The 41,504-nt window shown below is 47.9% G+C and carries 40 protein-coding genes; 20 read left to right on the top strand and 20 right to left on the bottom strand.

Annotated elements, in window-relative coordinates; genetic code table 11:
- Window positions 1-9 precede the first annotated feature (9 nt).
- Window positions 10-576 carry an ExbD/TolR family protein gene (locus H608_RS23665; RefSeq protein ID WP_028787819.1) on the bottom strand — a complete coding sequence of 189 codons (567 nt, stop codon included), beginning with the start codon at window positions 574-576 and terminating at the stop codon, window positions 10-12.
- A 68-nt stretch (window positions 577-644) separates the two neighbouring features.
- Between H608_RS23665 and H608_RS0111590 the strand changes: the two genes are divergently transcribed.
- Window positions 645-1,478, top strand: a complete 834-nt coding sequence (locus tag H608_RS0111590) for a universal stress protein (protein ID WP_028787818.1) — start codon at window positions 645-647, stop codon at window positions 1,476-1,478.
- 53 nt (window positions 1,479-1,531) lie between these two features.
- Here H608_RS0111590 and asnS read toward each other — a convergent pair whose 3' ends face one another.
- Window positions 1,532-2,977 (bottom strand): asparagine--tRNA ligase, encoded by a 1,446-nt coding sequence (asnS, locus tag H608_RS0111585; RefSeq protein ID WP_028787817.1) that lies wholly within the window; start codon window positions 2,975-2,977, stop codon window positions 1,532-1,534.
- Window positions 2,978-3,288: 311 nt separating this feature from the next.
- On the opposite strand from asnS, the gene rho reads away from it, so the two are divergent.
- The 3 genes from rho (at window position 3,289) to H608_RS0111570 (ending at window position 6,268) form a co-directional block, all read left to right on the top strand.
- Entirely contained in the window at window positions 3,289-4,956 is a 1,668-nt protein-coding gene (gene rho, locus H608_RS0111580; RefSeq protein WP_028787816.1) for a transcription termination factor Rho, read from the top strand.
- 32 nt (window positions 4,957-4,988) lie between these two features.
- A complete protein-coding gene (locus tag H608_RS0111575) occupies window positions 4,989-5,258 on the top strand; it encodes a hypothetical protein (RefSeq protein ID WP_028787815.1) in 270 nt (89 codons plus the stop codon).
- Between the two features lie 65 nt (window positions 5,259-5,323).
- A complete protein-coding gene (locus H608_RS0111570) occupies window positions 5,324-6,268 on the top strand; it encodes a hypothetical protein (RefSeq protein ID WP_028787814.1) in 945 nt (314 codons plus the stop codon).
- A gap of 152 nt (window positions 6,269-6,420) precedes the next feature.
- Here the strand turns inward: H608_RS0111570 and H608_RS22150 are convergent, their stop codons facing one another.
- Window positions 6,421-7,503 (bottom strand): glycosyltransferase, encoded by a 1,083-nt coding sequence (locus H608_RS22150; protein WP_051268252.1) that lies wholly within the window; start codon window positions 7,501-7,503, stop codon window positions 6,421-6,423.
- Between the two features lie 160 nt (window positions 7,504-7,663).
- Between H608_RS22150 and H608_RS0111555 the strand changes: the two genes are divergently transcribed.
- Window positions 7,664-8,011, top strand: coding sequence for a hypothetical protein (locus H608_RS0111555; protein ID WP_155990139.1), 348 nt, complete (start codon window positions 7,664-7,666; stop codon window positions 8,009-8,011).
- Window positions 8,012-8,073: 62 nt separating this feature from the next.
- On the opposite strand, the gene H608_RS22145 is transcribed toward H608_RS0111555, so the two are convergent.
- From H608_RS22145 to msrB, 4 genes are all read right to left on the bottom strand, one after another.
- Window positions 8,074-8,289, bottom strand: a complete 216-nt coding sequence (locus H608_RS22145) for a YtxH domain-containing protein (RefSeq protein WP_038008282.1) — start codon at window positions 8,287-8,289, stop codon at window positions 8,074-8,076.
- A gap of 73 nt (window positions 8,290-8,362) precedes the next feature.
- Window positions 8,363-9,619, bottom strand: coding sequence for a pyridoxal phosphate-dependent aminotransferase (locus tag H608_RS0111545; RefSeq protein ID WP_028787812.1), 1,257 nt, complete (start codon window positions 9,617-9,619; stop codon window positions 8,363-8,365).
- A gap of 107 nt (window positions 9,620-9,726) precedes the next feature.
- On the bottom strand, window positions 9,727-10,740 hold the full coding sequence (locus H608_RS0111540) for an SRPBCC family protein (protein WP_028787811.1): 1,014 nt from the start codon (window positions 10,738-10,740) through the stop codon (window positions 9,727-9,729).
- 149 nt (window positions 10,741-10,889) lie between these two features.
- Window positions 10,890-11,369 carry a peptide-methionine (R)-S-oxide reductase MsrB gene (gene msrB / locus H608_RS0111535; RefSeq protein ID WP_038008291.1) on the bottom strand — a complete coding sequence of 160 codons (480 nt, stop codon included), beginning with the start codon at window positions 11,367-11,369 and terminating at the stop codon, window positions 10,890-10,892.
- 270 nt (window positions 11,370-11,639) lie between these two features.
- Between msrB and H608_RS0111530 the strand changes: the two genes are divergently transcribed.
- Window positions 11,640-12,227 (top strand): adenylate kinase, encoded by a 588-nt coding sequence (locus H608_RS0111530; RefSeq protein WP_028787809.1) that lies wholly within the window; start codon window positions 11,640-11,642, stop codon window positions 12,225-12,227.
- Between the two features lie 117 nt (window positions 12,228-12,344).
- Window positions 12,345-12,821 carry a hypothetical protein gene (locus H608_RS0111525; protein ID WP_028787808.1) on the top strand — a complete coding sequence of 159 codons (477 nt, stop codon included), beginning with the start codon at window positions 12,345-12,347 and terminating at the stop codon, window positions 12,819-12,821.
- On the opposite strand, the gene H608_RS0111520 is transcribed toward H608_RS0111525, so the two are convergent.
- A complete protein-coding gene (locus H608_RS0111520; protein WP_028787807.1) occupies window positions 12,818-13,273 on the bottom strand; it encodes a hypothetical protein in 456 nt (151 codons plus the stop codon). The two genes, H608_RS0111525 and H608_RS0111520, sit on opposite strands and share 4 nt — an antisense overlap.
- Window positions 13,274-13,435: 162 nt before the next feature.
- Between H608_RS0111520 and paaZ the strand changes: the two genes are divergently transcribed.
- From paaZ to H608_RS0111505, 3 genes are all read left to right on the top strand, one after another.
- On the top strand, window positions 13,436-15,487 hold the full coding sequence (gene paaZ / locus H608_RS0111515) for a phenylacetic acid degradation bifunctional protein PaaZ (RefSeq protein WP_028787806.1): 2,052 nt from the start codon (window positions 13,436-13,438) through the stop codon (window positions 15,485-15,487).
- A 312-nt stretch (window positions 15,488-15,799) separates the two neighbouring features.
- The gene (locus tag H608_RS0111510; RefSeq protein ID WP_038008278.1) at window positions 15,800-16,567 is read left to right on the top strand and encodes an enoyl-CoA hydratase/isomerase family protein; all 768 of its coding nucleotides are present in this window, start codon (window positions 15,800-15,802) and stop codon (window positions 16,565-16,567) included.
- A gap of 4 nt (window positions 16,568-16,571) precedes the next feature.
- Window positions 16,572-17,210, top strand: coding sequence for a DNA-3-methyladenine glycosylase family protein (locus H608_RS0111505; RefSeq protein WP_028787804.1), 639 nt, complete (start codon window positions 16,572-16,574; stop codon window positions 17,208-17,210).
- Between the two features lie 199 nt (window positions 17,211-17,409).
- On the opposite strand, the gene fabG is transcribed toward H608_RS0111505, so the two are convergent.
- The 3 genes from fabG to lptB form a co-directional block, all read right to left on the bottom strand.
- Complete coding sequence (gene fabG / locus H608_RS0111500; protein WP_028787803.1) at window positions 17,410-18,168, bottom strand: 3-oxoacyl-[acyl-carrier-protein] reductase; 759 nt, start codon at window positions 18,166-18,168, stop codon at window positions 17,410-17,412.
- Window positions 18,169-18,245: 77 nt separating this feature from the next.
- A complete protein-coding gene (locus H608_RS0111495) occupies window positions 18,246-19,757 on the bottom strand; it encodes a GH3 auxin-responsive promoter family protein (protein WP_028787802.1) in 1,512 nt (503 codons plus the stop codon).
- A 46-nt stretch (window positions 19,758-19,803) separates the two neighbouring features.
- Window positions 19,804-20,853 carry an LPS export ABC transporter ATP-binding protein gene (lptB, locus tag H608_RS22140; RefSeq protein ID WP_245565754.1) on the bottom strand — a complete coding sequence of 350 codons (1,050 nt, stop codon included), beginning with the start codon at window positions 20,851-20,853 and terminating at the stop codon, window positions 19,804-19,806.
- A 169-nt stretch (window positions 20,854-21,022) separates the two neighbouring features.
- On the opposite strand from lptB, the gene metF reads away from it, so the two are divergent.
- Window positions 21,023-21,973, top strand: a complete 951-nt coding sequence (metF, locus tag H608_RS0111485; RefSeq protein ID WP_028787801.1) for a methylenetetrahydrofolate reductase [NAD(P)H] — start codon at window positions 21,023-21,025, stop codon at window positions 21,971-21,973.
- Between the two features lie 195 nt (window positions 21,974-22,168).
- Here the strand turns inward: metF and H608_RS0111480 are convergent, their stop codons facing one another.
- Window positions 22,169-24,124 (bottom strand): peptidylprolyl isomerase, encoded by a 1,956-nt coding sequence (locus H608_RS0111480; protein WP_081658876.1) that lies wholly within the window; start codon window positions 24,122-24,124, stop codon window positions 22,169-22,171.
- Between the two features lie 32 nt (window positions 24,125-24,156).
- The gene (locus tag H608_RS0111475) at window positions 24,157-25,587 is read right to left on the bottom strand and encodes a DUF5106 domain-containing protein (RefSeq protein WP_028787799.1); all 1,431 of its coding nucleotides are present in this window, start codon (window positions 25,585-25,587) and stop codon (window positions 24,157-24,159) included.
- A 123-nt stretch (window positions 25,588-25,710) separates the two neighbouring features.
- Here H608_RS0111475 and rlmD point away from each other — a divergent pair, with 123 nt between their 5' ends.
- The 8 genes from rlmD to H608_RS0111435 all read left to right on the top strand — a co-directional run bounded on the left by rlmD (window position 25,711) and on the right by H608_RS0111435 (window position 34,657).
- Window positions 25,711-27,144: a 23S rRNA (uracil(1939)-C(5))-methyltransferase RlmD gene (gene rlmD, locus H608_RS0111470; protein ID WP_028787798.1), complete on the top strand. Its 1,434-nt coding sequence runs from the start codon at window positions 25,711-25,713 to the stop codon at window positions 27,142-27,144.
- A gap of 9 nt (window positions 27,145-27,153) precedes the next feature.
- Window positions 27,154-27,810, top strand: a complete 657-nt coding sequence (locus H608_RS0111465) for a rhomboid family intramembrane serine protease (protein WP_028787797.1) — start codon at window positions 27,154-27,156, stop codon at window positions 27,808-27,810.
- 69 nt (window positions 27,811-27,879) lie between these two features.
- Window positions 27,880-28,806: a rhomboid family intramembrane serine protease gene (locus H608_RS22135; protein WP_028787796.1), complete on the top strand. Its 927-nt coding sequence runs from the start codon at window positions 27,880-27,882 to the stop codon at window positions 28,804-28,806.
- Window positions 28,807-28,859: 53 nt separating this feature from the next.
- Complete coding sequence (locus H608_RS0111455) at window positions 28,860-29,981, top strand: endonuclease/exonuclease/phosphatase family protein (RefSeq protein WP_028787795.1); 1,122 nt, start codon at window positions 28,860-28,862, stop codon at window positions 29,979-29,981.
- A 31-nt stretch (window positions 29,982-30,012) separates the two neighbouring features.
- The gene (gene cysS / locus H608_RS0111450; RefSeq protein ID WP_245565753.1) at window positions 30,013-31,551 is read left to right on the top strand and encodes a cysteine--tRNA ligase; all 1,539 of its coding nucleotides are present in this window, start codon (window positions 30,013-30,015) and stop codon (window positions 31,549-31,551) included.
- A 312-nt stretch (window positions 31,552-31,863) separates the two neighbouring features.
- The gene (locus H608_RS0111445) at window positions 31,864-32,808 is read left to right on the top strand and encodes a fasciclin domain-containing protein (protein ID WP_038008272.1); all 945 of its coding nucleotides are present in this window, start codon (window positions 31,864-31,866) and stop codon (window positions 32,806-32,808) included.
- A gap of 62 nt (window positions 32,809-32,870) precedes the next feature.
- Entirely contained in the window at window positions 32,871-33,911 is a 1,041-nt protein-coding gene (locus H608_RS0111440) for a sensor histidine kinase (RefSeq protein WP_028787792.1), read from the top strand.
- Window positions 33,908-34,657: a LytR/AlgR family response regulator transcription factor gene (locus H608_RS0111435; RefSeq protein ID WP_028787791.1), complete on the top strand. Its 750-nt coding sequence runs from the start codon at window positions 33,908-33,910 to the stop codon at window positions 34,655-34,657. The genes H608_RS0111440 and H608_RS0111435 overlap by 4 nt, the downstream gene beginning before the upstream one ends.
- Here H608_RS0111435 and mnmC2 read toward each other — a convergent pair whose 3' ends face one another.
- The gene (gene mnmC2, locus H608_RS0111430; RefSeq protein WP_211227059.1) at window positions 34,658-35,329 is read right to left on the bottom strand and encodes a tRNA (5-methylaminomethyl-2-thiouridine)(34)-methyltransferase MnmC2; all 672 of its coding nucleotides are present in this window, start codon (window positions 35,327-35,329) and stop codon (window positions 34,658-34,660) included.
- A 90-nt stretch (window positions 35,330-35,419) separates the two neighbouring features.
- On the opposite strand from mnmC2, the gene H608_RS0111425 reads away from it, so the two are divergent.
- The gene (locus H608_RS0111425; RefSeq protein WP_028787789.1) at window positions 35,420-36,034 is read left to right on the top strand and encodes a DNA-3-methyladenine glycosylase family protein; all 615 of its coding nucleotides are present in this window, start codon (window positions 35,420-35,422) and stop codon (window positions 36,032-36,034) included.
- A gap of 84 nt (window positions 36,035-36,118) precedes the next feature.
- Here H608_RS0111425 and H608_RS0111420 read toward each other — a convergent pair whose 3' ends face one another.
- The 6 genes from H608_RS0111420 to H608_RS23655 form a co-directional block, all read right to left on the bottom strand.
- The gene (locus H608_RS0111420) at window positions 36,119-37,240 is read right to left on the bottom strand and encodes a mandelate racemase/muconate lactonizing enzyme family protein (RefSeq protein WP_081658874.1); all 1,122 of its coding nucleotides are present in this window, start codon (window positions 37,238-37,240) and stop codon (window positions 36,119-36,121) included.
- A 9-nt stretch (window positions 37,241-37,249) separates the two neighbouring features.
- Window positions 37,250-37,927, bottom strand: a complete 678-nt coding sequence (locus H608_RS0111415) for a hypothetical protein (RefSeq protein WP_028787787.1) — start codon at window positions 37,925-37,927, stop codon at window positions 37,250-37,252.
- Between the two features lie 156 nt (window positions 37,928-38,083).
- Entirely contained in the window at window positions 38,084-38,419 is a 336-nt protein-coding gene (locus tag H608_RS23660) for an NTF2 fold immunity protein (protein ID WP_155990138.1), read from the bottom strand.
- A gap of 10 nt (window positions 38,420-38,429) precedes the next feature.
- Window positions 38,430-39,260, bottom strand: coding sequence for a DUF4329 domain-containing protein (locus H608_RS24510; protein ID WP_162142870.1), 831 nt, complete (start codon window positions 39,258-39,260; stop codon window positions 38,430-38,432).
- 468 nt (window positions 39,261-39,728) lie between these two features.
- Window positions 39,729-40,349 carry a hypothetical protein gene (locus H608_RS0111395; RefSeq protein WP_155990137.1) on the bottom strand — a complete coding sequence of 207 codons (621 nt, stop codon included), beginning with the start codon at window positions 40,347-40,349 and terminating at the stop codon, window positions 39,729-39,731.
- Between the two features lie 6 nt (window positions 40,350-40,355).
- Window positions 40,356-41,504: RHS repeat domain-containing protein (locus tag H608_RS23655; RefSeq protein ID WP_281169175.1), on the bottom strand; the 1,149-nt coding region annotated here is incomplete at its 5' end.

The following is a 41,504-nucleotide window of genomic DNA, read 5'->3' as shown; positions in this document are numbered from 1 at the left end:
CCGGGGAATTTAGTGCAGCATTGCCATTTCCCTTTCATCCGGATCGATCACCGCAAACCTTGTTACGCCGGTAATCTTCAACTCATCCAGCGCATCGATCAATAAACGATACTTCGAGCTGGCGGTTGGTTTTACCAACACCATCAGCCGGTCGCGCCCTTTGAAATCATCCAGCGCTCTTTGTTTACGGATCAAAATATCACGCAACTCTTTTACTCCTCCGGGAACAGGCTGCATTTTTCCGGCAGGCAATGCTTCCTGCGTAATTCCTTCATAGTAGTACAATTTATTTTCACCGCTTAATAATACCGTCATCGATTCTGTTGCTCCTACCGGTTGTGCCGGTCCGTCTTTGGGCATTATCAGCGACATAACAGTGGGTTCCTGCATTTGTGCCGTCATTACAAAAAAAGTGATCAGTAAAAATGCAAGGTCTACCATCGGGGTCATGTCTGTGCGGGGAGCATGGTGGGAAGCGCGTTTTACGCCGGCCCGCAGTCTGCGCGAACCGGTAGCAGGTAAATTCAGGTCAGTCATGGCTTTTGTAGTAAAGACGGCCATGTTGTATTTTTCCATAAGGGCCGCCAATTCTACATTTTTCCCGCGGCATTGTTCTTGCTAACTTTATATGTAAATAAATGGTCATGAAAACAATCCTGGTTCCGACAGATTTTTCTCCCGTGTCCAATAATGCTACGCAATATGCAGTGAGCATGGCCCTTTCGTTGAAGGCGGATGTGCTGTTACTGCATATGTATGAAATTCCGATTGCCGTTACGGATACGCCGATCATGTTGCTTTCGGTAGATGAACTGAAAGAAAATGCCGAGCAAAAATTGCTGGAAAAGAAAAGAGAATTGGAAGCGCAAACGGGCGGGCATCTTTCCATACATACGGAAGCGCTGCTCGGAACAGTAACCGATGGATTGGATGAGGTGGCTGGAAAAAAGGATGTGCTGGCCGTGATCATGGGTTCTACGGGAAGTTCTGCAGTTGAACGTACTTTGTTTGGCAGCAATACGCTCACTGCCATCCGTCATTTACAGGTCCCCGTTATTTGCGTTCCTGAAGGAAGTAACTGGAGTGGCGGCATCACACATATCGGGCTGGCCGCCGATTTCCGTGATGTACAGGACACGCTGCCTTCGGCCGCCATTCATGACTGGGTAAATAAACTCAATGCAAAGTTGCATGTGTTGAATGTCGATCACAACAACAAGCAATTTGAGTCGGATACACCGGAACAAACAGCCCTGTTATATTCGGCGCTCGAAGATCTCAAACCGCAATATCATTTCATAGAAAATGCCGACATACAAGCCGGCATTCATGAGTTCGCTGAAAAGAATAATCTCGATCTTATTGTCGCCATCCCTAAAAAACATCGTTTCCTCGACGGCCTTTTTCATAAGAGCCAGGTGAAACAACTGGTGCTTGGCGCACAGGTGCCGGTGATGTGTCTGCACCCGGGTAGTTAATTTGAAAATTTGATAATACAATTGCCTAATCTTCAAATTTTCAAATTGGCGAATTAAAACTCTGCGCTCTTGGGTGTACGGGGAAAAGGAATTACGTCGCGGATATTGCCCATGCCCGTAACGAATTGCACCATGCGTTCGAAGCCAAGACCGAAGCCTGCATGCGGCACCGTACCGAAACGACGCGTATCCAGGTACCACCACAATTCCTCTGTTGGAATATCCATTTCTCCCATGCGCTCAGTCAGTTTGTCGAGGCGCTCCTCACGTTGTGAACCACCTACGATCTCACCAATGCCCGGAGCGAGAATATCCATCGCCGCAACGGTTTTGCCATCATCATTCTGACGCATATAGAAGGCCTTGATCTCCTTTGGATAATCCATCAGGATAACAGGCTTCTTGAAATGTTTTTCCACGAGATAACGCTCGTGTTCGCTCTGCAGGTCCATACCCCAACCCGTAACCGGGAATTGGAATTTTTTCTTTTTGTTGTAATTGCTTTCACGCAGGATCTCGATGGCCTCAGTGTAGGTAAGGCGTTCGAATTGGTTGTTAATAACAAATTCGAGCTTTTCGATCAGGCCCATCTCACTGCGTTTGTCCTGCGGCAATTGTTTTTCCTCCTCAGCAAGACGTTGTGAAAGGAAATCAAGGTCTTCGCGGTTATGCTCCATGGCATACCGGATGATGTATTTGATAAACTCTTCAGCAAGGTTGGCGTTGTCTTCAAGATCATTGAAGGCTACTTCGGGTTCGATCATCCAGAACTCTGCCAGGTGACGCGCCGTGTTGGAGTTTTCTGCACGGAATGTTGGTCCGAACGTATAGATCTCGCCGAAGGCCGTTGCACCTAATTCTCCTTCGAGCTGGCCACTCACGGTAAGGTTGGTGCTGCGACCGAAAAAGTCTTCGCGGAAGTTAATGGAGTTGTCTTCGTTGCGCGGCGCGCTGCCGTCAACCGGCAAGGTTGTAACGCGGAACATTTCGCCTGCACCTTCTGCATCACTTGCCGTGATGATCGGTGTATGGAGATAAACAAACCCTTTTTCATTGAAGAATTTATGTACGGCAAATGCAAGCGCATGTCTTACGCGGAAGACGGCTGCAAAAGTGTTGGTGCGGAAACGGAAGTGTGCCACTTCACGCAGGTATTCCAGTGTGGGCCTGTTCTTCAGTTGAATGGGATATTTGTCGGGATCGCTGTCACCGAGTATTTCAATGGTCTCGGCCTGCAGGTCCATCTTCTGTCCTTTGCCCAGCGAAGGCACGATCTTGCCTGTCACACGCAGGGAAGCAGAAGAAGTAATGCGACGCAATAATGCTTCGTCAAAACGGCCAAGTTCGGCTACTACCTGCAGGTTATTATTGGTGGAGCCGTCGTTAAGAGCGATAAACTGATTATTGCGGAAGGTGCGAACCCATCCCATTACCGTTACCTCCTGATGCTGCGGCTCCTGTGCCAGCAGTTCTTTGATCTTGACACGTTTGTTGAACATTGTTACTTTTTTAGGACCGCAAAGATAGTCCGCCAGCACGCAGAAAGAAAGGGCCGGCCTGAAAAATGAGCAAAAACCGGCGTCCGGAAAAAGGCAGAGCGTCAGTGGTTTATACAGGCGTTTGTGAATTTTTTTTTGTTTTTTCGAAAATCGCTGTATAATTGCAGAAGGAAACGAGGCTTACAAGCAGATTTCTCCCGTTGTCAGCTCATCTGAATCCTGCAGGTTCCTTCAACTAATAATCAATTTTCTTTTTACATTTTTTCAGTTTGGTCCTCAATTTGATTTGTGATTAACCCCAAGACCCTTGTATGTACGATATTTTGCAATTGAACGATATGCTCGTTCCTGAACTGCTGGATATAGCCGAGCAGTTAAAAATCCCTAATTCCAAGAAACTCGATAAGCAGGAGCTCGTTTATAAAATTCTCGATAGCCAGGCCATTGCCGGTTCAAAAGGCAGTGCCGCCGCTTCAGATGATAAAAGTAAACGCAAGCGTATCATCAAAACATCTACTAATACCGGCGGTACTGAAGAAGCGATTGTAGAAAATGCAGATGACGCCAAACCCGCTGCTGCCGCGGCTCCCGCAAAAAAAGCAGCACGTAAGGAAGAAAGACCGGCACCTGTAAAAAAAGCAGCACGCAAGAAAACAGAAGAAAAAGAGGCCGCTCCTGCTGCTGAAAAACAAACCACTCCTTCCGCCGCTCCCGATCATTCCGCTTTCATCCAGGAAGCACTGGCTGCCACAGAAGCTTACGGTGAGCCACAACCACAACAACAGCAACACGAAGCTCCTCCCATCGCTAAAGGTCCGCAAGGCCAGCAACAACGCCGCGATCAGCCAAACTTCAATATTGAATTTGATGGCGTGATCATGGGCGAAGGCGTACTGGAAATGATGCCCGATGGCTATGGCTTCCTTCGCTCTTCCGACTATAACTATCTTTCTTCTCCCGATGACGTATATGTGTCTCCCTCACAGATCAAATTGTTTGGTCTGAAAACCGGTGATACGGTGCAGGGCACTGTGCGTCCTCCGAAAGAAGGCGAAAAATATTTTGCGCTCCTCAAAGTGGATTACATCAATGGCAAGAGCCCCGAAGAAGTACGCGACCGCGTTCCCTTCGATTATCTCACGCCCTTGTTCCCTTTTGAAAAGCTCAACCTCTTTACACAACCCAGCGACTATTCTACCCGCGTGATGGATCTCTTTACCCCGATAGGTAAAGGACAACGTGGCCTTATCGTGGCACAGCCAAAAACGGGTAAGACAATGTTGCTGAAAGCAGTGGCCAATGCCATTGCCGCCAACCACCCCGAGTGTTACCTGATGGTAGTACTGGTAGACGAACGTCCTGAGGAAGTGACCGATATGGAACGCAGCGTACGTGCAGAGGTAATCGCTTCTACATTCGATGAACCGGCTGAGAAACACGTGAAAGTTTCTACCATCGCACTGCAAAAAGCAAAACGCCTTGTAGAATGCGGACACGATGTAGTGATCCTGCTCGACTCGATTACACGTCTCGCCCGCGCGCACAACACCGTTGCTCCTGCATCCGGTAAAGTACTTTCCGGTGGTGTGGAAGCCAATGCCATGCAAAAACCGAAACAATTCTTTGGTGCCGCCCGTAAGATCGAGAACGGTGGATCATTGACCATCATTGCCACAGCACTGGTGGATACCGGTAGCAAAATGGATGAAGTGATCTTTGAAGAATTCAAAGGAACCGGTAACATGGAACTGCAGCTCGACCGCCGCCTGGCCAACAAGCGCATTTATCCTGCTATCGATCTTGTTGCTTCTTCTACACGCCGCGATGATCTGTTGCTGGAAAAAGAAGTATTGCAACGCATGAACCTGTTGCGCGTTTACCTGACCGACATGAATACGGAAGAAGCAATGCGCGAATTGCAGAACCGTATGAAAGGAACGAAGAACAACGAAGAGTTCCTGGCGAGCATGAACCGTTAACACCCTTTTGTTCATCTATAACTCCTGTGATCATGAAAAAACACCTGATGTCTCTCTCCGCCGCACTTCTGCTGATTGGCATAACAGCCTGCAGCAACGAGGAGAAAAAGACAGAAACTCCGGCAACACCTCCGGCGCAAAGCAAGGCTCCACCACCACCACCGGCACAAAAAACGGAAATATCCGTTGGGCCCGACGGCGCTTCCGTCAAAAACAAAGACGGTACAAAAGTGTCCATGGATAAAAAAGGTGCTGAAGTAGTAGATAAAAAGACGGACATTAAAATAAAGACACCGCAATAAGCGTTTAAAAATCCCGCAACTGCATCCCGCAATTGCGGGATTTTTTATATTGCACGCGCACTATTATGTTGTTGAAAACCATTGTAACCTTCCCGTTGCTGTTGATGCTGCCTTTGTGTTTCCACGGGCAGAGTCTTTCCGGTGTATGGACCGGCACGCTCTCCAACGATAGCCAGACCGTCCGTCGCGATCAGCAGTTTGAACTGGCACTGACGGAGTATAAAGGAAAACTATACGGTTATTCCAGAACCGAATTCATCGTAAACGATACTTTGTATTATGTGGTGAAGCGTGTGAAAGGCGTAGTAGGCGACAGCATATCCGAAGTAACGGACGATAAGATCATTGCTTCTAATTTCCTCCATCGCATCGATAAAGGCGTTAAAGTGACCAGTGTATTCCGGTTGAATAAAGCGGACAGCAGCTGGCGTATGGAAGGTAACTGGAAGACCAATAAAACACGCCGTTATTATTCGGTGAGTGGTGGTATGACCCTGGCGGCAGACCCCAATCCCAATCGCTCACGCATCATGTCTCACCTGCAGGAATTAGGTCAGGGGAAAGACATGGTGTTTGCCGAAAAGAATGCGGTTGCGCCGGTTGCACCAAAGGCCAAACCACCCGTTACAAAAAAGGAACCTACACCATTACCCGTTGTCACTGCCGCCAAAGAGCGAACCACGGTTGTTACCCAAACCATCACGTTTACCGGCGACAGTCTGCAACTGGCATTATATGATAACGGGGAAATAGACGGCGATACGGTAAGTGTGTTGCTGAACGACCGGGTCATTCTTTCCAGGCAATTATTGAAGCAAACGGCAATCCGCCACACCATACATATTTCTCCTTCGGAAAAAGAATTGCGACTCGTGTTATATGCCGAGAACCTCGGACGTTATCCACCCAATACCGGTTTGCTTATTATCCGTGATGGCGTGAAAGAGTATTCGGTGCGGTATAGTGCGGATCTCCAGCAGAATGCGGCGATTGTGCTGAGGAGAGAGTAGTAAGTTTTAAGTGATAAGTATTAAGTAAACAGTCCACCTTCTTTGCGCCTTTGCTCCTTATGTGTCTTTGCGTGAAACTGCGTCTTCTTTTCACACAAAGCTGCAAAAGTATCTAAGCCGCGAAAGCTATTCACTTTTTGAATTTTGACTTTTTACTTTTGACTTATTGCCTTCACCAGCTCTCCGATCGCCTCCCTGCAACTTGTCCTCCGCTCCGGAAATGGCATATAATCAAACGCTGCTGCTTTCTCAAGGGCAAGGGGCAGTGAGAATTTAGCCGGAGATAAACAACAGGCCCATTTTTTTTCAGTAAGATAATCTGCAAGGTATTCCTGTTCGCTTTGCCCCGGCGTGGGTACCAGTACACTTTTTTTCTGCAATACTGCGAGGTCCATCACTGTACTATAGCCGCTGCGGCTGATGACCAGTGAGGCACGCGCTATTTCCTTATTGAATGCTTCGGCCGGCAGGTGATTGTAAAAACGCAACTGCCCCGTAGACGGGATGAGCCGGGCGCTTTCGGGTACGCCTCTGACCACAACGGCTTTTCCCGGATAATGGGCGATATCGCGGAGTAATTGCTCTTCGAGCACGGTTCGCTGGGGTTCGGGGCCGGATAAACTGATCAGCAACTGGTCTTCCGCACCGGATGATTCCTGCGGTTGCAGGCGGCTGAGCCAGCCGATATACCGGGTTGGTATGGCGGGAGCAGGATGGTTGTGCGATAAAATGCCTGCAAGGCTTTCGGGAGCCGCCTGGTCGGGGATCCAGCATTCGGTGAAGCGATTGATATAACGGTAATTGATGCGGCGTGCAAGGGCCCGGAAAGGGGCTTTGAGCTGCAACTGGTGAGTAAGGAAGATGCTTGGGATATGTGGATGCCACAGCCCGAAACGATTATCGCTGATAACGGCGTGAAATCCATGTTGCTGCACCTGTTGCCGGAGCCACTGATGCTCTTCCCTGATACGCCGTAAAATACGCGGCGCCTGCCGGAAAAGACCGATCGCCAGCAAATGACCTGCTTTGCTGTAGCGAACACCGTAACCTTTCAGGAACAAAAAAGGCAGTTTGGGAAATTCTGCCTGTAAAACGTGCTGCTGCCGTTCATTACCGGCCAGCCATACGTCGGCGCCGGCTTCCAACAGACCGGATATCAAAGGTATACAGCGGGTTGTATGCCCCAGCCCCCAATCCAGTGGCGCTACCAATATACGCGGACGATCAGCTCCCATGGGAAAAATTGGCTTTATTTTTTGGGTATTTGAACATGCAACACACTAAATTGTTGGTAAAATAGTTTTAATTTAGAAACACAAAATTCAATGTTCATCAAAAATAGTCTGCACATGAAAATATCCGGTAAATTCTGGATGCTCTTTTTACTGGTTGCCCTTGTGGCATTTTCATCCTGCAGCAGAAACTATTATTCCGGAACAGGCAAAGGAGGTCGCGGATGCGGCTGTCCGGCTAACCGTTATTAATGGAGGAAAAAAGGAGATGACAAGTCCGTTGCGTGATCTGATTGTTTTGCTGAAACAGGAGTACATGAGCCCGAGTGCCATCGAGCAGGAAGTGGAATGCCTGCACGAGATACTCGCTGAGGCAGAATCCTGGGAAAGCTTTTTTGCCGCTCATGAACTGATCGACCGCAATCGTATTACCAGCAATCGCAAAAGAATCCGTAAAGCCATCCGGAATGTAGAACTGAAGCCCTTCCGTTTTCTTTTCAACAAAAACTGACCAAACGATTTTATGCATAAAAAAACCCCGGTTTACCGGGGTTTTAATTTTTTATAGCGGTTTCAACGCATGGCTTCTTTGGTTTTCGCCGCAAATTCCTGTGCATCTTCTGCTGCTTCTTCAAACTGATTGGTCAGGCCATCCACGAAATCGCTGAAACGATCTTTCAGGTCACGACCCTGGTCTGCAATTTTCTGACGGGTTGCAGAGCCTTTATCAGGAGCAAAAAGAATTCCGAGAACTACGCCTACGGCCACGCCGGTCAATAACTTATTCATACTAAAGAGGATTTTTAAGGTTTGTATAATCAGGTAGCTCTTAAGTATACAAAGAATTGTGCCAATTCAACCCTCACTTCAGCCGGCTGAGCGCTTCTTCCAACCGGGCAAACATTTCCCCAATTTCTTCTTTGCGGCAGGTGCCTACGCTCAGTCTGTACCAGGGATTGTTCTTTCCGGCACCAAATGCATAGAATGGTACCACGGCCAGGCTGGCTTCGTTGAGAATATAATCGGTTACTTCCGATTGATTTTCCAGTTTTTTGCCATCGGCAGTCGTTTTACCCGCAAGATCCAGTTTGATGGTGAGGTAAATAGCTGCTTCGGGTGCAATGGCATCCACGCTGTATCCTTTTTCCCGGAGGGAAACAAAACCTTCGTAGATCCTGCGCAGACGCTCTTCCACTTCTTTTTTGAAATGCGCCAGGTATTGGGTAATGGCATCGCGGTTGGCCAGGTATTTTGCCACGGCTTTTTGTTCCGCCATTGGCGCCCAGGCACCGATATGGGTAAGAATGGCTTTCATTTTGGCAATGATCTTTTCGGGACCAAAGCTCCAGCCTACACGTACGCCGGTTGCCGCAAATACTTTGCTGATGGCATCGATGAAGATGGTATACCCGCGCATCTCAGGGCGCAGCGATACGGGATTGTAATGGCGGATATCGCCATAGGTAAGGTGCCAGTACATCTGGTCATACATGACATAAAGTTTCTTGGCACCTTCGGGTCTGCGCTTGTTTTCTTCTATAACGAGGTCGCAGATGGCTTCGAGGTCTTCTTTCCTGAAAGTAGTACCCGTTGGATTTTGCGGGGAACAAAGCGCAATCAGGGTAGCTTCCTGCACATATGGCCTGATAGCATCGGCCGTAGGCATAAAGTTGGTTTCAGCAGTGGCTTCGATCACAATGTGCTCACCACTCACGAAATGCGTGTAGTGATTGTTGTTCCAGCTCGGCACGGCATAGATCACTTTATCGCCTTCGTCACAAATGGCGCGGAAAACGGAATAGATTAATGGGCGTCCGCCGGAGGCCACCAGTATTTCGGGCAATGCGTAATCGAGTCCTTCGGTATCGTGTGTAAACGATTTGATGGATTCACGCAGGTCGAGGTTGCCTTCGGCTGCGGGATAGTTGGTAAAGTGACGACGATAAGCATCGACGATCGCATCTTCCAGTTCGCGTGGAATGGGAAACACCGCCGGATCAAAATCGCCTACCGTGAAGTTGTAAATTTTTGCACCCTGGCGGATCTTTTCCCTGATCTCTCCGCCCAGTTTAACGATTTCAGATCCAATGAGTGTTTCGGATAAATGCGACAATTTCATCAGCAAGAATTTAGATGTTAAGGAGCAGCGTCAAAAGTACGCCGATTGGGGCAGACGACAATGCCGTTCAGCCTGTTTTGGCTATTGAGTGATTGACTGTTGTATGATTAGTTCACGAGGTAAATCAGCCGTGTATGCCAGCGTGCCGTGTCCGTATGCTGGTAAGCTGTTTTGTATTCTTCGATCACCGGCATTTTCTTTTCCAGCTTTTGTTCGCGCAAATAGTTTTCCAATGCGAAGTAGGCAGCCTGCGCGTTGGCAGGATCGCCATAATAGTCAACAGCAATGGCTTTCGATGCAGGGATGCTGATGGTTTTGATCAGCTCGTTATCTGCTTTTTCTTTTTCAGCGGAAACAGCAATAGCTGCGCCGATATCGGAAGCACGCGCGTCACGTTTATAAACAATACCATAAAGCGCTCCGGCTGTTTCCTGTTTTTTTTGCAGTTCTTCTTTGATGTAATTGAAATGTGTCTGCAGAAAAGATGTTTTGTCTGCATCACCGATTTCCTGGCGCACCATATCAGCCGTGAGTGCGGGAAAGTTAATCTGGCTTACGGTATAAGCCGGTGCGGCAACACCTGCTTTCTTTTCCACGATCTGCTTCAGGTTGTTGAGGCCCTGGTCAAAATCTTTTCCCATTTCTTTGTCCATGCTGTGAAAAAGATTGAAGATGTTCCAGGGACGCGGTGTGGGAACAATTACCGTCCAGGTAACGGTGGTGAGGCCATTGTTTTCCGTCAGTACGAAACGTGATTTGGCTTTCTGGTTGTGCGGAGCCATGAAGTGGAGTTCCTGTTCTATTTCATTGGGCGCATTCAACTTTAAGATCGTGATCTTTCCTTCGCCGGAGATGGTGGGATCGCCGGTCCATTGGCTGCTGGCGCCAACGGTGCCGTCTTGTCCGGTAATGACATTCTTCAGCGTGGAATCATTCTGCGCCCATACGGACCATTTGTTGAAGCTTTCAAGTTCGGCGATGTGCTGATACACAGCAGCAGCGGGTGCCTGTATCTGTACAGAACGTTCCACTTTCTGCTGCGCGGGGATCAGAAAGGAAAGAATGGCGGCGGACAGTACCACGAACACCAGGAAAATACCAACCTGCTTAAGGTTCTTCATGCGATTGTTGTTTTTGAACAGGGCAAAAGTAGCACAAACTGGAGAGGTGTCATTTCCCGGGAAAAAGAAAAAACCCCGCTGGTGGGCGGGGTTGAAATACTAAAACAAACTTCATTCAAAGGGTCGTCTTTTTTCTGGACGGGTTTTTCTTAGCCTTTTTTATTTTTATCGTAGTTCGCCTCGGCGTCTTTTGCCTTTTTGAAATCGAGGATCACACCATTGATGCAATAACGCAGTCCTGTTGGTGGTGGTCCGTCGTCGAAGACGTGGCCAAGGTGAGCTTTACAGCGGCCGCATTGCACTTCGGTGCGGCGCATGCCGTGCGAGTTATCTTCTGTATAGATAATACTTGTTTTTGAAATGGGCTCGTAAAAACTCGGCCAGCCGCAACCGCTCTCAAATTTTGTGTCGCTCTTGAAGAGGGGATTGCCACAGGCAGCGCAGTAATAGGTGCCTACTTCATTCGACTTTTCAAAGGGGCTGGTCCATGGACGTTCGGTGCCTTTTTCGCGCGCAATGCGGTAAACATCGGCGGGCAGGATCTTTTTCCACTGGTCATCACTGAGGTTGACAGCACTGCTGTCGGTAGTGGAATAAACGGGGTTACTATTTTTACTGGTGCTATCCATCCGGGTTGAATTTTTTACAGCTTTATTATGGTCCTGGGACCATGAGCATTGCTGAAACAGCACGCAGCAGGCTACCAGGGTTAAGAGACGTATCAGCATACAAATTACTTATTTAACAAATTTACGTTACAAGGGTTCGAAAGGTTTTTTCCTTTAAAATCATTAACGTTTTATTGGAATTGAATAGAATTCAACGAAATATTGGCTTTTATAAACAGTTTTTAAGCCTCCTGTGTTATATTTGTTTTTCACCAAGGTTAGTAAGCGCTTATGTTCAATTTGATTTTATTTGGTCCTCCTGGAAGCGGAAAAGGTACACAATCTGAAAAGCTGGTTGATAAATATGGTTTGGTCCATTTATCTACCGGTAACCTGCTGCGGGAAGAGATCAAAAGCGAGACTCCGCTTGGTCTTGAGGCAAAGAAATTCATCGACAAGGGGCAGTTGGTGCCGGATGAAGTAGTGATTGGAATGGTGGATTCTTATTTCGACAAGCATAAAGATGCCCGCGGTTTTCTTTTCGACGGTTTTCCCCGTACGGTAGCGCAGGCTGAAGCTCTGGATAAACTGCTCGAACTCAAGAAGAACGGCATTGCAGCCGTATTGGCGCTCGAAGTAGGAGAAGAAGAGCTGATCGCCCGTTTGCTGAACAGAGGAAAAACCTCCGGCCGCAGCGACGATACAGATGAAGCGGTTATCCGTAAACGCTTTTCTGTTTACAGCCAGGAGACTTCTCCGGTAGCCGAGCATTACAGAAAGCAGGACAAATTCCACTCCATCAAAGGAGAGGGTTCTGTAGATGCTATTTTTGACGCCCTGTCATCCGCAATCGATGACCGTTTGAACGTCAACAGCTAAGGCCCGCTGTCTATTCCCGTTTTTCTCCGTGTCATATGATGGTCTGACAGTATCGTCCCGACGATGGTGCTGAATAGGTTTGTTTTCGTAAAATTGCAGCAACGAACTTGCCTGTCCATGAATCTTGAAAAGGAAAATTTTTTACGCACCCGCCTGGTCCGGTACCTGCAACAGCTACCGGGCAACACGCCTGCACAATGGGGCCGTATGGATGTTCAGCAGATGATTGAACACCTGGCTTTTGATGCCCTGCCCGTAGCAAACGGCCGGTTGATCATAAATACGCTGGTAACGCCGGAAGAACAATTGCCCCGTATGCGGGAATTTCTGATGAGCGAGCGCCCGTTTAAATTGAATTTGCAGAACCCGTTATTGCCACACGATCCACGGCCATATCGCTTCCGTACGATACAGGCGGCTATCAGCACCGTACAGGAGGAACTGATTTATTTCTTTGACGCGTACGCGAAGGAACCCAATAAAGTGTTGCGCAATCCCTTTTTCGGCGATCTGAATTTTGAACAGCAGGTACAGTTGCTGCACAAGCACGCCCTGCATCACCTCAAACAATTCGGCGTGGTGCCGCTGGGTTAGAATCTTTCTTTCAATACGGAATCCGCTTTGGCCAGGCTGCCGAGAATATCATTCTTGATCCTGGTTGTTTTCTCGTTTTCGCTGGTATAATAGCGTATTTTCTCTTTGATATCGTTGTTGAACGTATCCAAATTGATCTGCGCCATCCATTCGTACATGTTTTTTTCAGCAGCAGCGAGTTCGTCGCCCAACCCCGACAGCCGTGCACGCAGCTCGGCAGCGGCTTCTTTGGCCTGAGCGGGCAGTTTGTCGATGGAGTCGATGAGCTGCTTGGTACGTTCGCGTGCATTGCCGAGCGCGCGCATTTTTGCCATGCCTACATCATGACCTTTTATCACGCTATCGTATAAAGCCTGGGATTTTGCCTGAAGATTTTTTGCCGCATCATCAGCGCCGCAGGCAACAAAAGCAACAGTAACGATCATCAGCGCAGCTAAAAACAGTTTATTCATATCCGGGTCATTTTGTCCCGCAAAGGTAGCGATGATGGCGTAATTTTGATGCGGGCAAGTAATAGGTTATAAGTATTAAGTTCTAAGTTTAACAGATTCTGCAAACTACAGGAACCAAACTTATTACCTACTACTTAAAACTTACAACTTAACACGATTGTTATGCTACAACTAGAAAATTACATCGCCGGCGAGTGGGTGAAAGGAGCGGGAGAGGGACAGTTATTGTATGATGCCGTTACCGGCGAACCGCTGGCAGCCGCCAGTACCAAAGGGATAGATTTTAAAGCTGCGTTGGAATATGCACGCAATACGGGCAACCCCGCCCTGCGCCGCATGACTTTTCACGAACGCGGCAATATGCTCAAAGCACTGGCTATTCACCTGCGCACGCATCTCGACAAATTTTATGCATTGAGCTACCGCACCGGTGCCACGCGCGCCGACAGTTGGGTAGACATCGAAGGCGGTATTGGTAATTTATTTGCCAACGCCTCGCTGCGCCGCAAATTTCCGGATAGTCCTTTTTGTATCGATGGGGAAAGTCACAACCTTAGTCGCGGCAACACCTTCATGGCTACGCACCTGCTGGTGCCGAAAGAAGGTGTGGCTATCCATATCAATGCCTTCAACTTTCCCGTGTGGGGCATGCTCGAAAAAATTGCGGTGAACCTGCTGGCCGGTGTGCCCGCAGTAGTAAAGCCCGCTACTGCCACTGCCTTCCTTACCGAAGCAGTGGTGAAAGAAATTATCGCGTCGGGTATTTTGCCCAAAGGTGCTTTGCAGTTGCTCTGCGGCAGCGCAGGCGATATACTCGATCATGTTGGTTCGCAGGATGTGGTCACCTTTACCGGTTCTGCATCCACAGGACTCATGCTGAAAAGCCACCCCGTTATTCTGCGGGAATCGGTACCCTTCAATATGGAAGCGGATTCACTCAATTGCATTGTATTGGGAAAAACGGTAAGCCCGGGCACTGCAGAGTGGGATATTTTTATCAAAGAGGTGCGCAAGGAAATGACCACCAAAGCCGGGCAGAAATGTACGGCCGTACGCAGAATTTTTGTTCCGAAAGATAAATTGGAGGACGTACAGCGCGCCCTGGCAGTGTCATTGTCGCAAACGACCATCGGTAATCCGCTCAATGAAAAAGTGAGAATGGGTTCGCTTGCGGGTCAGCAACAACGCCGTGAAGTAAAAGAGCAGGTGAGCAAACTGCTGGCTTCTTCCCAATTGATCTACGGTTCGCTCGACAGTGTGGAAGTGATGGACGCTGATGCGGAGAAAGGCGCGTTCCTTTCACCGTTGTTATTACTCAATGAAAATCCTTTTCATAGCAGTGAGCCGCATGAAATAGAAGCCTTTGGTCCCGTGGCAACGCTGATGCCTTACGACAACATCGACGATGCGATTGCGTTGAGTAAAAAAGGGAAGGGCAGTCTTTGTTCCTCCATCGTTACCGGCGACGACCGTGAAGCACGCGATTATGTATTGGGTGCGGCCACGCATCACGGGCGCATATTGGTACTGAATGAAACCTGCGCGAAAGAAAGCACGGGTCATGGTTCCCCGCTGCCGCTGCTGGTGCATGGCGGTCCGGGGCGTGCGGGCGGTGGTGAAGAAATGGGCGGTATGCGCGGCGTAAAACATTACCTGCAACGCACCGCCGTGCAGGGATCGCCGACCACATTGACCGCCATTACCGGCGTGTATCAGCAATATGCGAAAGGCAATACCGGCGGTATTCATCCGTTTAAAAAATACTTTGAAGAACTACAGATCGGTGATCAGTTGATCACGGAGAAGCGGCTCATCACCAGTGAAGACATCGATCAGTTTGCCGACCTCAGCGGCGATCATTTCTATGCGCATTTACGGGATACGGACTTTAACGATACCATGTTCGAACAACAGGTAGCGCATGGTTACCTGATCATGAGCCTTGCAGCCGGATTGTTTGTTGACAGCTATGAAAAAAATCCGGTACTGCTGAATTATGGCATAGATGAATTGCGGTTCACCAAACCGGTTTATCCGGGGACAGAATTGCACATCCGTTTTACCTGTAAGGAAAAAATAACACAGGATAAAAAAGAAGACACCGATATTCCGCGGGGTATTGTGAAATGGCTGGTGGAGATGCTGGATGATACGGATGAACCATTGGTGGGCGTGGCTACTATTCTTACGATGGTGAGACGGAAGGAAGGGTGAATAATTCAAAAGTCAAAAGTCAAAATTCAAAAGTCAAAAAAGGGTGAATAGTCAAGTGCCTTTATGTGAAAAAGGATGTGGGTTTCACGCAAAGACGCATAAGGAGCAGAGACGCTAAGAATTCAAAAGTAAAAAGGGCGAATGGAGCCAATTGTGAAGAGCAATTGCGTGAAAAAGAATGTGGGTTTCAACCGCACGGGTTGAAAAATATTAACATAGTTCCCTTTAGCAGCAGGGCTTTTCGCCGTAATTTTAAACAGGTTATGTGTGCTGTGGCTTGAGGTTTGTATTTATTGATAAAATGAAAAAATTATGAGCCAGGAAATTAACGCTTACGTAAAATCAGAATTTCATAACGGGATTACCACCATAGAATTTTTCCATCCGAGAAGCAATTCATTACCCGCCCGCATACTGGAAGAATTGGCCCAGGCCGTACACAGCGCCGGCAATGATATTGAAACCAAAGTGATCGTGCTGCGTTCGGCAGGAGAAAAGGCCTTTTGTGCCGGTGCCTCGTTCGAAGAACTGACCGCTATCAAAAACGAAGAGCAGGGCATTGCCTTCTTCAGCGGCTTTGCCAACGTGATCAATGCGCTGCGCACCTGTCCCCAACTTGTGATCGGTCGTATACATGGTAAATGTGTTGGTGGCGGTGTGGGACTTGCCGCCGCGGTGGATTATGCCATTGCCGTGGAAGGCGCAGACATCCGCCTCAGCGAACTGGCGCTTGGCATCGGACCATTTGTTGTGGGACCCGCGGTGGAACGTAAAGTTGGCAAGTCTGCCTTTGCGCAACTATCCATCGATGCGTCTATGTGGCGCAATGGCGACTGGGCCCGCCGCAAAGGACTCTTTGCCGAATTGCATCCGACTGTGGAAGGCATGGATGAATCCATTGCTCGTCTTTCGTATACGCTGTCGCACTCCAGCCCGCGTGCAATGGCCGAACTGAAAAAAACATTGTGGGAAGGCACCGATCATTGGGATAAGCTCCTGATCGAACGTGCAGCCATCAGCGGACGCCTGGTGCTGAGCGACTTCACGCGTCAGGCGATAGAGAAATTCAAAACAGCCTGAGTGCATGGTAAGCCGGTTCACCAATGAAGATTTCCGCGATGTATGTGATCTGCTTGCCGTCAAAGACAAAGATCTTGCGCGTATCATCCGTGAGCGGGGTTATCCACCCATGTGGACCAGGCCGGGAACTTTTCAAACGCTGATCTTAACCATACTCGAGCAACAGATCTCACTGGCATCGGCTTATGCTGCCTTTAAAAGATTACGTGAACGTACCGGAACGGTAACGCCCGCAAAACTTCTTGCCTTGTCGGATGAAGAATTGCGGGCTTGTTCATTCAGCCGCCAGAAGATCATCTATGCGCGCGAACTGGCGAATGCTATCCTGGAGAAAAAAATAATCCTGCGTCATCTTACGGCCATGCCCGATGAAGATATCAGGACCTTATTAAAATCCATTAAAGGTATCGGCGACTGGACGGTGGATGTATACCTGATGCATGCTTTGCAGCGCAGCGATCTGTTTCCACTCGGCGATATAGCGCTGGTCAACAGTTTGCGTGAAGTAAAACAATTACCCAAAGATGTAAGTAAGGAAGCCATGTTATCGATAGCCGAAGCCTGGCGTCCTCACCGCACCGTAGCGGCAATGATCTTGTGGCATGAGTATATTCAGAAGCGCGGGATCCGGATTCAGGGTTGAAGACGCTGCGCGCGCAATGTGAAAAATGTGTAAGTGTGTAAATGTGTAAATGAAACAGCCAATACAGTTTGCTACTGATGAAAGGCGCAATACTCCTGTTAATCCCTGATGCATACGATACAAAAAAATGTGGAAATGAAAAATCCATTTCCACATGGCCCCCGCCAGGGGCGGGGCATATTTTCACATTCTTAATCTCTCAAATATGCATCCCGCCGCAAACACTGATCGTTTGTCCGGTGATATAGGATCCCATATCGGATGCGAGGAATAAGGTGGCGTTGGCAATTTCTTCTGCGTGTGCAAAACGGCCGAGCGGAATGCTGGCGCGGTATTTATCAGCTCCTTCACCATCTTTCAGATAGCTGGTCATGTCGGTTTCTACAAAACCGGGAGCAATGGCGTTGCAACGGATATTACGGCTCCCCAGTTCTTTCGCTACGGACTTGGTAAAGCCGATTATGCCGGCCTTGGAAGCGGCATAGCTGCTTTGTCCGGCATTGCCCGACATACCGATAACCGAACTCATGTTGATGATAGAGCCGGCGCGGGCTTTCATCATGGGTTTGATCACCTGCTTGGTCATGTAGAAAACGCTGTTGAGGTTTACATTGATCACATCTTCCCACTGATCGGGTGTCATGCGTAGAAGCAGGTTGTCTTTGGAAATGCCTGCGTTGTTGACGCAGATATCGACACTGCCAAATTCTTTCATTACGTCGTTGACGAAGGTTTCGCACTGTGCTATGTCGCCTGCATTGCTTTTGAATGCGCGGGCATTGACACCTAATGCGCGGAGTTTTTCTTCTACTGCGGCGGCTTTTTCGGCACTGCCGTCGCTCACATACGTGAAGGCTACATGGGCGCCGTGTTCGGCAAATTTGAGGGCAATGGCTTCGCCGATACCACGCGCGGCACCGGTAACAATGGCTACTTTATTCTCTAATAGTTTGCTCATACGATGATTCTGGTTTGTGTTCCAAGTGTGGCCGGCAAAATAGGACAAAATCGCATTTTGTTGCTAAAATTTTACATTCACTGTTGTTGCAGGGCCAGTATTTCTTCGAGGTATTTGCGTTCGTTGCTCAGTCGCGGCACTTTGTGCTGTCCGCCGAGTTTGCCCCGGTGTCGCAGCCAGTTGGCAAAGGTTCCCTTCTCCAGGGCATGTACAACCGGCATTCTCAGGGCTATACTTTTATGGCGCTTGGCTTCGTAGTCGCTGTTGATACTCTGCAGCGCCTTGTCCAGTTCGGTAACAAATGCTTCGAGGTTTTCCGGATTTTTTTCAAATTCTATCAGCCATTCATGGGCACCGTTGGCACCGTCGGAAAAATAAACGGGAGCCGCGGTGTAATCGTTCACTACGGCGCCGGTTGCGCGGCAGGCTTCGGCAATGGCTTTGTCCGTATTGTCAACGATCACTTCTTCGCCGAAGGCATTGATATAATGTTTCAGGCGGCCGGAAACGCGTACGCGGTAAGGTTTGGTTGAAACGAACTGAATGGTATCGCCCAATATATAACGCCAGAGGCCGCCGTTGGTGCTGATGATGAGTGCGTAGTTTTTGCCAACTTCCACATCGTTGAGGCTGAGTGTCTGCGGATGTTTTTTACCGTATTCGCTTACGGGCATGAACTCCATGAAAATCCCGTGATCGGTAAAGAGCAGCATGCCATCGTCGCCGGGGCGTTCCTGTGCCGCAAAGAATCCTTCGCTGGCATTGTACATTTCCAGGTAATTGATGTTTTTGCCGATCAGTTTGGCGAATTGTTCGCGATAGGGTGTGAACGATACGCCGCCATGCATATACAATTCAAGGGCGGGCCATACATCAGCGATGCATGATTTGCCGGTGATCTCGAGTATGCGGCGGAAAAGCACGAGTGTCCAGGTGGGTACACCGGAGATCGATGTTACATTTTCCTTTATGGTGCTTTCTGCGAGTTTTTCGATTTTGCTTTCCCACTCATCCATCAGGGCGATGCTGAGGTCCGGCGTGCGGAGCCAGTGCGCCCAGAAGGGAGAGTTTTGCAGCAATACGGCACTGAGGTCGCCATATTGCGCTTCGCTGTTCATGGGATTGATATTGTGACTGCCGCCCAGTACCAGTCCTTTGCCGGTGAGCAAAGCGGATTCGGGGTTGAACTGGTAATACATCGTGAGCACATCTTTGGCTCCTTTGTAATGACAGTCCTGCAGGCTTTCTTCCGAGAGGGGAATGAATTTGCTTTTGTCGCTGGAAGTGCCGCTGCTTTTGGCAAACCAGTTAACGGGTGAGTTCCAGAGAATGTATTGCTCGCCCTGCATGATGCGTTCGATATACGGCTTCAGGTCGTCGTATTCGTGTACAGGCACGGCTTCTTTGAATGCTTTGACAGTGAACAGTTCCGAGAACTTGTATTTGCGCCCGAACTCCGTGTATTGTGCCGAGGTGACGAGATCCTGGAGTACTTCCCGTTGTGCATCGACAGGGTTGTTCTTCCAGGCTTCAATTCGCCAGAGCCTCATGCGTGCAAGCGATGATATGGCAGGACTCAGTAAACTCATATATAGTTGGTCGGTCCGCCTTCCGTGCAGGAAACGGACATTAGGTTTAGTCGATTTCCTGGCTCAGCAGGTTGCTGATGACCAGCAATTGTTCCTGCAGACGCTGAAACTCCTCCGTGGTTTCAATATCTGCCGGAAGCGCGTTGGCAATTGCCTGTAACTCTCCGTGCTGTTTGTTATTGGCGTAGGAAATAATGCCGGATTTATAGAAATCAAGTGACCGGCTGAATTCCTCGCGCTGAATGGCTTCGGTAAAGATGTTTTCTCCTTCTTCGCGGAGCATATTGATCATCCGCTCGGTAGACCCTGAAAGTGTATTCTTGTTGATGGTATTGCCGCCCTTTGCTTCTTCGTGCAGGTAATCTTTGCGCTTAAGCTCGAAGTTGCGGCCGAGGTAAAGTCTTTTTACCTGGTCGTCGGAAGCCAGTTCTTCGGCGGTACCGTGTTTAAAGATTTTTCCTTCGATAAGCAGGTAGGCACGGTCGCAAATAGAAAGGGTTTCCGTTACGTTGTGGTCGGTGATCAGGATGCCGATGTTTTTGTATTTCAATCGTGCCACGATGGCCTGGATATCTTCCACCGCGATGGGGTCGATACCGGCAAAAGGTTCGTCGAGCAGGATGAATTTGGGATCTACGGCCAGTGCGCGGGCAATTTCGGTACGGCGGCGTTCGCCCCCGCTGAGTACGTCACCATTGCTTTTGCGTACGTGCTGCAAACGGAATTCGTCGAGCAGTGATTCGAGTTTTATCTTCTGCTCCTTGCGGCTCAGTTTGGTCATTTCCAGTACGGCGGAAATATTGTCTTCCACGCTTAGTTTACGGAAGATAGAAGCTTCCTGTGGCAGGTAGCCGATGCCCATTTTAGCGCGCTTGTACATGGCTAACGGAGTAATGTCCTCTTCGTCGAGGAATACGTTTCCTTCGTCTGGTTTTACCAGGCCCACCACCTGGTAGAAAGAAGTGGTTTTACCGGCACCGTTAGGTCCCAGCAATCCGACGATTTCTCCTTGTTTTACTTCAAATGAAACATTGTTGACTACCGTACGGCTGCCATAGCGTTTCATGAGGCCTTTGGCGTAAATAGTAACTGACATGCCCGACAAAAATAAGGTATAGGGGCTGCATCTGTACATTCCGGGTTGTTAATCCGCTGGAAGTCTTATGGTCTTTTTGGTATAAAAAACGGTCGTTAGGGTAGTTTATGACGCCTGTACATTAGTTTTGCACCCCGGCCGGACCACGGCCGGTAATCATAACGTAAGGATGAAAGTAATAGACCACATCAAAAATGCGAAAGACACATTGGTGTCTTTTGAAGTACTGCCCCCGCTGAAAGGCAAGGGAATTGAAGCGCTGTATAACCACCTGGATCCCCTGATGGAGTTCAAGCCCGCGTTTATCAATGTTACCTATCACCGTAGCGAGCACGTGTTCAAGAAAAATGCAGACGGCTCTTTTCAAAAAGTAGTAGTGCGTAAACGCCCCGGTACGGAAAGCATCTGTGCCGCCATTATGAACAAATACGATGTGGACACCGTACCACACCTGATCTGCGGCGGCTTCGATATCAACGAAACTGAAGACGCCCTGATCAACCTGCATTACCTCGGTATCGACAACGTGCTGGTACTGCGTGGCGATGCGGCCAAAAACGAAACCTCTTTCGAGCCGGAACCCCGCGGCCACCGTTATGCCAGCGAATTGCTGCAACAGGTAGTAGACCTCAACGCCGGTATTTACCTGGAAGACGACCTGAAAAATACCCACAAGACCAATTTCTGTATTGGCGTGGCCGGCTATCCTGAAAAACATTTCGAAGCGCCCAATATGGATACCGATATGGATTATCTCAAGCGCAAGATCGACATGGGAGCTGATTACATCATCACACAGATGTTTTTCGACAACGAAAAATATTATTCCTTCGTGAAGGCCTGCCGCGATGCAGGCATCACCGTTCCGATCATCCCGGGACTGAAACCTATTTATACCCGCAAACAGCTCACTGTTTTACCCAAAACCTTCCACATCGATCTGCCGGCGGACCTGGCCAATGAAATAGCGAAGTGCAAGTCCGATGAAGACGTGGAAAAGGTAGGTGAAGAATGGTTGCTGGCGCAATCACGTGATCTGAAGAAAAACGGCGTGCCCGTACTTCACTATTACACCCTCGGCCGCCCGCATATGGTGGCGAATGTGGTGAGAGAACTCTAGGAATGGTTCCCGCCGTTGGCGGAAATGTGTAGATGTGCCGCCGCCTTGCGGCGGATGTGAAAATGAAATAAATAAAAATGGCTGTGAAGATTATTCCACAGCCATTTTTAGTATTGATCATTCCCGCTACTCAGGACACATTTCCACATGGTCCCGCCGCAGGCGGGCACATTTTCACATTAAGAGAAAAGCGCCTTAAGGCGCTTTTCTCTTAACCAGCTCCTCCCACACCTGCTGGTCAATGTGTACAGGGTATTTCTTTTTCAATTCAGCCATCCAGGCTTCTTCGAGCAGGGATTGCTGATCATTTATTACCAATCCTTTTGCTTCGGCAAAACTGCGCGGGCCGGCTTGCGGATGTACTTTGAATATATAAGCAAAGGTGGCGCTGTTGTCCTGTTTGTTCACCGAAAGCGGAGTCAATGTTTTTTCCTTCGGTGTTGCATTGCCAATGCCGGGTAATTGTTCCCATTCGTAGCGTGCTGAATCGGCCACTACTTTCTCCACCAATGCATCGGCGAATGTGCGCCACTCAGTTGGTTGCTGCTTGATCTGGTTCTGCAATGTTTTGGCCACGGCTTCATCGTTGCAGAAAAAGATCACGGCTTCGGCGCTGGGCTTCCAGTTGTACTGCTCTTTTCTTTTCTGGTATAAAGCCAGCAGCGATGCAGAATCCGTCTGTGCTTTGTTCCAGATTTCCTGTTGCATGATCTCGAAGAAGAGATTGCCATCGAGGAACTCGTTCATCTGCGCGCGGAAGTCGGCATTGAAATCTTCCAGGTTGTTGCGGTAGTAATCGTATTCTTTGGCTTTGATGTATTCGTCGGTGAGTTCGTTGTAGGTTTTAACACCGCTGCGGTCTGGTTTGAAACGGTAGTTGCGGCTGTAAACGATCCAGTCTTCCACATTGAAATCTGTTTTACCGATGCGCAGCAACACATCTTCCATTTTTACTTTGCTTCCCGCGGGGCCGGCTGGTTTGTAATCGAGCAGGCTGTCGCTGAAGGCCCAGAGTGCCGCATCGGTAGGACCGATGCGTTTTACACCTGCTTTTTTTACTACTTCATCGTAAATGAAATCGCGGACGGTGGTCCAGCGGTCGTCGTTTTTCACCGCCATGCGCAGTTGCTCCATGTAGGCCGTGTTGTTGCTGTCGGCAGATACGGGTTTAACGCTTATGCGCTTGAGAATATGCCAGCCGTGATTGGTCATGAAAGGCTTGCCCACCTCGCCGTCTTTTTTCAATGACCAGAGATTGTTTTCAAAGGTCTGATCAAACTGGCCCACACTGATATCGGGCATGGTGCCGCCTGTATTCACGCTGATATAATCGTTGCTGAATTTATTCACGAAGGAAGTGAAGTCGGCACCTTTTTTTAATTGCGCGTAAAGTGAATCGGCCAACGATTTGATGCCGTTGCGCGTAGCCTGATCAGCGTCGGGAGGGAAGGCCAGCAGGATCTGCTGTGCTTTCATTTTTCCCAATGCTTTTCTTTCGCCGATATTTTTAAAAATATGATAGCCTGCCCCCGAGCGGTACACACGCGAATGTTTTCCGACAGCAGTCTGGTATACCAGGTTTTCAAAAACATAGGGCAGCGTGAAAGCGGTGACGAAGCCCAGATCGCCTTTATTGGTTTTGGCAGAAGGATCGTCGGAATATTGTTGGGCTACCGAAAGAAAGTCCTGTTTGGGCAGCGCTTTCAGTACCTGTTGCAATTTGGCATAAGCCGCGGTGGTATCTGCAATGCCGCCGGTGTTGCGGAAGGCGAGGAAGATATGAGCCGCATGCACATCTTTCTGGCTGCGCTTGAAAGCTTCGCGGGTGAGCCGGTTGATGGCTTCGGGATCGTTGATGTAATTTTCGATGATTTGCACGCGCAGGTTCTCGACTTCGGTCCTGATCTGCGGAAGGGTATCATAACCTCTCGCAAAAGCTTCGCGGATCTTGAGGCGTGAGTTGATATAGAGATCGAGGTATTCGCGCATGGAGCCCGCTTTGTCGGCGCCGATGGCATTGTTGTTTTTCGTGTAAGCCCGCAGGAATTCAGCGGCATCGGCTTTGGTTCCTCCGTAAGTGAACAATGTCTGCGCCTGGCCGGTGAGGCAGGAGGCCAGCAGCAGGCCGGTGAGCATTAGTCTGGTTTTCATACTGAAAAGTTAGTTCTTTCGTTAATGGCCGTTTATTTTTTCCGGTAGTCAAGTATTTCGTTGATCTGTTCCCAGGTCAGTTTTTTGGCGATGATCCGTTTGTCGCGGTCTAGCAGGTAAAGGGTGGGGAAGCTTTGCACATCATACAACTGCGAATAGCTCGGTATGCTTGCATTGATGCGCGATGTTTCTTCTGCTTTTGAATAAAAAACATGCGTCCATCCTTCGAGGTGGTTGTTGCTGATGAATTTTTTCCAATCGGCAGGGGAGGCATCCACCTCTTTGGCCACGGCATAAATGTGCAGGCTGTCGGCCTTCCATTTGTTGCGGTACATGGAGTCGAGTTTGGGCAACACTTCTTTACAATGCCCGCAATTCGGATCATAAAATGCCACGAGCGTATAGGGCGATTTCACTTCGTAAAGATTACGTGTAGTACCAGTGCTGTCGGGCAATAAAATATTTTCCGCAGGGTTGCCCATGATGTTGGCCATCAGGTTGTAGGCTCGTTCGGTAATGATCTTTTTGCCTTCGGGGGTCAGCCAGGTGTACTCTTTCTGCGAGAAATATTTTTCAAATAAATGCACGAACACCGCATCTTCCCACATGTATTGCTGCTTCAGGTAGCGGTTGATGAATTTTACGAGGAGGAAGCGGGTCATTTCATCGCTTACCGAAGCATAACCCAGCATCCAGTCAATTTCTTTGTTTACCGAGTCGGCATTGTGGTAGACCAGTGTTTTGAAATATTTGTCAACGCGGTCTTCAAACAAAACGGAGGGCGTGCGTGCGAGGCGTTCGTCGAAGAAATTAATGTTGTCCCAATAATGATTTTTGAAATAGCGGTAAGCATAAGCCGAATCGTACCTGCCGCCGGGATGTTCTGCTGCCGGAGGAATTTTCGGTTCTTCCATCAGGTGAAGTAATGTGGCGAGTAAGGTGTTGGGATTTTTCACCACCACATTTTTGCGGTAAGCGGAGATGGCTGAGTCGGCTATGGCAATATCTTTTGAAAGTTTGACGGAGTCGGCGCCTTGTGTGCCGGCAAGTTGCTGGCGAAGCTGGTTGATCTTTTCGCCGCGCTGTCGCATCGCCTGCTGGTATTCGATGAAAAGCGTGTTATCGGGTGAATTGACAAACTTGCGGTTGTCGAGATCAGCTGTATCGGCAAGAATGGTAAAATGCTGCTGCTTATCGACCAGTACCTCGAAATAGCGGTCTTTGTTGGGAAAGCCGATGATATAAATGCCGCCGCCGAGCGGTTTGGTGCCTTTGAAAACGCCTTCGCTCTTATCGTTGAGCCTGATGGAATCGTCGATGGGCATCGATTTTCCCGAGTAATGCCCGAGATAAATGTATTGATTCTTAAAGGGCTTGAACGTGATCTTGATCTCGTAACCCTTGTTTTGGGCTGACAGGATAAAGGACGACAGCAGGAATGGTAATAAAAGAAAACGGTTCATCAGTCTGGTGTGTTTATGCCGGGATAAGCTCGTAAAGTTAAAAAAAACCGGGTTGCCAAGCTCAAAAGATGCAAAAAGCCCGGGGAAGGTTGCCGCGCCTCTTTCCCGTATTTTTGCGGGATTATGGCAAGGAAGAAGAAACAGGTTGTATTGGAGAAAGTGCTGGTGGAAGATTATGCCGCCGAAGGCAAATCGCTGGGGCGGGTAGACGGGAAGGTGATTTTTATCGAACAGGTGGTGCCCGGCGATGTGGTGGACGTAAGACTGGGTAAAAATAAAAAAGACTGGGCGGAAGGCCGGCCCGCACACTTTCATAGTTATTCGCCTGACCGGGTGACGCCATTCTGCTCACATTTCGGCGTTTGCGGTGGCTGCCAGTGGCAGATGCTGCCTTATGAACGCCAACTGCAATACAAAGAGCGGCAGGTAAAAGACAATTTGCAGCGCATCGGCAAACTGCAACTGCCGGTCATCGAACCCATTTTGGGCGCGGAGGATACGCGTTATTACCGCAACAAAATGGAATATACGTTTGGCAACCGCCGTTTCCTGACCACGGAGGAACTGGGCAACCCGGATATTACGCCGGACAGCCAGGTGGCAGGATTCCATGCCCGCGGGATGTTTGACAAATTAGTGGATATCGACACCTGTTACCTGCAGGCCGAGCCGACCAATGCCATTCGTAAGGCGATTAAACATTACGGACTGGAGCACGGTTATTCATTTTATGATATCCGTGCGCACCAGGGTTTTCTTCGGACAATGCAGGTACGGTTGTGCCGCAGCGGCGAACTGATGGTGAATGTGGTAGTGGGTGAGCCGGACAAAAAGAAAATAATCCCCTTGATGGATCATTTGCTTGCGTTGTTTCCGGAGATCACTACGTTATTATATACGGTCAATACCAAATGGAACGACAGCCTGCACGATCTGGAGCCCGTGGCCTACTACGGCAAGGGATATGTGGTGGAAACGCTGGAGGCATTTCAATTTAAAGTAGGACCGAAATCATTTTTCCAAACCAATACGTCACAGGGAGAAAGATTATACCAGGTAACGCGGGAATTTGCCGAACTCACGGGCAACGAAACGGTCTATGATCTTTACTGTGGTACGGGCAGTATTGGCATCTTTCTGAGCGAAAAAGCGGGAAAAGTAGTAGGCGTGGAAGTAATTGCTGCAGCCATAGAAGATGCAAAAGAGAATGCGGCACTGAACAACCTGAAGGATACGGCGTTTTATGCGGGGGATGTGGTGGATATATGCGACGATGAGTTTTTTGCGAAACACGGCCGTCCGGATGTGATCATAACCGATCCTCCGCGTGCGGGCATGCATGAAAAGCTGGTGCGCAAGATCCTCGATATGGCGGCGCCGGTGGTGGTGTATGTGAGCTGCAACCCGGCTACACAGGCCCGCGACCTGCAATGGCTGTCGGAGAAATATGAAGTAACGCGCGTAAAGCCGGTCGATATGTTCCCGCATACGCTGCACATTGAAAATGTGGTGCAGTTGAAACTGAAAAAAGAATTAAACAACGAATTGCCTGAATAAAAAACCAGTATGAGTAATTTCCGTTATACACGATCCGAGAGTTTTCCGCCGGTTGTTAAAAATCTTCTCATTATCAACATCCTGGCTTTTGTGGCGCAGCAGTTTTTTGATCCGCAGTATGATATGACGCGCAAGTTGTCGCTGTGGCCGGTGAACACGTCTTATTTCGAGCCTTACCAGATTTTTACGCATATGTTTTTGCATGCGGGGTTTATGCACCTGCTGTTCAATATGCTGATGCTGTGGATGATCGGGCGGGTACTGGAATCTTATTGGGGAAGTAAACGTTTCTTGTTTTTTTACCTTGTTTGCGGGCTGGGAGCGGCTGCTGCGCACCTGGGTGTTGAATATATCCAGGTAAACCAGCAGATAGCGGCCGGTGGTCCGGTAGAAATCGGTTATGCATTGGGCGCGTCCGGTGCTATTATGGGGCTGATGGCGGGTTTTGCCTGGCTATTTCCCAATACCGAATTCATGCTCATCTTTTTCCCGGTGCCCATCAAAGCAAAGTATTTTGTGCCGGGTCTGATGGTCCTTGATATTTTAGGCGCCTTTTCCCCGGTGCTGGACAATGGCGTTGCACACTTTGCGCATCTGGGAGGGGCCTTAACAGGCTTTATAATCGTACTAATCTGGAACAAAACCAATCGCAGGACGTTATATTAAAAGATCATGCGCCTTATCCGTCCTGCTTTTTCGCGGCATGACGTAATTTCGCAGAGAAGAATAGCCTGTATGAGTCATTATCCGAAACGATACGAGCATCGTTTGTCCATGGGGCCACGCACAAATGCGCTGGTGCTGCTGATCGCGATCAATATGATCATGTATGTGGCCCTCGCATTCATCCATGCACTTTATCATTTGTTTTCGCAGGACCAGCAGGTCGTGAATCAACTTTTCCGCGAACGCGTTTTGCGATGGGTGGAATTGCCGGGCGATGCAAAGAAATTATTGCAATATCCGTGGACCGTTCTCAGCTACGGTTTCAGTCACGATAATATCTGGCGTGTTATTCCAAACATGCTCTGGCTCTGGTTCTTTGGTTATATCCTGCAGGACCTGACCGGCAACAGAAAATTAATACCCGTTTATATCTATGGCGTTCTCGGCGGTGCTGCTGCGTTTATTGCAGCTTGTCAGCTGATTCCGTCTGTTAGTATCGCTTCTGCCTCGCTCATTGGTTGTTCAACGGGTATTGCCGCCGTAGCGGCCGCGGTTACCACCATCGCTCCGGGTTTCCGGCTTTTTCCATTGATCAAAGGTGGAATTCCCCTCTGGGTGCTCACGGTTATTTATGCCGTGGTAGTAGTGGCATCGGTGCCGATGTCCAACCCCGCAGAGCTGATCGCACATGTAGGTGGCGCACTCACCGGTGTGCTGTTTATCCTCCTGCTGCGTCGCGGTTACGACGGCAGCGACTGGATGAACCGCTTTTTTGACTGGATCAACGATCTTTTCAATCCCGATAAACCCAAAAAAGGCGCGTCGATCAAGGAGGAATTGTTCTACAAAAGCCCGCAGCCTCCTTTCAAACGTACACCAAACGTTACCCAGCAACGTATCGACGAAATCCTCGACAAAATCAACCAGAAAGGTTATGAATACCTGACGGAAGATGAAAAAGAGCTGCTCAAGCGCGCTGCGAAGGAGGATAAATAAAAAGAGGGCACGTTGTAAATCGGTGCCAACTTTTTTTGCGTTATTTTAGGGCGATGGCTAGTAAGTTCCGCATTTTCACCAAACGGTTTTTGTTGCTGATCAATATCGGCTTTGCCGTGCTGTTTCTCATAGCATGCCTTGCACCGTATATGGACCCGCAAAAATGGTGGATGATCTCGCTGAGCGGACTCGCTTTTCCCTTTTTACTTTTACCTCTTTTGTTATTCCTGATCTGGTGGCTGTTCTTCAAACGGAAATATGCCCTGGTGTCCGTGATTGCCCTCGCACTCGGTTGGAAGAGCATCAGCGTTTTCATGGGCTTCCATTTTGGCAGCAGCTTCAACGAAAAAAAGGAACCGGGTAGTATCCGCATCGTAACCTGGAACGTAGCGCGCTTCATTGAAATGAAACGCAACAATAACAAGGGAAGCCAGACGCGTTTGAAGATGATGGATCAGCTACGCGAACAGCAGGCAGACGTATTGTGCCTGCAGGAATTTTTTCATTCCGGCAATCCCGAGTGGTACGCCAACCTCGATTATATCAGCAAAGAGCTGAACTATCCCTATTATGTTTTTTCACACGACAATGACGGCGACAATCATTATACGGGCACCGTTATTTTTTCCCGTTATCCGATGGTAGACAGCGGCATGTTGCGTTTTCCGCGGCCAACACTCCCGGAAGCGCTGGTACATGCAGACCTGCGCGTGGGAAAAAGAATTGTACGCGTTTATTCCACGCATTTGCAATCCCTGCAGTTTAAAAAATCGGATTATGAAAAAATAGACCGGATCAAGGAAGCGCAGGACGGCATGGTGAATAATTCCAGGACCATTTTCTCCAAATTGCGAACCGGCGTCCGTTACCGCTCGATCCAGGCCGATATGGTGCGCCAGGTGATGGATGACAGCCCTTACCCCGTGTTGTTCTGCGGCGACCTCAATGATATTCCCAATTCCTACACCTATTTTACCATCCGCCGCGACATGCAGGATGCATTCCTGCGCAAAGGTTCGGGTATCGGCCGCACTTTCTCGGCACTTTCGCCCACGTTAAGGATCGATTATATCCTGGCAGATAAAAATTTCAGCATCCGGCAGTTTAAACGCTATGTACGCGATTATTCCGACCACTACATGCTGGTGGCAGATATCAGTCTCAATAAGCAGTAATCCACCCAAACACGGCCTTAATTGATTATTTTTGCGCCAAAAGCAGGGTACGGCCGCCGTACCGGATTATATTATGAGCGAACTGAAAATTTTCAACTCCCTTTCCCGCACCAAAGAAGTGTTTACACCGCTGACTCCCGGACACGTGGGTATGTATGTGTGTGGTCCGACTGTAAGTGGCGAAAGCCATCTCGGACATGCGCGTCCTTATGTCACCTTTGATGTGGTATTCCGGTACCTGCAGCACCTGGGTTATAAAGTGCGTTATGTGCGCAACATCACCGATGCCGGGCATTTTGAAGAAGAAGGAAAAGAAGCGGAGGATAAAATTTCCAAAAAAGCGGTATTGGAAAAACTCGAACCGATGGAGCTGGTGCACAAATACACCAATCTGTTTCATTGGGCCATGCAGCGCTTCAACACATTGTCACCTTCCATCGAACCAACGGCTACCGGTCACATTGTAGAGCAGATAGGCATGATCGAAAAGATCATTGCCGATGGATATGCCTATGAAGTAAATGGTTCCGTTTATTTCGACGTAAAAAAATATGCAGCCAATTTTGATTATGGTAAACTGAGCGGCCGTGTGATCGATGACCTGCTGGAAACCACGCGCGACCTCGACGGCCAGGAAGAAAAGCGTGACCGAGCAGACTTTGCCTTGTGGAAAAGTGCGGCACCCGAACATATCATGCGCTGGCAAAGCCCATGGGGCGTGGGTTTCCCGGGCTGGCACATTGAGTGCTCGGCCATGGCTACCAAATACCTGGGACCACGTTTTGATATTCACGGCGGGGGAATGGATCTGCAGTTTCCGCATCACGAAAGTGAAATAGCACAAAGCACTATCTGCAATCATGAAGCACCGGTGCGTTACTGGATGCACAACAACATGATCACTGTGGATGGGAAAAAAATGGGAAAAAGCTACGGCAACCATATCACGTTTACGCAATTGTTCAGCGGTGACAGTCCGGTATTGGCCAAAGCTTATCATCCGATGGTGATCCGTTTCTTTATCCTGCAAACGCATTACCGCAGCACGCTTGACTTCAGCAACGAAGCATTGCAGGCGGCTGAACGCGGATTGAAAAGATTATGGGAAGCCTACGAACATCTGCAAAAACTTGTTCGCACCGGTGACAGCGATAACGCTGGCGATGCGGCACTTGACGAACGTGTAAGCGGTCTGATAAAGGAGTTTGAAGAATTCATGAACGACGACTTCAGCACAGCGAAGATCCTCGCCAACATGTTTGAACTCGTTCCTACCATCAATTCCATGAAAGATCAGACGATTGCCACATCGGCGTTGTCGGCTGCTACATTTGAATTGTTGCAAAACCAAATGCGTGTATACCTCGAAGATATTCTCGGTATCCAGTCTGTATCCGAACAGGACAATGGCAAATTACAGGCAGTAATGCAATTAGTGATGGATATCCGTCGCGAAGCACGCGGCCGTAAAGACTTTGCCACCTCCGATAAAATCCGGAATCAATTACAGGAGATCGGGATTTTGCTGAAGGATGAGAAGAATGGGGAGATGAGTTTTACGATATCGTGAAAGAATGTGTAAATGTGCCCGCCTACAGCGGGGCCATGTGTAGATGTGAAAATTGAACGGCCCATGTATTTCAGTCATTAAACTATACTTTCCGAAGCTTGCTTCGGGACACATTTTCACATTTCACCGCCCCGGTCTGCATCATTTCGTAGTAATAAATCCACACTGTGTGGTAACTGTTGCTAATACAGATTTAATATTTACAATTCAACCCTTCTGATCGACAACTTGTCGGAAATCCGAAGGTTTTTTCATTATCTGGTAATTATTTTGAGTCATCAGGTTTATTCTTCACTGTTTAAAACCTGAATTATGTACGTCAAAAACATCCTGTTCGGATCTATTTTACCGCTTTCTGCGGCGGCTTTATTTCTGTTTACCAGTTGCGATAAAGATGATGATGATAACAACAGCAACCGTACGGTAACGGAAACGGTTGTTGCAAATCCGGATTTCAGTTTGCTGGAAACGGCGGTAGGCCGTGCCCAACTGGCTACTTATCTGGGTAGCACCAATAATATTACGGTGTTTGCGCCTACTAATGATGCCTTTACTGCAGCCGGGCTTACAGAGTCTGCTATCGGCACTACCCCTGTTGCCACGTTGGATGCAGTTCTTAAATATCATGTGCTAGCTCAGCGAATCCCTTCTTCCTCTGTACCCGCCGGTCCTAATGCAGAGGTATCGACGGTTAATGGAGCCAAGGCCTATGTTACGCGCAACAATAATGGCGTATTTATCAACGGCATAAAGGTTGCGCAGGCCGATGTAAATGCCACCAACGGTGTGATCCATGTTATTGGCAGTGTATTGATGCCGCCGAGTGGTAACATTGTAGAAACTGCTGTTGCCAACAGCAACTTAACCTACCTGGTGGCTGCTGTTCAGCGCGCGGGAGCCAGCGGAACCGATATTGCTGCGGCCTTGTCGGCTGCCGGTCCGCTCACTGTTTTTGCGCCTACCAATCAGGCGTTCATAGATGCGGGGTTTCCGACCATTGCCTCTATCCAATCTGCAGATCCTAACACCATTAAAAATATTTTGCTCTACCATGTTCTTAATGCAAGGGTTTTTTCCAGCGATCTGACCGAAGGGGCAACTCCCGCAACGCTTCAGGGAGGAAATGTGACGATAACGCTGGCTGGTGGAGCAAAAGTTAAAGGGGCTGGCAACAGTACTGCTGCAGCCATCACCGGCACCAATATCGTTGCCACCAATGGCGTGATCCATGTGATTGATAAGGTTTTGCTGCCCTGATTTGTTTCACGCTAAACCAAGCCCAACTGTTTCCTTTTGGAGGCAGTTGGGTAATTTTAAGTATGAGTCTCTTCAGTAACCGTTACCGTTATTTGTTTATTGTGGCCTTGTCGCTGTATACCTATCTGTGTACCGTGCTTTGCGAAGTATACAAATACTTTGACATCCGGATTGAATGGTATTATGCTGCAGGTTCTATCCTGTTGACAACTTGGCTGACCTGGGAAGGTAACCGGTGGCTGGAGCCTTTCTGGCGTAGAAAATTTAATACGGACAAACAGCGTGCCGGCTACTTTATCTCCTTTTTTTTTACCGGAGGTTTGTTGGCAATGTTCGTGTCCACACTGGTGGTTATTGTAAATGGCATGGTGATTCACCAGTATTCATGGCATCAAAACAGAAATCCGCTCAAGCTGATGGCTATTTATGCGAGCCTGCTGGTGTTGCTCTACCATCTTCTTAATGCGGTCTATATTTTTTTCAGTGACTACCGCCGCAAATGGCAGGAAGCAGAGGAACTGCGCCAGGCGAATACACAGATACAATTGCAGTTGTTCCGTAACCAGGTGAACCCACATTTCCTGTTCAACAACCTGAATGTACTGTCGGCGATGGTGATCAGAGACAACCCGGATGCTAACCGGTTCATTGAATCTTTTTCCAGTGTGTACCGTTATATTCTTCATAATCGGGACCGGGAAGCTGTTCAATTAAGCGAAGAGCTTGGTTTTATCAAACCTTATCTTTATCTGCTGCAAAAACGTTTTGGCGAAGGTCTGCAGGTAACAATTGATATCGCCGAATCCTGTCATAACCAGTATATTGTTCCGGCCTCTTTACAGTTGGTAATCGAGAATGCCGTAAAGCATAATATTGTTTCACCCGCCAGGCCCTTGTTGATAGCAGTAGTTGCCGATGGCAACGACACTATCAGGGTGATGAATAATTTTCAACCTCGTACACCAGATGCGGATTCAACCGGTATCGGCCTGCAAAATATCCGACAGTCGTACCGTTACCTGAGTGCACGCGAAGTGGAAGTTGTCCAAACAGAAGAGCGTTTCGAAGTTGTTTTGCCCTTATTAACGATTGACAAGTCATGAATGTACTGATAGCTGAAGACGAAGCACCCGCGGCCGACCGGCTGAAGCTTTTGCTTAACCGGGCCAATCCGGCTTTGAATGTTTGCGCCTGCTTCGACAGCGTGCAGGATACAGTGTCTTATCTCCGCAGAGAGTCGTTGCCCGGACTGCTGATTCTTGATATTCACCTTTCTGATGGTCAGAGTTTTGATATTTTCCGGCAGGTTGATTATAACGGCCCCGTAATTTTTACCACGGCCTACGATCGCTACGTAATGGATGCCTTCAAGGTGATGAGCATTGATTACATTTTAAAGCCGGTGTCATTTGAATCCCTTGCGGCAGCCATTGCCAAACTGGAAAAGTTTACTGAAAACTATTTTCCTTCGCGGTACAACCAACTGGGTTCGCTGGAGCCGGAATTGAGTTATAAAACAAAGTTTCTTGTCAAAAAGGGTCAGCGGCTGCTATTTGCAGAAGCAAAGGATATTGTGTACTTCCAGGCGGTGAATAAAGTGGTTTACCTGACTGACAGGAACGGCGTACATTATATTGTCAATTATTCCCTTGACCGTATAGAAGGCATGCTGGATCCGGCCCATTTTTTCCGTGTCAACAGAAGCATGATTGTAAATATTTCTTTTGTTGCTCACCTGAAACCCTATACTAATAGCCGGTTGGAAGTTTTTTTCAAAACCTGTTCACCTGGGGAGAAAGTAATCGTAAGCCGTGAACGCGTGTCACAGTTCAAAGAGTGGTTTGGCTGATCACGGTTTTGCAGCCCTGACCATTTCCCGCTTGCCGGGAGGGCCGGGGATTTTTTCCACGATAAAACCAGCGGCCTGCATGGCGCGACGCACCACACCTTTGCTGCAATAGGTAACGAGCAGCCCACCAGGATGCATGGCGGCGAATAACTTTTCAAATACTTCCTGCGTCCACAATTCAGGCTGCGCAGTGGGCGCAAACGCATCGAAATAAATAACATGATACCGACGGGCCGGCTGAAAAGAAAGCAGGTCCGTTTTTATTTTTTGCAGAAAAAAACGTTCACTGATTTTTACTTCTTCGTTCCATGCACAGGCATGCATCTGTTCAAATGCCGGTTGAAGCTCCGGAGCATGCAGTTGGTCGCAATAATTCAGTGCCGCAACGATCTCCGGTTCCAGCGGATATTGTTCCAGGCTGTGATAATGTATTTCGTTGGGCAAAGCGGTTGCATATTGAAAAGTAAGCAATCCGTTCAGCCCGGTGCCCCATCCCATTTCCAGGATCGAAAGTTCTTCTGAAAATATGTCGAGTGCAGGCTGCAGTCCGGCGCCGATGAATACGTGCATCGATTCGCGGATGGCACCATGATGCGAGTGATAGGTCACCTGCATTTCGGGGATGGCTACAGTGTGTGAGCCATCGGTAGTGGGAACAAGTTCTCGTTTCACACCGCAAATTTCGTGTTTTATCCTTGTTCGCATGAACCGGATTTATGGCGGCCAGTTAAAATCGTAACTTTCGGTTCCTTTTTCAGTTCTATGCGTTACCATTCCCATCTTCATAAAGACCGGCGTTTACGGCCCTTGCTGGAAAGTATTGGTCCGCTGGCTTTGCGCAAGCGCCGCAATATCTGCAATTATCTCTGTGCCTCGATCATGAGTCAGCAACTGTCTGTGCGCGTGGCGGATGTGATCTACGGCCGTTTCCTGGATCTGTATGGTGGCAAACAGCCCACGGCTCAACAGATACTCGATACTGCTCCGGAACGCCTGCGTGCCATCGGGCTGAGCAACGCCAAAGTGAGTTATGTACAGAGCGTGGCCCGTTTTGAACTGGAACACGGCATGAGTGCCGCCAAACTCAACAAGATGACGGACGAGGAAGTGATCAATTATTTAACCGTGATCAAAGGTGTTGGCCGCTGGACGGTGGAGATGTTATTGATGTTTGCCCTCGGCCGCGAGGATGTGTTTGCGGTGGATGATCTCGGTATTCAGCAGGCCATAGCGGGTCTTTACAAACTCGACGCTACAGATAAAAAGAAATTCAGGGAAGAGATGTTGCGTGTTTCCAAAAAATGGAGCCCCTACCGTACTTATGCGTGTATGCATCTGTGGAGATGGAAAGACAATGCTCCGGGGAGCAATGTGTAAATGAGGCTAATTCAAAATTAAAAAGTAAAAATTCAAAAAATTGAACAGGTGCGTTGGCTGTTTCATTTACACATTTACACATTTTCACACTTTCACATTTTCACATTTCTCCTCCCATTCAGGAGCCAGCGTAGCTCCGAGGCCGGGTGTTTCGAGAACACGGATGCGGCCATTGGCCTCGTAGACCATACCGCCGAGTATGGGATCAGCCGAAAACATCAGCGAAGTATCGAAATCGTAATGTTCGATCTGCGGACTGCACATGGAAAAATGTGCGAAGGCCGTCATGGCCAAACGTGACTCCATGAAGGCGCCGACCTGCAGATGAATACCCGCATCTTCCGCCAGTTTCACCATTTTCAAGGCTTTGAAAATACCGCCGGATTTGCCGAGTTTGATGTTCATGTAATCACAGGCCTTCAATTGAATTAAACGTGCCGCATCGTGATCGTCGCCGCAGCTTTCGTCGCTCATGATCGGGATCGGACTTTCCTTGCGCACGCGCGGCAACTCCATGAATGCCCAACGCGGAATCGGTTCCTCGCAATGCTGAATGCCGAAGGCTGCAAGCTCTTTGAGTGTGGTGATGGCTTCTTCTACCTGCCATCCCTGGTTGGCATCGATGCGCAGCGGTATGTCGTTGCCAACTGCCGCACGTATGGCACGGATGCGTTCCACATCGTCAGGTCCGTGTTTGCCCAGTTTTATTTTAATGGCCGGGTATCCTTCTTCTTTTATTTTAACGGCGTCGGCCGCCATCTTCACGGGATCGCCGATGCTGACGGTATAATCAGTGATGATGGTCTTCTGGTTGTTGCCGCCCAGAAATTTATACAAGGGAAGTCCTGCATGCTGCGCAGCGATGTCATATAAGGCGATATCGAAAGCGCTTTTGATGCTGGTATTGCCGTAGATAAGTTTATCCATATCGGCAACACGCTCTTCGATATCGAGTGCATTTTTTCCTTTCAGCAATTTGGCAAAATACTGTCCTACTACGAAACAGGTATCCATGCTTTCGCCGTTGATGCTCATGAACGGGCTGCATTCGCCATAACCGGTAATGCCGGCATTGGTCCTGATCTTTACGACTACATTCTCTGCATTTGGAATAGGTCCGAGTGAGATGACAAAAGGCTCTTTAAGGGGAATAAACAACTTGTAAAGACTTACTTCTTCGATGAGCAGTGGCGTTGTGGATGTCATGATATTCTTTTAATCGAAAAGCACGCGCAGGCCGAGATGAAGCGTGCCTGTAAGCGGTGCGTTTTTATTTACAAAAAGATAAGGATTCTCATAGCTGGAAGCCGGGACGTAGCAGCGGGTTTCGAGAAACAGGAATACTTCGCCCCCAATGTTTTTTTCTGCGCCAAGTCCAAGGTCGAGTGTTAGTCTTTTGAAGCCGGAGCTTCCCGGGCGTAAGGTGGTGCTGTAAAACGCCGTATCGACAGCATCCACGAAAAGATTTTTTACCCTGCCGAATAGTAGACCAAATCCCGCCTGACCATACAAACCGAAGATTTGGCTTTCTTCTTTCATGGTACGGACGAAATAATGTGTCCAGCCCAATGATATATTCCGGATGCGGATAGAAGAGCGATTGGTAAACGAAAGTGTTTGCGGTTGCGCGGAAGGATCCTTGGCTGTAGCTTCCGCAACGGCATATACGTCTTTCGATCCGTAAAAGGAAAGCCATGCATAAAAGCCATCCTGCGGTGTTATATGACTGGTAAAACGGATACAATTACCGATGGCATTGAACTGCTGATTTTTTTGAAAACTCCTGAGCAGGCTCAGGTCGGTGGAAACGCTGAAGCCATTGTATTGTCCATGTGCGCTCTTAGCGAGCAGCAGGATGAGCAGTGGCAGTATTATCGGGTTCAGTCGTTTCAATAGCAGGAATGATTGTGCGGCGAATTTATTTCAATAATATGAGAATCTGCGAACTAAACAAGGTTAGATTTAGCTGGCAAATGGGTGGGGAACGAAGCAGATTAATGCTTTCCCGGGGAGGGTTTGTAGGAGTAAAAGACTTTTGCCAACAAGACATTATTTGTAGTGAGTAATTTTTAGTACTGCATGGTCTCCTTTACTTAGTTCAATATAAACGGTTCCTCCATCTGCCCCACGTGGTAAAGTGCCTTCTATAATCCAAATAGAATCTCCTGATAGCCGTGCTTTTAACGGCAACTCTTTTTTGATTACTTCACCGTATTCACTAAAGGCAATTTCTTCTGCTTTCTTCAGCACTTCCTTTTCTTCCGGAGTGCTTTCTTTTTCTGATGATTCACCCGGCTGTTGCTGTTTTGGCGGGTTGTTACAGCTCAAACCCAAAATAAAGCACACAACTATCATGCTTACCAAACCCCATTTTTTCATTCTCATACTTTCAGTTTTATCCTTTTGTACCAGATGCACCTTTTAAGACTGGTGCTATAATATTTCGTTTTATCCAATCCCATGCGCCATAAGTTGGTTCATTTTTGGGCAATGTAGTAGGATTGGTCATGTTTAATCTTGCCGGGTCATTAGGGTCACTTGGTATTGCAGTACTTATGGTAGAAGTCGTACCCGTTGAGTTATCATATTTTTGCAAACTGCCATTAGGTGTTGCTACATAACTGTCGACCCCTTCACTTTTAGCATTCGTTAAATCTGCTGGTGAAAATACGTTGTTAGAATATTTAGGGTCATAAGAACCATGAGTATGGGCTCGGGCAACGATTGTTGCATCGCCTTCATTTGACAAACCTAAGCCTTTAGGTCTGGAGGCTGCTTCTGAACCCTCATTCGGCTTTAAATATGTATAGAACACCGTACTTCCTTGTTTTATCTCAACAATATAGGTAGCAAACTCTTTCGACTTAGCTATTGAATTATCGTTGTAGAGCTTGGCAAAGTCAAGTGCAGCAGCATCTTTTGTTTTAAATTTATCTCCAGGGTCAGCCACTCTCATACCATCTGGGTCAATAAATCTGATGGGATTATCGAAAACGTAAGCATAGGATGAGAACCGCCTCATTGAATCAGAAAGGGGGTCTACCACATGCCACCGGCCTACTTGATTATCATACATCCTCGCCCCATAATCTGTCCATTCTAATCCTGAACCATCACTAAACTCTTCCCGCTGCTCTTCTTTACCGTTGTACTTAAACCGGTTCTTCAACTCGCCGGCTGCTTTATGGCTTATCCCCGCCATCGTCATCCCGAATTCTCGGGACAAAAGGATAATAATGGGTTTCTTCCAATAACGGACTGCGAGTATGAGCCAGCTGCATCCCGAATTCTCGGGATATCAAAGAATGCCGAAGTATCGGCACAGGCATTCACCGGGCTCTCATTGCTCACATAGACATAAAGATAACCGTTTTTGGTGGCAGCGAGATTTTGCAGGTCAGTGAAGTGGTCTTTGGTAAAACCAGTCGGATTCACCGTGCTTGCGCCACCACTGACCATCTTAAACTGCTCGTCGAAGAAGATGTAATTGATAAACGCTTTGCGGCGTTGTGGATAAGACGCATTGGTCGAATCAAGTCATTGATAAACGATATGTGAAGAATCCGAAAAAACACCGACATTTCCCATCCTATAAATAACATGTAACAAGTCATTTTTCTTGATGATCACCATCTCGACAACTGTTTTTTTATGGCATTGATGAGCGGCTTCCGCGTGTTGGCGGTTGGGTTTCTCACTGTTGGGTATACTCTTTCTCCTTGTCGACCGAAATGACAGCCCAGTGTGTCTTGATTTGTAGTCTGGTAAACCCATCATTTTTACTATAGTATAACTTGTTAACAGATGTGGTCGTTGTAGTATAAGTATCGGCCGTACCTAGCTCATATACGAACAGACCGTTCCGATCATTTTTATCTGTAAACACTATTTTCCTTTGCCAGAGTAAATCTTCGCCAAGATTTATAATCCATGAATCACCTTTTGCTACATTAAACTTTAAAAAAGGTTTTTCAATATCGTCGGTCGTTGCGTCTAACGGTAAGCAATACAGACCCTCGTTAGCCCGTCGCACCAATCCAACTGCGGTCTCCTGATTGTTTCCAAAGATCAGTTTGTTATATTTTCGACCATTTAATACGACTGAATCAGTGGTGAATCCTGCGTAAATTACTTCGTTTACATTTTTTACTTTGCCGCCTCCGAGCTTAATCTTATAGTTTACTTTAAAAACACTGACTTCAGAATTTTCTTTTTTCAAGAAAAAATGCTGCTCTTTTGATGTTTTGCAAGAGTAAAGTGTTATAATAGTTAATAAATAGTATATGTAGTTTTTAGAGGTGGGGGTAACAATCATCGGAGTTTATTTTTTTTTAACTGATTTCTTATCAGATTTTAATACTTCTTCCAGTTGTGACCTCAGTTTATCCAAGTCACTCCCTTTTATTATCGTATAGATGATATTGCCTTCTTTATCTCTTTTAAAATCTCCATTTTCCATTTCAAATTTATATCCGATGGCTTCATGTTCTGCGTTGGCATCAGACTTTTTACCGTTGTAATGATCAACGTGGGCCCCGATTTCATCAAATAAAGTTTCAGCATTATACTTTTTATCTTCATTCCTATTTTGCTTTATATCAAAAGTTTCAGTGTTTAATGTAATAAGCGAAACTCTTCGACCTTTTGATTTAGAAATATCTAGCCCTTCAAAATTTGAAAAATCAATACCAGTCCTTTGGTTGATCTTTTTATTACCTTTTATATTTATTCTTCCATTTTCATCGACAGCACTAGAATTTTCAACGTCAGCCATTGTGAATCCGTCATATCCTTTGTTTTTGAACTCCTGTGCTGAGATATAAATGTCGTGAGTATTACTGTTCTCATATTTTTCTAAAAGAGATCTTCCTATGTCTGTTTTCTTAAGTGTTTCGATCGCAATCTTTACAGCTTTATTTCCCGTTATTATGTATATATCTTCTCCATGGATGTCAATGGCATTAACCGGCATATTGTTCGTATATTGATATGGTGCCAAAGAAGCATATTTCCAGGCTTTTGGATCCTGAACTTCCCATCTCCCTACTTGATTATCATACATCCTCGCGCCATAGTCCGTCCACTCCAACCCGCTGCCATCACTAAACTCTTCCCGCTGCTCTTCCTTGCCGTTGTATTTAAACCGGTTCTTCAACTCACCGGCCGCTTTATGGCTAATCCCCGCCATCGTCAACCCAAAGGGATAATAATGCGTCTCCTCTAACAAGGCACTTCGCGTATGAACAAGTTGCAGGTTATCAAAGAACACATTCACCGGGCTCTCATTGCTCACATAGATATAAAGATAACCGTTTTTGGTGGCAGCGAGATTTTGCAGGTCAGAGAAGTGGTCTTTGGTAAAACCTGTGGGGTTCACCGGGCTGGCGCCACCGCTCACCATCTTAAATTGCTCGTCGAAGAAGATGTAATTGATGAACGCTTTCGGACGTTGCGGGTAGCTCGCATCATC

Source organism: Terrimonas ferruginea DSM 30193, assembly GCF_000425585.1.
In the GTDB taxonomy this organism is placed as follows: Bacteria; Bacteroidota; Bacteroidia; order Chitinophagales; family Chitinophagaceae; genus Terrimonas; species Terrimonas ferruginea.
Note: the sequence above shows the minus strand (reverse complement) of the source record. Positions and strands in the feature narration are given on the sequence as shown.

Coding starts and splice junctions, on each gene's coding strand:
- H608_RS23665 (WP_028787819.1), bottom strand. CDS start 576: ATGGAAAAATACAACATGGCCGTCTTTACTACAAAAGCCATGACTGAC.
- H608_RS0111590 (WP_028787818.1), top strand. CDS start 645: ATGAAAACAATCCTGGTTCCGACAGATTTTTCTCCCGTGTCCAATAAT.
- asnS (WP_028787817.1), bottom strand. CDS start 2,977: ATGTTCAACAAACGTGTCAAGATCAAAGAACTGCTGGCACAGGAGCCG.
- rho (WP_028787816.1), top strand. CDS start 3,289: ATGTACGATATTTTGCAATTGAACGATATGCTCGTTCCTGAACTGCTG.
- H608_RS0111575 (WP_028787815.1), top strand. CDS start 4,989: ATGAAAAAACACCTGATGTCTCTCTCCGCCGCACTTCTGCTGATTGGC.
- H608_RS0111570 (WP_028787814.1), top strand. CDS start 5,324: ATGTTGTTGAAAACCATTGTAACCTTCCCGTTGCTGTTGATGCTGCCT.
- H608_RS22150 (WP_051268252.1), bottom strand. CDS start 7,503: ATGGGAGCTGATCGTCCGCGTATATTGGTAGCGCCACTGGATTGGGGG.
- H608_RS22145 (WP_038008282.1), bottom strand. CDS start 8,289: ATGAATAAGTTATTGACCGGCGTGGCCGTAGGCGTAGTTCTCGGAATT.
- H608_RS0111545 (WP_028787812.1), bottom strand. CDS start 9,619: ATGAAATTGTCGCATTTATCCGAAACACTCATTGGATCTGAAATCGTT.
- H608_RS0111540 (WP_028787811.1), bottom strand. CDS start 10,740: ATGAAGAACCTTAAGCAGGTTGGTATTTTCCTGGTGTTCGTGGTACTG.
- msrB (WP_038008291.1), bottom strand. CDS start 11,369: ATGGATAGCACCAGTAAAAATAGTAACCCCGTTTATTCCACTACCGAC.
- H608_RS0111530 (WP_028787809.1), top strand. CDS start 11,640: ATGTTCAATTTGATTTTATTTGGTCCTCCTGGAAGCGGAAAAGGTACA.
- H608_RS0111525 (WP_028787808.1), top strand. CDS start 12,345: ATGAATCTTGAAAAGGAAAATTTTTTACGCACCCGCCTGGTCCGGTAC.
- H608_RS0111520 (WP_028787807.1), bottom strand. CDS start 13,273: ATGAATAAACTGTTTTTAGCTGCGCTGATGATCGTTACTGTTGCTTTT.
- paaZ (WP_028787806.1), top strand. CDS start 13,436: ATGCTACAACTAGAAAATTACATCGCCGGCGAGTGGGTGAAAGGAGCG.
- H608_RS0111510 (WP_038008278.1), top strand. CDS start 15,800: ATGAGCCAGGAAATTAACGCTTACGTAAAATCAGAATTTCATAACGGG.
- H608_RS0111505 (WP_028787804.1), top strand. CDS start 16,572: ATGGTAAGCCGGTTCACCAATGAAGATTTCCGCGATGTATGTGATCTG.
- fabG (WP_028787803.1), bottom strand. CDS start 18,168: ATGAGCAAACTATTAGAGAATAAAGTAGCCATTGTTACCGGTGCCGCG.
- H608_RS0111495 (WP_028787802.1), bottom strand. CDS start 19,757: ATGAGTTTACTGAGTCCTGCCATATCATCGCTTGCACGCATGAGGCTC.
- lptB (WP_245565754.1), bottom strand. CDS start 20,853: ATGTCAGTTACTATTTACGCCAAAGGCCTCATGAAACGCTATGGCAGC.
- metF (WP_028787801.1), top strand. CDS start 21,023: ATGAAAGTAATAGACCACATCAAAAATGCGAAAGACACATTGGTGTCT.
- H608_RS0111480 (WP_081658876.1), bottom strand. CDS start 24,124: ATGAAAACCAGACTAATGCTCACCGGCCTGCTGCTGGCCTCCTGCCTC.
- H608_RS0111475 (WP_028787799.1), bottom strand. CDS start 25,587: ATGAACCGTTTTCTTTTATTACCATTCCTGCTGTCGTCCTTTATCCTG.
- rlmD (WP_028787798.1), top strand. CDS start 25,711: ATGGCAAGGAAGAAGAAACAGGTTGTATTGGAGAAAGTGCTGGTGGAA.
- H608_RS0111465 (WP_028787797.1), top strand. CDS start 27,154: ATGAGTAATTTCCGTTATACACGATCCGAGAGTTTTCCGCCGGTTGTT.
- H608_RS22135 (WP_028787796.1), top strand. CDS start 27,880: ATGAGTCATTATCCGAAACGATACGAGCATCGTTTGTCCATGGGGCCA.
- H608_RS0111455 (WP_028787795.1), top strand. CDS start 28,860: ATGGCTAGTAAGTTCCGCATTTTCACCAAACGGTTTTTGTTGCTGATC.
- H608_RS0111445 (WP_038008272.1), top strand. CDS start 31,864: ATGTACGTCAAAAACATCCTGTTCGGATCTATTTTACCGCTTTCTGCG.
- H608_RS0111440 (WP_028787792.1), top strand. CDS start 32,871: ATGAGTCTCTTCAGTAACCGTTACCGTTATTTGTTTATTGTGGCCTTG.
- H608_RS0111435 (WP_028787791.1), top strand. CDS start 33,908: ATGAATGTACTGATAGCTGAAGACGAAGCACCCGCGGCCGACCGGCTG.
- H608_RS0111425 (WP_028787789.1), top strand. CDS start 35,420: ATGCGTTACCATTCCCATCTTCATAAAGACCGGCGTTTACGGCCCTTG.
- H608_RS0111420 (WP_081658874.1), bottom strand. CDS start 37,240: ATGACATCCACAACGCCACTGCTCATCGAAGAAGTAAGTCTTTACAAG.
- H608_RS23660 (WP_155990138.1), bottom strand. CDS start 38,419: ATGAGAATGAAAAAATGGGGTTTGGTAAGCATGATAGTTGTGTGCTTT.
- H608_RS0111395 (WP_155990137.1), bottom strand. CDS start 40,349: ATGATTGTTACCCCCACCTCTAAAAACTACATATACTATTTATTAACT.